At 54.4% G+C, this 57671-nt stretch carries 32 protein-coding genes (2 of these 32 cut by a window edge); 29 read left to right on the top strand and 3 right to left on the bottom strand.

Annotated features, from left to right (window positions below; all coding sequences use genetic code 11):
- The 17 genes from SCARR_RS03620 to SCARR_RS03540 form a co-directional block, all read left to right on the top strand.
- On the top strand, positions 1–970 hold the 3' portion of the coding sequence (locus SCARR_RS03620) for a hypothetical protein (RefSeq protein WP_136060153.1). The gene continues 767 nt to the left of window position 1, outside the view; only the last 970 of its 1737 coding nucleotides appear in the window; its start codon lies beyond the left edge, outside the window; the stop codon is at positions 968–970.
- A gap of 86 nt (positions 971–1056) precedes the next feature.
- Positions 1057–1806 (top strand): PEP-CTERM sorting domain-containing protein, encoded by a 750-nt coding sequence (locus tag SCARR_RS03615; protein WP_136060152.1) that lies wholly within the window; start codon positions 1057–1059, stop codon positions 1804–1806.
- An 87-nt stretch (positions 1807–1893) separates the two neighbouring features.
- Complete coding sequence (locus SCARR_RS03610) at positions 1894–3513, top strand: hypothetical protein (protein ID WP_136060151.1); 1620 nt, start codon at positions 1894–1896, stop codon at positions 3511–3513.
- Positions 3514–3591: 78 nt separating this feature from the next.
- The gene (locus tag SCARR_RS03605; RefSeq protein WP_136060150.1) at positions 3592–8127 is read left to right on the top strand and encodes an Ig-like domain-containing protein; all 4536 of its coding nucleotides are present in this window, start codon (positions 3592–3594) and stop codon (positions 8125–8127) included.
- Between the two features lie 21 nt (positions 8128–8148).
- Positions 8149–11022: an Ig-like domain-containing protein gene (locus tag SCARR_RS03600; RefSeq protein ID WP_168432972.1), complete on the top strand. Its 2874-nt coding sequence runs from the start codon at positions 8149–8151 to the stop codon at positions 11020–11022.
- 113 nt (positions 11023–11135) lie between these two features.
- On the top strand, positions 11136–12827 hold the full coding sequence (locus tag SCARR_RS03595) for a sulfatase family protein (RefSeq protein WP_168432971.1): 1692 nt from the start codon (positions 11136–11138) through the stop codon (positions 12825–12827).
- Between the two features lie 656 nt (positions 12828–13483).
- On the top strand, positions 13484–15316 hold the full coding sequence (locus SCARR_RS03590) for an SHD1 domain-containing protein (RefSeq protein WP_168432970.1): 1833 nt from the start codon (positions 13484–13486) through the stop codon (positions 15314–15316).
- 77 nt (positions 15317–15393) lie between these two features.
- Entirely contained in the window at positions 15394–17703 is a 2310-nt protein-coding gene (locus SCARR_RS03585; protein ID WP_136060146.1) for a glycosyl hydrolase family 95 catalytic domain-containing protein, read from the top strand.
- 23 nt (positions 17704–17726) lie between these two features.
- Positions 17727–19037: a vWA domain-containing protein gene (locus SCARR_RS03580; protein WP_136060145.1), complete on the top strand. Its 1311-nt coding sequence runs from the start codon at positions 17727–17729 to the stop codon at positions 19035–19037.
- Between the two features lie 22 nt (positions 19038–19059).
- Entirely contained in the window at positions 19060–20190 is a 1131-nt protein-coding gene (locus SCARR_RS03575; RefSeq protein ID WP_136060144.1) for a glycoside hydrolase family protein, read from the top strand.
- Positions 20187–22508, top strand: coding sequence for a glycosyl hydrolase family 95 catalytic domain-containing protein (locus SCARR_RS03570; protein WP_136060143.1), 2322 nt, complete (start codon positions 20187–20189; stop codon positions 22506–22508). The genes SCARR_RS03575 and SCARR_RS03570 overlap by 4 nt, the downstream gene beginning before the upstream one ends.
- A gap of 1 nt (position 22509) precedes the next feature.
- A complete protein-coding gene (locus SCARR_RS03565) occupies positions 22510–24021 on the top strand; it encodes a sulfatase family protein (RefSeq protein ID WP_168432969.1) in 1512 nt (503 codons plus the stop codon).
- A 124-nt stretch (positions 24022–24145) separates the two neighbouring features.
- Entirely contained in the window at positions 24146–25582 is a 1437-nt protein-coding gene (locus tag SCARR_RS03560; RefSeq protein ID WP_136060142.1) for a sulfatase, read from the top strand.
- A gap of 12 nt (positions 25583–25594) precedes the next feature.
- The gene (locus tag SCARR_RS03555; protein ID WP_136060141.1) at positions 25595–27466 is read left to right on the top strand and encodes an alpha-L-fucosidase; all 1872 of its coding nucleotides are present in this window, start codon (positions 25595–25597) and stop codon (positions 27464–27466) included.
- An 18-nt stretch (positions 27467–27484) separates the two neighbouring features.
- Positions 27485–28999, top strand: a complete 1515-nt coding sequence (locus SCARR_RS03550; RefSeq protein ID WP_136060140.1) for a sulfatase-like hydrolase/transferase — start codon at positions 27485–27487, stop codon at positions 28997–28999.
- A gap of 19 nt (positions 29000–29018) precedes the next feature.
- Complete coding sequence (locus SCARR_RS03545; protein ID WP_136060139.1) at positions 29019–30053, top strand: glycoside hydrolase family protein; 1035 nt, start codon at positions 29019–29021, stop codon at positions 30051–30053.
- Positions 30054–30060: 7 nt separating this feature from the next.
- Positions 30061–31551, top strand: a complete 1491-nt coding sequence (locus SCARR_RS03540; protein WP_136060138.1) for a glycosyl hydrolase family 28-related protein — start codon at positions 30061–30063, stop codon at positions 31549–31551.
- A 157-nt stretch (positions 31552–31708) separates the two neighbouring features.
- On the opposite strand, the gene SCARR_RS03535 is transcribed toward SCARR_RS03540, so the two are convergent.
- Complete coding sequence (locus SCARR_RS03535; protein ID WP_136060137.1) at positions 31709–32953, bottom strand: IS4 family transposase; 1245 nt, start codon at positions 32951–32953, stop codon at positions 31709–31711.
- Positions 32954–33046: 93 nt separating this feature from the next.
- Here SCARR_RS03535 and SCARR_RS03530 point away from each other — a divergent pair, with 93 nt between their 5' ends.
- From SCARR_RS03530 to SCARR_RS03520, 3 genes are all read left to right on the top strand, one after another.
- A complete protein-coding gene (locus SCARR_RS03530) occupies positions 33047–35455 on the top strand; it encodes a glycoside hydrolase family 95 protein (RefSeq protein WP_136060136.1) in 2409 nt (802 codons plus the stop codon).
- Between the two features lie 83 nt (positions 35456–35538).
- The gene (locus SCARR_RS03525; RefSeq protein ID WP_168432968.1) at positions 35539–37140 is read left to right on the top strand and encodes a glycoside hydrolase family 28 protein; all 1602 of its coding nucleotides are present in this window, start codon (positions 35539–35541) and stop codon (positions 37138–37140) included.
- A gap of 17 nt (positions 37141–37157) precedes the next feature.
- Positions 37158–38642: an alpha-L-fucosidase gene (locus SCARR_RS03520; protein WP_168432967.1), complete on the top strand. Its 1485-nt coding sequence runs from the start codon at positions 37158–37160 to the stop codon at positions 38640–38642.
- Between the two features lie 92 nt (positions 38643–38734).
- Here the strand turns inward: SCARR_RS03520 and SCARR_RS03515 are convergent, their stop codons facing one another.
- Positions 38735–40150, bottom strand: coding sequence for a sulfatase (locus SCARR_RS03515; protein ID WP_136060133.1), 1416 nt, complete (start codon positions 40148–40150; stop codon positions 38735–38737).
- A gap of 191 nt (positions 40151–40341) precedes the next feature.
- On the opposite strand from SCARR_RS03515, the gene SCARR_RS03510 reads away from it, so the two are divergent.
- The 4 genes from SCARR_RS03510 to SCARR_RS03500 all read left to right on the top strand — a co-directional run bounded on the left by SCARR_RS03510 (position 40342) and on the right by SCARR_RS03500 (position 45210).
- Positions 40342–43734, top strand: a complete 3393-nt coding sequence (locus SCARR_RS03510) for a PKD domain-containing protein (RefSeq protein WP_136060132.1) — start codon at positions 40342–40344, stop codon at positions 43732–43734.
- Between the two features lie 54 nt (positions 43735–43788).
- A complete protein-coding gene (locus SCARR_RS28550; RefSeq protein ID WP_222846165.1) occupies positions 43789–44211 on the top strand; it encodes a 3-keto-disaccharide hydrolase in 423 nt (140 codons plus the stop codon).
- Positions 44205–44468: a 3-keto-disaccharide hydrolase gene (locus tag SCARR_RS28545; RefSeq protein ID WP_246044427.1), complete on the top strand. Its 264-nt coding sequence runs from the start codon at positions 44205–44207 to the stop codon at positions 44466–44468. Before SCARR_RS28550 ends, SCARR_RS28545 begins: the two co-directional genes overlap by 7 nt.
- A 64-nt stretch (positions 44469–44532) precedes the next feature.
- A complete protein-coding gene (locus SCARR_RS03500) occupies positions 44533–45210 on the top strand; it encodes an RNA polymerase sigma factor (protein WP_136060131.1) in 678 nt (225 codons plus the stop codon).
- Positions 45211–45281: 71 nt separating this feature from the next.
- Here SCARR_RS03500 and SCARR_RS03495 read toward each other — a convergent pair whose 3' ends face one another.
- The gene (locus tag SCARR_RS03495; protein ID WP_136060130.1) at positions 45282–47342 is read right to left on the bottom strand and encodes a serine/threonine protein kinase; all 2061 of its coding nucleotides are present in this window, start codon (positions 47340–47342) and stop codon (positions 45282–45284) included.
- Positions 47343–47587: 245 nt separating this feature from the next.
- On the opposite strand from SCARR_RS03495, the gene SCARR_RS03490 reads away from it, so the two are divergent.
- The 5 genes from SCARR_RS03490 to SCARR_RS03470 form a co-directional block, all read left to right on the top strand.
- Complete coding sequence (locus SCARR_RS03490) at positions 47588–49552, top strand: Ig-like domain-containing protein (protein WP_136060129.1); 1965 nt, start codon at positions 47588–47590, stop codon at positions 49550–49552.
- Between the two features lie 69 nt (positions 49553–49621).
- Positions 49622–50347, top strand: coding sequence for a PEP-CTERM sorting domain-containing protein (locus SCARR_RS03485; protein WP_168432966.1), 726 nt, complete (start codon positions 49622–49624; stop codon positions 50345–50347).
- An 85-nt stretch (positions 50348–50432) separates the two neighbouring features.
- Positions 50433–51518, top strand: a complete 1086-nt coding sequence (locus tag SCARR_RS03480; RefSeq protein WP_136060127.1) for a formylglycine-generating enzyme family protein — start codon at positions 50433–50435, stop codon at positions 51516–51518.
- 97 nt (positions 51519–51615) lie between these two features.
- The gene (locus SCARR_RS03475; protein ID WP_136060126.1) at positions 51616–54345 is read left to right on the top strand and encodes a sulfatase-like hydrolase/transferase; all 2730 of its coding nucleotides are present in this window, start codon (positions 51616–51618) and stop codon (positions 54343–54345) included.
- Between the two features lie 46 nt (positions 54346–54391).
- Positions 54392–57671, top strand: partial view of a Sip1-related alpha-galactosidase gene (locus tag SCARR_RS03470; RefSeq protein ID WP_136060125.1) — the 5' portion only. Its footprint extends 62 nt past the window's final position; 3280 of the gene's 3342 nt are visible here — the first part of the coding sequence; it begins with the start codon at positions 54392–54394; its stop codon lies beyond the right edge, outside the window.

Genomic DNA, 57671 nt, shown 5'->3' with positions numbered 1-57671 from the left:
GGTTGTTTCGTCATCCAGCAGCAAAGATGAACCGGCCGAAGGGTCTGTTGTGTTCAGCGGGGGAACCGCCACACTGGATGCCGTCGAATCGGCGAGGGCGAATGAATACAAGGGATGCTCCACCCGCTACTGGTATACTACGGCCACATCCAGCGGAACCGTTCCGGTTGAAGTGCAGAGAAACGGTACAGCGTATTGGATCACGGGAGTCTATCATTTGCGCTCGAGCGATGGATATACAGTTCCGACCCTGATGGGTGGCCCCCAGGCCGCAGCTTGGGATGCGGCGCAGTCGGTTACCAACAGCTATACGCTCGGAACCAATTATGCCGGTGTGTTCATCGAAGCCATTTCCACGTATGGCACTGGCTACTGGGACCCTTCCAATGCCGATACAACGGTGACCTACGGCAATCAGCACAAGCGCAATATCGGTTCCGGCGCATTCCGCGGTGTGGCTTCGCTTGACAATATCTGGTCCTCGACCAACGCGGCCACCCAGGTCACTTTGGTTGGATTGGCTTTTGCTTCCATGCCGGACGGTATTGAACCCACTAACCAGGAAAAATATGATATCTGGTTGAGCGGATACTCGGTTGATGCAGAAACCGGAATGATGGATCATGGCGACAGTGACGGACTCAACAACCTGACTGAATACATGTGGGGCGGAGAGCCGGACAATGCTGCGAGTCAGGGCAATTCCCCGGTTCAGTCGATGGTTAACGATAGTGGCACCGACTATCTCGAATACATCTACTACGAGCTCGACGATGCGGCCAGCCGCGGTATGGCCTCGATCTTCGAGGTTGGCACTGGTCTGGTTATCACCAACTGGGCGGACGCTAGTGGCTATGAAACCGGACGCGGCGCCTCCAGCCAGGTGGGCCTCGATGTGGTAACCAACCGCATTCCGACCGATGTGGAAGCCAAGCGGTTTATTCGCCTGCAGATTGAATTTACTCCGTAACTTTAAACCCATTGTTCTGTCGGAAAGCTCTGTTTGCAGGGCTTACCGGTGGAGTGTGCAGGAAAACAGTAAAAGGAGAAATAAAGATGAAAAGATGGATAGCAATAGCAATGGCAACGGGATTCGCGCTGAGCGCTTCCGCCGAAATACTTGAGTTTGACAGCAGTTTCACGAATTCGTGGACGTCGTCAGGAACCCAGACCCGGTGGATTCGCCCGGTGGGACAGTCGGGCGTTAACCGCGCGTGGAATGATGGAGAGACTGTGGCCATCGAGTTTGATGTTCAGGTGCTCGCTTCGACCGATCCCGTTGATTACAATACAGGTGCCATGACCCTTGGATTTGGGCTGGGCGACAATGTGGAAGCGATCTGCTGGGGCATCAAGCACCAGAACTACAACTATCAGTTCGCCAACATCGACATCGATACAGGTGCCGGCGGTGCGGGATCATTGAGTGCAAACCTGCTCAGCTCCAGCGACCGGGTTCGGTATACGGGTATCGAAAACACGGCCTACGACCTGTACGACAATAACGAAACGGCCCACATGATCCTCACGGCCAAGCACAATGGTGGAACCTCGTACGATCTGTCCTGGACGGTTCAGAACACCGCTACGCCTGCCAACTCGTTTACAATGTCGGTCACCCGCGACGAAGGAGTGAAAATCGACTTTATCGATGAATTCCATGTTCGTCGCAACCTGACGTCCGGAACGGCCGACTATGCGTTCAGCAACGTGCAGATCGAAGTGATTCCGGAACCGGCTACGTTGGGACTGGTAGCTTTTATTGGTGCAGGCCTTCTGTTTGTACGACGCAGATTTATGATTTAGCGGCAAGTGGTTAATTGGGTGAGGTGTTCCGGAGAGACACCTCGCGGTTGTGGGATAAAACATGGAGATGAAGGAGAAGGAGACATTATGAAAAAGTTAATATTTACCACACTTATTGCAATGGGCGCAGGCCTGGCCCTGGCGGATGGGACACTGACGGTCGGCGCATTCAGTGGCGAAACACAATCCAAGGCGGTATCCGCCGGCACCGAGACCGATCTGACCTGGGATATCGGCGAAACGCTGACCATGAGTTGCGATGTGACGGTTTCCAACGGCATCACGTGGAAAGCGGGCGTTGACTTGTGCATTGGTATGGGGGACGACTCGCAGGGAATCGGCTTTGGGATCAGCCCGAATGATGGTTATTGGAACTCAGAAATTGATACATCGGCCGGTAATGCCGGCACCTTTGCGGTGAGCACCTGGAGCACGTCAGCCCGGGAGACGATCGGCGCAAATATTCTCGGCACAACGGCCGATCTGCAAGCGGACAACGATCAGGCTTATTTTGTCTTCGAAGCGCTGCGTACCGGAACGAGCAACTATACAACGACAACAACCTGGTACGACATCGGGCAGACCACGTCCGAATCGATAATACGCGTGATAACGAACGGTGTTGTTGCAACATACCATGAAGTGCTGGTTCGCATTAACAAAACCGCTGGCAATGTGGTCATCGAGAATATGGCAATAAGTGTCGAGGATACCGGTGTTCCCGGACCTGGGTTGACGTCGGCAAGTTCGATGACATCCCTTAATGGGGCGGATATGTATGTCCCGATTTCTGCGACATATGGCGGGGATCTGATCTGGGATATCGGTGAAACGTTCCTTATGACGTGCGACATCACGGTCACCGACCCCGATCTTATGACGGGCGGCGGCCAACCCACCATTGCGTTCGGGGTTGGAGACAACTCCGAGGGGATCGGCTTCGGGATCGGAATGTGGGATGCCAGCAAAGATTATCTGAACACCGCAATAGATGCCGATGCTACCAGTGGCGGTAATTTTGGCCCCAGCCTCAGCTCGTCATCCGCCCGAATCGCTGCAGTCATTCCGGATGCGAACGACCTGCGTGACGATGGCGAAACAGCCAGCTTTGCCGTATCGATGGAGCGTGTCGATATCGATACCTATGACTGCTCCGTCGTTTGGGCCGGTGTGACCAACACCTGGTTGGTCGACGCGGTATCAACCAGTACGAATGACACGGTCGATACGTTCCATGAGCTCCTGCTGCGGGTTAATGAGAGTGGATCCACTCTCAGCAACCAGGTCGTGATTTCCAACATTGAGCTGGATGTCATTCAGCCCACAGTGTTCAGCGATCCGTATGATGGCTGGGCGACTGCCAATGGCGTGTCCGGTGGCAAGACCGGTGACGATGACAACGACGGTCTGAACAACTTTGGCGAGTATGTCTTTGACGGCATTGCGACCGGAGCCACCGGTGTAACGAACCAGGGCGTGCTGCCGATGTTCGATGCCGCTGCGGGAGACTATGTCTTCTCCGTTCGTGCAGATGACAACCTGAGTTGCTATGTACTCACCACCGCGGTCCTGGAGGGAGGCTCCTGGGCAACCAATGCGGGCCCCGTTGCCATCACGGAGACCGATGGCGCGATGGACAGCTATACGAACACCGTAGGCACATCTGCCGACAAACTGTTTATTAAGCTTTCTGTTCAGCAGGACTAACGAATAGCAGGCAAACGAATCAACGCTGGGCTCCGTCGTGAAATCGGCGGAGCCCTGTGCTCGAAAAGAGGATAACGAATGAAGAACGCATTTTTAACACTGATAACGATCCTGGTGGTTCCGCAGCTGGTCGCGGCGGTTGGATACAACCCCGACATCTGGCTCGATGCCTCCGATGCATCTTCCATCGTCCTTTCATCCGGCAACGTTCAGCAGTGGAACGACAAGAGCGGCAACGGCTATCATGCCTTCGCGCCCGCCTCCTCCAACCGCCCGGCTTATGACAGCGTAAAGGGCTCGATCGAATTCGACGGCATTGACGACGGGCTGAAGATTTCAGGCGGGAGCGCCTATGGCCCCGGCAATGAAGTAACCTTTTTTGTGGTGGCGCAGCTCGACGATGTCAGTCGTCCTCAATCTTTCCTGACCGATGTTTCTGCAACCACTTTCTCGAAGCGCTTTGCGCTGCATTACCAGCAATGGAGTTTTTCCGGGTATCTCCCTTTAATCGATAACACAAGCCTCACGCACGACAACAAAAACTACGATTTGCACATGGTCGGTGCCCTGTACGACGGGACGACTTTTTCTACCTCTATCGATGGCTCCAATCCTCCGCTTACGTCGACCGCCGCGGCGGGAGACAGCGGCAGTAGCGATCTGGTGCTGGGAAGTTTCCTGAACCTTACCGGCAATGCACTCGATGGCCGGATCCATGAAATCATTATCTACCGAAAAGCCCTCGCTACCACTGAGTTCGCGGCGGTGGAAAAATATCTCAGCGACAAATGGGGGCTTCCGCTGGAGGAAACCCATCCTTTTTACTCAGGCGATTTCGGCGTCCTGGCCGGTTCTAGCTTTTCGGTAACGGAAAACGCACCGAACGGAACCGTCGTCGGCACCCCGACTGCCGTTGCGATCGATCCCGGATTTGTCGCTCAGGATTGGCGGATTGAACCGGAAGGCGGCTTGGATAAAACGGTCGATATCGGAGCATTCGGCATCAACCCGGCATCGGGCGAAATTTTCGTGGCTGACAGCAGTAAACTTGATTTTGAACAGTTCACCACCCACCGCATTGCCGTCAGCGTGTCCGATGGAAACGACCGCTCGCAGGGCATCGAAGTGGACATTGATGTGACCGACGCAGCCGACGGCGACCCCGCCAAAACCCATTCGCAGCTGTGGGGGGTTAACGGCGAACGTTGGGGTTCCTACAGCCGCCTTCCCGACTGGTCCCACGCCGGCTACCGCTGGGGCGAACAGACCATTCCGGATAACGCCGGATGGCCCGTCTACAACATCACCTCCTACGGCGCGGTGGCCAACGACGGCAACGATGACAGCGCCGCCATCCAGACCGCGGTTGATGCTGCTGCGACGAGTGGCGCCATCGTCTACATGCCCGCCGGACAGTTCAGGGTTGAAAGTCTCGTTTACATTAACCGCGGCAACCTGATCCTGCGCGGGGCAGGGCGCGATGCTGGCGGCACCGTTCTCTACTGCCCGTTCAGCCAGGCTGATTTAGGACGGAGCAGCCTGAATGACCATATGATCGAGTTCGAAGGAAATGACGGAAAAATGGGCACCTTCAACTCAAAGAACGTAGTGGGCGAAGCAAAGCGCGGCGATCGCACGCTGTTGCTCGATTCCGCTCCCTCGTGGCAACCCGGCCAGAAGGTTCACCTCGGCCTGACCGAAGAGGGGCCGGACCTGCAGGGTTCGCTCTGGCTTCACCTCCATAACGACCAGACCGACCCGCTGGCCGAACCCAGCGCGTGGGCCGGCGGCAGTGGCACCTGGCCCTATACGGTTGACCGTGTGGTTGGCAAGCTGGTCACCTTCCGGGAGCCGTTGCGCGTTGATGTCCGTCTCGTGTGGCAGCCAAAGGTCTTTGAACGCAAAGGCATGAGCGAAGTCGGCGCGGAGGACTTTAAAATGGAATTTCCCGACACTCCGGTTCCGGAGCACTTGCAGGAAGATGGCTACAACGGCCTGCACTTCAAGTATGTCGAACACAGTTGGATTCGCCGCCTGGAATTCGAGAACGGCGATAATCCGGTTGCACTCAGCCGCAGCAGCAATAGCACCATGAACGACCTGCGCTTCACCGGTCGCGCGGCGCATCATGGCCCGACGTCCGACTATGATGGCAACAACCTGATTCGCAACATTGTATTTGATCAGACGAATTCCTTCATCCACTCCATCACCTTCACCCACAAAGCCACCGGCAATGTGGCCTGCGACCTGTCGGGCACCGCGCCCATCAAGCTCGACCTGCACGGCAACTGCCCGATGGAAAACCTCTTCACCGGCGTCACCACGGCGTGGGGCGACGGCAGCAGCGGCACCGCAGGCTCGCAACCGCATGGCGCCCATGGCAACACCTACTGGAACCTCACAGGAAGCAATACCTTCGAACCTGGAAACTATAAATATATCGGCACCTCGATCGTAGGACCAACCCATCTGCCCGACAGTCACACCGTCACCCGCGACTGGGTCGAGGACATTACCAGCGTCAGTCCGGCCAACCTCTACGATGCGCAGCTTGCACGCCGCCTCAATCTGCCGGCAGATCCGGCCTTCGCTTCTGGAGCCTTCGGCATCCGGGCTAACTGGTTCGAGCGTGATCCGGCCCGCTGGCGCGTTTCCGCCGGCGCGGAGCCTACCTACGAAATCCTTTTCGGCGAAGCGCCTGCCGTTCCGGGCAACCGATTAGCCACCTACAGTATTTTCACCAATTCACCCGAAACGGAGATTTCCGTTCAGGTTCGAACCCTGGAAAACCTGCTGTACGAACCCGGTGCTGAGATTGCACTCGTGCTTGGCTACCAGGACGACGAAAACTATCTCTATGCCGCTGTTGGCCTTGCCAACGGAGTCAGGATCGTTCGCGTACAGAACGGAAACGGTTCCGTGCTTTCATCGGATCCGGCCATCCTGCTGGCTTCCAATGATTGGAAAAACATTTCCTTTGCCCGTTCCGGCAACACCGTCGAGCTGACCTACGATTCCCAGACCCTGCAGGCAACCGACTCGGTCTTCACCTCCGGCCATGCCGGTATTGGATCCATGGTAGGCAAAGCGGCTTTCAAAGAAACGGCGGTTATAAACACAGCACCTGTGGCCGATGCGCAAAGCACCAATACGCTCGAGGAGGTTTCCGTGAACCTGGTGCTGACCGGCTCCGACGCCGAGGGCGGCAACCTCACCTTTACCGTTGAAAGCCTTCCAAGCTCTGGAAGTCTCAGCGGCACCGCTCCAAACCTGACGTATGCACCAAACACCAACTACTTCGGTGCAGACAGTTTTACCTTTTCCGTCAGCGACGGCTCCGCCACCAGCGCGGTCGCCACCGTTTCGATCACGGTCGATCCCTTACAGGACGATCCGATATTCAGCGTCGATCCAATCATTGGAAGCCCGGCCACGCAGGATGTCGCCTATGCCGGCAGTATCATTGCCACGGATGTGGATGGCGACAGCCTGACCTATAGCCTGACCAGTGTCCCGTCCTGGCTGACCGTTTCGACGAACGGCATGCTCGGAGGAACGCCCGGAAGCGGCGATATTGGCTTGAACAGTTTCACTGTGGAGGTAGACGACGGCAACGGCGGAACGGATGGCGCCACACTGCAGATCGTGGTGCGCGCAACCACAACGCAAACGAAAACGGATGAACTGGAATTCGATAACGCGAACACAAATTCCTGGGTGACATCCTCCACAGCAACCCAGTGGCTCCGTCCGGTCGGGCAGCCCGGTTCGAACCGCGTGTGGAACGTGGGCGAGACGCTGGTTATGGAGTTTGATTGCCACAATATTTCCGCGAATGCCTTCACATGGAGTACCGCTGCGATGACGCTCGGATTCGGCATCGGGGACAATGCCGAGGCGATTTGCTGGGGGCTCAAGCATCAGACCCCCACCTATCAGTTCGGCAACATCTCCATCGATACATCGGCCGGTGGAGCCGGCAGCATGAGTGCGAATCTATTGAGTTCCAGCGACCGCGAGCGGCTGACCGGAATCGAGGGAACGAGCTGCGACCTGTATGATCCGCTTGAAGCGGCGCACTTTATTCTTTCCGCAAAATATACCGGGGGAACGGAATATGAGTTGTCGATGACGATGTCGGAAATCGGCAACACCAACAACTCGCTGACCATCAACCGCACCCGCGATGAAGGCGTGGTGATTGATGCGATCGACGAGTTCCATATCCGGTTCAATTTTGCCAGCGGTTCTTCGACCGAGTTTGGTTTCTCGAACATGGTGATCCAAGTGGAAACAGAAACCACGGTTGTGGTTGAAGACACCGATGGTGACGGACTGACTGATGAGCAGGAAATCGCGCTGGGTACTGACCCCTACGATCCGGATTCCGGATTCGGCATTGACGGTTCAACACTTCCAGCCACTGGAAAAGTTCAGATCACATGGCCGAGCGCGACCGGCGTACTCTATCGCGTCTGGGAAAGTCCGGATCTGTCTAGCTGGTCCGTCGCCCGCGACTGGGCCAACGCGCTGACGCCGCCGGGGGATACGTTCGAGTTCGATCTGACGCCCTCCAACGGCTTCTTCAAGGTGGAAGCTCAAATACCGTAATAGGTCGGTCAGGATATCCCCGTGAAGGAAACAAATACCATGACGATATTCTCCTTCAGGAATCGATACATCTGCTTTGCATTGCTGGGCGTGCTTATTCCCGGGATTTCAGCTTCGGTTCCCGTTCCTCCCACGTCCGCTGAAATAGTACTGATTGAAGCAAAACTCGACCAAGACCTGACCGCCCAGGAAGCTCAGGCGCTCCACGACAAAATTGTTGAGGGCTATCGGATCCGCGACTGGACCGGCGATGACGTCAAGGGCTTCCTTGATGATCCCGGCACCATGCCGATCGCCGCCATGACCAACGATAACTGGCACTTCAACGGCTGGTTCCCACGCAATATCCACCGCTACTACCAACACTATCGCGCGACGGGCGATCCCTACTGCATCGAGCAGTTGGAGTATTATGCGCAATGGATCGACGACTATGTGCCCGTTTGGCATGAAGAACAGGAAAAAATATTCAACTATTTTGCGCATCCGATGGTTGCATTGCTGCTCCTCGAACGGATGGATGCCGGGATCGATCCCGTCGATACCGCCACCCTCGATAAATGCCACGACTATCTCGAAACCTTTCTTTCAATAGCCGACACGCACAAAGGGATTGATCCCTCCGAGCGCCCCGCCAAATATTTGGATCCGGTTTCCGAAAGCGAATATGTCGCCATTGAACAGGAACTGCAAACTGCCGGCCTTTCGGATGTCTTTTGGGCAAAGCCTTGGAACCAACGGGCCACCACGGTCACCATGATGGCTATGGCCATCAAGGCCACCCGTCACTACCACCAGCTCAGCGATACACAGGTTTTTCAAGCCGACGAAGACAACCTGCTGGATGCACTCAACTTCTGGATTGAGAGTTTCTATAACCACTCCAGCGAATATACATATAATGGAACAAATTATGTCACGTGGGCATACTCGCGCAGTCGGATTACATCGATAGACGCCGACGGCACACTTAATTATAAAATGCAGGAAGATACCGACCACGCTTCTCACAACATGCGTGCACTGATCTATCTCTGGGAGCTTGGATTTGGCGGCGATTATTTTGACGCCGATTACATTCAGGGGGCGGCGAATACAGCCGTTGATCATGCCTATCTGGCCCACCTTAACCTCAACTCTTATTGCCCGACAAAGCTCACCAATTCGGCTCCTCATCTCCTTTCTCCCCAAACGGCCCCGTATTATGAAAACTCGTGGCTGACGGCGGATGGCTTTGGGGTTCGCGCCATATGGTGGGTGTCCATCAGCGGCTTCCGACCGGAATACTACGTCCTCTTTACGAAGGAATATCGCGGAGGTACGTACGACGACTATGATTCGTCCTTCGCCTTCTGCCGCTACACCCGGCGGAAGCTGGTCGGGGATCAACTGCTGTTTGTCAGCGATAACTACAGACCGGTGGCCTCCAATGCCATTGTCTTTGTAAGCGGGGGCGGTTCGATGGCTATCACGCTGACTGGCTCCGACTCCGATGGGGACCCACTGAGCTATACAGTCGAAACACTTCCAACCCATGGAACCCTGAGCGGCACGGCACCGAACCTGACCTACACGCCGGGAACCAACTTCTTCGGCTCCGACAGCTTTACCTTCACTGTGAACGACGGCACCATCAACAGTCTCGAAGGCACGGTCTCCATCATCACGAACAATCCGCCCGTCTTTGGCGTTGATCCAACCATTGGAAACGCGGCGACGCAGGGCGTGGCCTATGCTGGCAGTATTGCCACGACGGATGTGGACGGCGACAGCCTGACCTATAGCCTGACCGGTATCCCGTCCTGGCTGACCGTTTCGGCGAACGGCATGCTCGGAGGAACGCCTGGAAACGACGATGTTGGATCCAACAGTTTCACCGTGGAGGTGGACGACGGCAACGGCGGAACGGATACCACAATATTGCAAATCGTGGTGCGCGCAACCACAACGCAAACGGAAACGGATGAACTGGAATTCGATAATTCCGCCACCAATTCCTGGGCGACATCCTCCACGGCAACCCGGTGGCTTCGTCCAGTTGGGTATCCCGGCTCGAACCGCGTGTGGAACGTGGGCGAGACGCTGATTATGGAGTTTGATTGCTACAATATTTCCGCGAATGCCTTTGCCTGGAATACCAGTTCGATGACGCTCGGATTCGGCATCGGGGACAATGCCGAGGCGATTTGCTGGGGGCTCAAGCATCAGACCTCCACCTATCAGTTCGGCAACATCTCCATTGATACTTCGGCCGGTGGCGCCGGCAGCATGAGTGCGAATCTATTGAGTTCCAGCGACCGCGAACGGTTGACGGGCATCGAAGGAACGACGTACGACCTGTATGGTCCGCTTGAAGCCGCGCACTTTATCCTTTCCGCAAAATATATCGGTGGAACGGAATACGAGCTGTCGATGACGATGTCGGAAATCGGCAACACCAATAACTCGCTGACCATCAACCGCACCCGCGATGAGGGCGTGGTGATTGATGCGATCGACGAGTTCCATATCCGGTTCAACCTTGCCAGCGGTTCTACGGAGTTTAGTTTCTCGAACGTGGTGATCAAGGTGGAAACCGAAACCACGGTTGTGGTTGAAGATACCGATGGCGATGGGCTGACCGATGAACAGGAAACCGCACTGGGTACCGACCCCTACGATCCCGCTTCCATGTTTTCCATCACCGGCAACACGCCGCTTCCAGGCATTGGAAAAATCGAAATCATATGGCCGAGCGCAACCGGCGTGCTCTACAGGATTTGGGAAAGCCCGGATCTGTCTAGCTGGTCCGTCGCGCGTGATTGGGCCACAGGACTGACCCCGCCGGAAGATGCGCTTGAGTTCGATCTGTCGCCCTCCAATGGTTTCTTCAAGGTCGAAACGGATATTCTGTAGCTTCTGTTGTCCAACATATGCATTGATTCTCGTCAATATATAGAATAATACGGTTTATGCAGGTTCGTTGGGTAACTACGAAGGCAAGATGAAAAAGGATGTTGGACATGATCATGAAGAAGTTTGCGGCATTGTCGCTTTTGGTTGTTGCTGCGGGGGTTGTGCATGGCATGTCATCCGTCAAAGGGGTGGGCGAATGTCGCCCTAATATCGTTTTCTTTCTGGCTGACGACCAGAGCAAGTTCGACCATTCGGCCTATGGGAATGAAAAGGCGCCTACACCGGTAACCGGCAAGTTTGCCAAAGAGGGGGTGGTGTTTGAACGCATGTTCACGGGACAAGCTATCTGTGCACCAAGTCGTTCGATGCTCTACACCGGGCTCAACCCTATACGTAACGGATGTTTCCTTAATCACACCCAAGTCCGTCCGGGTGTGAAATCCATTACCAAATATATGGGCAACCTTGGTTATGAGGTAATACTCGCGGGTAAGTCGCACGTTGCACCCGATGAACAGTTCCAGTGGACAAAGCGCTTCCAGCCGGTGAAGGTTCCCGGTCTGCCGCGTCCATGGATTCCGGTGGAGGAAATGGAGGCTTTCATGAAGAATCCGGGCGACAAGCCGTTTTGCATGATCGTGGCGAGCGAGTTTCCGCACAGCCCGCATATCAAGGACACCTCATTCGGTGTTGAGGAGGTTAAGGTTCAGTCGTTCATTGCGGATACGCCAGACGCCCGGAAATCGTACACACAATATTACCAGAGCATCGTCGAGAAGGAAAAAGAGTTTGAGGCCGTGCTCGGCATGATCGACAAGCATGGGCTTCGAGACGATACGGTGGTGTTCTATGCAGACGACCATGGCGGCAAACGCGGGAAGTTCACGGTCTATGATTCTGGCTTGAACGTGGCCTTCATGGTGCGTTGGCCGGGCAAAATCAAGCCGGGGCGCACGGGTGCTCTTTCCAGTTTTACAGATTTCGTTCCGACGGCTATCGAGCTGGCCGGTGGAACCGTACCCGCAGGCATCGATGGAAAGAGCCTGTTGCCTGTGCTGACTAGAGGGGCCGTAAACCAACATGACTATGTCTACGGCGTTGCGCACAACCAGGGGATTCAGCAACGCCACGTCTTTCCGCAGCGTTCCGTGCATGATGGGCGCTATCACTACATCGTCAATTTTAACAGTCTCGAAAAAATCGAGTCGGATCGCACGGCCGGAAAGACCATCGACTATTTCTTTGAGCATGGTGCAAAAAAACATTCCAGCCAGCCGACCGAAGAGCTGTATGACACCCAGGTCGATCCCGACGAGCTGGTCAATCTGGCCGGACGGGAAGAGACGGTTTCCATTAAGGCCAAGCTTCGTGAGCAACTGTTCCAGTGGTTGGAAATGCAGGGCGACTATCTCGGTGAAGACGGCCCTGTGGTTTTTCTTCAGGGAAAACAGCACGAGCTGGACGAGCAGGCTGAAAAATATGGCTACAAGATTCCCGCTGCGCTCGTTGGTTCCTTAAACGGCCTGAAGAACGATCCGCACGCCATTACCGGCGAGGACGCCAAGGCCGCGGTCGTGGCCGATCCGGTCGTTCCCGGCGATGGGAAGCCACAGGCATCGAATAAGAACGCTACATCGGTGCCGGAAGGGGCACCGATTGAAGATTTCTTGGAGAACAAGCGAAAATACTGCACGAAGCAAGGGAAAGAATTCAGCGAGACCAAGTACCTAAAAAGCTTCGCGAAGCTCGACGCAAACAAAGACGGGCTCCTATCAGCAGGGGAATGGTCGCCGGGAAAAAAATAGCGAATGACAGGGTACCGAATTTTATCCGTCCCCAATTACAGGTTGCCTAAGTGCCCTTTAAGTAGCTGTGTCCAACGAATGGAATTCGGTTTTCAGTATTTCGTGGTTCTACGCAGTTTCATGGTGAGGGTTCCCGCTTTCCGCAGTAGAACAAATAGGATACTCGCGCGATAGCTTTCAAAATTTATGAACCCACGGGCATTGGCCTTGATAGAAACAGACGAATAAGTTTCGACCCTCGCGCGCAAAGAATCCACGCCCGATCTGTCCTGCTTAGATTGTGTCGCTTATGTGAAGCGGGATTTTGCAGGATCGACTCCTCGGGGCGGCAACGTTGAATTCAACAGAAATGGAATGTTTTTAGGCTGTTTCCTTGTCCAGTAAGAGAGTTGACTGCCGTGTACTATAGAATAATACGATTTATTCTGTGCCTGTGACTCGATTAAGTTAATAAACAAGGTGGCTGGGAAGTGCATATGGGAAGCTTCGGTACGATATAAATGAAGGTCCATCATCCAGTCCGTTTCTCAGTATGGAAAGCTTGAGAATATCGATGGGGCAACAGCTTCCGGCGTAAATAATGAATTCTGTTTAACATGATCGGTTGTTCAGAAAAAAAGAGCGGTCTGTTGGCAGGGGATTTGTGAATGAGAAAAATGACTAGGAAATCAAAGGGAGTGGTCAGGGGCGCGCCAAGCGGATTGGTGATCAGCCTGTTGGTTCATGCGGCGGCATTCATGTTGGCAGGATTACTGGTGGTTTTCACAGTGACGCAGAAGGAAGAGAAAAAGTTCGTCCCCCCCAAGGCCGTTGAACGCCCGAAAATGAAACTCAAAAAGCCGAAGGTGAAGGTGAAGAAATCTGCGAAGCCGAAACCGACGACTCGCATCGTCACCAAGGTTAAACGCGCCAGCATGCCTGACATCCAGTTGCCGGAGATGTCCGGCTTGGCGGATGGGCTAATCGGCGGCATTGGCGGTTTCGAGATTATGCCGGACTTTTCCGAGACGACCATTTTTGGCTCCGGCCAAACCATCGGGAACGACTTCGTCGGCACGTTCTACGATTTCAAGCGCGATCGGCGCGGCAAGAGCATGATCATGGATACCGGCACCTTTACGGATGAAGTGGCTAAATTTGTCCGAAGCGGTTTTAAAGTGTCGAAACTGGCTAGGTACTACCGCTCTCCCAGAAAGTTGTACGCGACCAGTTTCATGGTTCCAACCGTAAGGTCATCGGTTGCTCCCGCGGCATTCGGGGAGGCCGATACGGGCGGCTGGTGCTGGATGGCCCACTATAAAGGGCAGCTGGTTCACAAAGACGGAATTAAGTTCCGTTTCTGGGGGCAGGGGGACGATATTCTCATCGTGCGCGTGGACGGCAAGGTTGTGCTGAACGGGAGCTGGCCCAACTATCAGGAAATCTACAGTAATTGGCAGACTTCCGACTCCAAAAACCGGACTTACACGATGGGCAACAATACGGCTGTTGTCGGGGATTGGATCACGCTTGAACCCGGTGTGCCGCTCGATATGGAGGTGGTTTGCGGCGAGGTTCCCGGCGGGCATTTCGACATGATGCTGGTGGTTCAGGAGGACGGTGTGGACTATGAGAAAAATTTCCAGAACGGCCCGGTTCTGCCTATGTTTAAAACGACGCAACCGAACCATGATTTACAAGACCAGATATTCGAAACCCTGGTTGAAGGCGAGGCATCGGCAACCAATGGGCCTGTTTTTTGCGATTTTTCATCCAAAGGCTCGTCGTTGCACACGGAAGCGGAGAACATGTTGACAGAACCTGTCGCAGAGGAAGAAGACGCCATGCGACTATGGACGAGTGTCGCCGGCAAGACTTTTGATGCGGAATATATCAGCTTTATCGGTGGCAAGGCGGTACTGAAGTCTAGCCGCGGCAAACAAATAAAACTCGATATGAACCAATTGTCCGAGGCGGATCGCGAATATATAGAATTCTTGAATCCGCCGGAGTTCGATATCAGCTTTACCAAGCAGAGTTCGCAGCGAATCATCGAAACGACGCCCTATCTCGAGGAGGCGGCGCCACAGATTTTCGACTGGACGTTCGGCGTAAAGCTGAAGCAAACGAGCGCCACCCAGTACAATCATGAACTGAACATCGAACTCTTCGCTTTTGGCCAGCAATATCTAGACGACAATAAGTTTATTCTGCTTGATCGGCAAACCACCACCTTTGTGCCAACCAAGGAAAACAAGAGAACGCACATATTTAGATCTCCCCAAACGGTTGAAACGAAAAAGTATGATTTACACGCTCAGACGCACGGAAGGAAATACAAGGGCTATCTGGTGCTCGTTAGGGATGCCCGCGGAGTAATCATTCAGCATGCGGCCTCCAACGACTGGCTGTATGATAACCGTGAGAAAGTTGCAAAGGTTCCCGTCGGCCGATATCTCGATGAAACCGGAAACCGGGTGCATCCAACGGGACCCAAGCGATACTATTGATTGTCGCCATTGTGCCGTTCTGGACAGTGGGGCTATCGAGGGTTTTCCATGAGCGGATAAAATGAAAAGGATTATGAATGATGAAACGAATGGCACTCAATAGCATGCTCATGGCGATATCGGTTCTTCCGGTGTTTGGAAATGCGGAAAATCTGGATTCTTCAAATCCGTTAGAGCCGAAAATGGATTGGGAACGCCATTTGGCAAAGAGTGATCTTGTATGGACGAACGGTATCGGGGAACTCTGGGGAGAGAGCGCCTTCATTGCCAACGGCCTCACCGGAGCTTCGATCTACCGCATGCCCGGTGAGGACTGGATCCTGCGTTGGGAATTGGGGCGCACCGACGTCGCAGCCGAATATCACATTCCCGGCATCGACTGGTCGATCCCGCGTGTGCCGATCGGCAACATTGTGCTTAAGCCAGCCGGTACTGTGAAGAAGGCGGGTATGCGGCTTGATATCTGGCATGCCGAAGCGCGCGGCACCATAGAGACCGACCAGGGTTCCATCCAGTGGCGCTCTTTTATCGATCGCGATTCCAACGTGGTGGTAATCGACTCGAAAAGCTTTGATGGCGAAGCAGGCCTTGCTCTTGACCTCGCAGAGCAGTGGGCCATCAGTGGCCGTATACCGCACACCAAGACCGATCCAGCTACAATCGACCCCAAGCATCTTTCCCCGAAGCCCTACCGCAAAATGGTTGATGACGTCACTGTTGTGATTCAGCCGCTCACGCTGCATGGTGCGCATGCCACGGCCTTTGTGAATCTGCCGGGCAAGAATGGCGAAAACGTATTCCTGCTTTCCGTCGGCAAGGTCTACAATCCTGAATTGAATCAGGAGGACAACATTGCGCAGGCCATAAAACAGGCGATCGATGCAGTGAACGATGCGCGCATCAAAGGTATGGCCAAACTTGAAAAACGGCATCGCAGATGGTGGCACGATTATATGTCTCAGGCCTATGTTTCTCTGCCGAATGATCCTCGTTGGGAGAAGTTCTACTGGTTGCAGATCTACAAGTTTGGAGGGGCATCTCGTGCGGATGTTCCGATCATCACCGACAATATGGGGCCGTGGTTTACGCAGTGTGGCTGGCCGGGCACCTGGTGGAATCTCAATGTGCAGCTTTCCTATTATCCAACCTTCAGCGGAAACCGCATGGATGTCGGGCGCTCAATGATCACCGCCATGGACCATTTCTTTGGCGCCGGCCTGCTGGGCAGCAAAGATAATCCCTCCGCCATCACCCGCTCGCGCACATCGACCTACAATCTCCAGCGCAGCAACGGCACGACTTCCGAGCTTGGCGACCTGACCTGGGTGTTGCACAACTACTGGCGTTACTGGCGCTACAGCATGGACGAGCAGATTGCTCGGAACCTTTTCCCGATGCTTAAAGCCAATATGAACTATTATTTCCAGGTCTTGGAATTTGATGAGGACGGAACCATTCATCTGCCGTTGATGATTTCGCCCGAATACAACTTGTCGAAAGCCAAAGGCAGTCGCCCCGGCCTGCTGCGCGACACCAACTATTCGCACCAGCTTTTCCGCTGGGGGCTGCAAACCCTCATCGATCTGAATTGTGAACTGGGGCTGAATGATGCGGATGTGGATAAGTGGCATGATGCCCTTGATCACCTGATTCCTCTTCCGGTTGGCGAATATGGACTGAAAATCAGCGCCGACGAGGATTATAACTTTTCGCACCGCCACTATTCGCACCTGCTGGCACTCTATCCGCTGCACACCATTAATCCCGATCAGGGTTCCGAGGCAGGGGAGCTGTTCCGCAAGTCGGTCGAGCGCTGGCAAAGCATGCCTAGCGCGCTGGCGGCCTATTCCTATACCGGTTCGGCGGCCATGTTCGCCACGCTGGGCGACGGCAACCGTGCGCTTGAAAAACTCAATGGCATGCTCGGAGCGGTACTGGGAGCCGGTCTTCAGGGCATTGGCGATACCGCCGAAGGGTGGGGCAACAAAAAGGTGGGCATTATGTGGAATACCATGTATGCCGAAGGTGGTGGCCCCGTCATTGAAACGCCGCTGTCAGTTGTGGAAAGCATCGGCTACATGCGCATCCAAAGCTGGAATGGCGTCGTACGAGTTTTTCCGGCCATGCCCGATCGATGGGCGGACGCCGTCTACCGCAACCTACGCACCGAGGGGGCCTTCCTTGTTTCTGCCGAACGCAAGGATGGCAAAACAGAGTGGATCCGTATCGAGAGCCTCGCTGGTGAGCCGCTCGTGCTGCAGACCGACATGACAAAGTTCACTCCCGATCGCAAAATCGCCATCGAGTCTGTCGAAGGTCCGCGCGGACAGCCTCACTGGAAGATTGATTTGAGAAAGGGCGAAGCCGTTTTGCTGCGAGCCATGTAATTGTTAAGCAGGCTAAGGATGTAATGATGAGTGTTAAACCCAGAAAACGTTTTTTTGCGAACCACGCCAAGTCGAGCGCAGTGTTGGTTAGTCTGGCGGTGCACGCCGCATTGATCCTCGTGGCACTGTCTTTTGTGGCTGTCACGGTCATCACCAAAGATGAGCAGAAGTTTGAGGGCAAGCCGGTGAAACGGCCGAAAATGACGATGAAGAAACTTCAGGTTCCGGTCAATATCAAGAAAAAAAAGGTGCAGAAACCAAAGTTGCGTAAGCGAATTGTGGTTCAGCCAAAGATGAACCAGATGCCCGATATCAAGATGCCGGAAATCACAGGCGTCAAGGGGGGGCTGGGTTCGGTGGCTGGCGATGGTCTTGGCGGGGCCGGGGGCGTCGGTTTCAGCATGCCGGAGATCGAGCTTTTCGGAATCAAGAGCAAGGGAGAGAAGGTGTTCATCATCCTCGATGCATCCGGCGACATGATGGTCGATGAAATCGGCGGGATTCCGGCCTATGAAATTATTAAAGAAGAGTTGGTGCGGATTCTTGAGGGGTTGAATTCGACGGTTTTATTCAATATTGCGGTGTATGGCGGCGGCGACTACACCCTGTTCCTGAATCTTGTTCCAGCCAGTGCAGGGAACGTGGCTAAAGTGAAAAAATGGCTTGAACCGCTCAATGCGCTGACGAAGGACATGGGGGATAAGGACTACGGTCCGAAGACGCTGGGGCCTGGAGGCATCAGCATTCCGTGGGGGAATCAGATAGAGCCCTTGGAAAGCAGTATCGGATATTGGGCGCGTCCCATGGTTCGAGCGATGGAACAACAGGCTGATTCGGTCTTTGTGCTTTCCTGTTCATGGGGATTTCTGGCCTATAAAACAGATGACGCCGAGGTGTGGAGCGAATCAAAAATGACACGCTGGAAGGAAAAGGTTGAGCTGTCCAAAATAAAATTTAAAGAAGATAACGATTTGCGTCGGGAAAAGGGGGAACCGCCCCGGGTTCTTCCGAATAGCAATCAGGATAGGCATCGCGTGAGAATCTATTTTCCGAACGAGCCTCAACCTCCTCACCCTAAATTCATCACATACACCCCGAAAGAGGTGCTGGAAGCGTTCGACAACACGCGTAAGAAGTTTAAATCAAAGATTCCGACCACCAGTGGTCTAGGGAAGAGCAAGAAAAAAGAAAAGTACGCGATCAATGTCATTCATTTTGTGAAGACGGATGATAGCGATGGGGATGATGAGCGATTTAAAAAAATAACCACCCTTACCCGGGGCGGATACCGACGGATCCAGGGTATGGAAGCCATCGAAAGTTCGATCCAATAAGAACTTAACGGAAATGAAATACATGGCGAGAAAATCAACTGCAGGTTTAACGATGGTGCTCATGATGCTTGCCGTTCCGTTGTTGGCGACGGAATCGATGGACAACGCCCTGTTCAAGGGCACCAACCCGTTGGGCGATGCGATGGGCAAGCCCGTGTTTGCCAACCGCGTCTTTCAGCACGGATACCATTGCTGGGATCCTTCACTAATCAAAAAGGGCGACACCTACCACCTTTTTTACAGCCGCTGGAACATGGTGGAGGGGAAAGTAAATGACGTGACGCACTGGATGACGACGAGCGAGATTGTCCATGCCACATCAAAGAACATCCTCGGACCTTATACCAATGTGGAAAATCCGGCACTCACCGCCGAGGTCAATCACGACTGGTCGTTGCATAACCCTAAGATAACGCCTGAATACAATCCGGACGGCAGCATCAAGCGCTATATCCTCTATTTCATTAACGTGAGAAAAGGGGCTATTGCCGGAACGAGCTGGCTTTATTCCGACGATCTAGCGCCCGGCAGTTGGTACGGGCATCATGAGGAACTGGTTAAAGAGGCAAAGTTCAACAATCCCGCGCTCCTGTTTTATCCGGATGGCAGTGCGTATGGACTTTCAAAAGGCAAAGATCCCGCTTATCCAGGTACGCAGCGTCACCTGTTGGCTTATCGGGCGAAAGATTTTTCGGCCTATCCCGGCGAGCCGGAAAAGCGATGGGGCGCTCCGCTGCCGAACGGGCGCGGCACTATCAATCAGCTTCCCGGCGACGTGGATCATGAGGATGCCTGCCTGTGGGAGATGAATGGCCAGTACCACACCATCATGACCGATATGAGTGGGCGCGCTACCGGAGGGAAGAAAAAAGCGGTCATGCATTGGTTCACGGATGTAAAGTCAGGAACTGACTACCGGCTCTATTCCGATGTGCCGCTGGGCTATGTCGGCGACTCCGTAACGTTCGAGGAAGGCAACACCGAGCGCTACTACCGCATGGAACGCCCCTACGTCTATGTGAATTCAGAAACCGGCGAAGTGGAGGCCTTTTTGCTGGCCTGTATTCCGCGTGAGGGGTCGCAGTCGGTCCCTACCGAAGGCGCCGGCATCATTATCTGGCCGGTCGACGACTGGTCGCCGGAGGCTGAATGAAAATAGCGATTCATCATATTGTGCTGGCATCTGTTGCAGTGTGTTGCAGCGGGTTTGCCTGTGGAATCTTTGATCCGGTGCTGCTGGCTAACTTTAAGGAACCACAAAAACCGGATATTAACTGGACGCTGTTCATGGCCGAGCAGGATCTGGTTTGGGAAGGTGACGTCGGCGACGCATGGGGCGATGCGGCCTTTGTCGCCAACGGACTGACCGGAGCCTCGATCTACCGAAAGCCCGGCGACGAATGGATCCTGCAATGGGAGCTGGGCCGCACTGACGTGGCGGCCGAGTTCCACATTCCGAGCATCGACTGGTCGATCCCGCGCGTGCCGATCGGCAGCATCATTCTCAACCCAGTAGGAAAGGTTAAGAAGGCCAACATGCGGCTCGATATCTGGAACGCCGAGGCGCGCGGCCGGATCGATTCCGACAAAGGCCGCATCTACTGGCGCTCGTTTGTTGAACGTGAGTCCAACGTGATGGTGGTGGAATCGCGCGCCACCGGTGGCGAAAAGGGGCTGACGCTCGGCATGGCCGAACAGTGGGGCATCAGCCCGCGTATCATCACCACCCAAACCGATCCGGCCACGTTGCCGGCCGGCGAACTGCCGCCCAAGCCCCACCGTGAAATGCGCGGCGATGTGACGGTGATCATCCAGCCGCTCACTCAGCACGGTGCACACGCAACCGCCTTCGTGAATGTTCCCGGCGAAAAGGGGCGTAATACGTTTCTGCTGGCGGTCGGTAAGGCCTATGAACCCGAAAAACCGCAGGCTGAGAATATTGAGCTGGCGGTGAAAGAGGCGGTCGAGTCGGTCCAGCGTGCCCGCACCGAAGGAATCCCAGCCCTGGAAAAGCGGCACCGCGAATGGTGGCACAACTATATGCAACGCTCCTTTGTCGAGATCGAGGGCGACGATTTCTGGGAGCAGTTTTACTGGCTGCAAATCTATAAGTTCGGCGGGGCGGCCCGCCCGGAGCTGCCGATCATGATCGATAACATGGGGCCGTGGTTTACGCAGTGCGGCTGGCCGGGCACCTGGTGGAACCTCAATATTCAGCTCTCCAACCTACCCAGTTTTACGGCCAACCAACTGGAGCAGGGCAGTTATTTCACGCACATGATTGATGCCTATGATGCCAAAGGCACCTTCAACTCCGCAAACAATCCAGATGCAATCACTTGGACGCGCACTTCGACCTACAACATGATCCGGCGCGAGGGCGGCGATACCTACGAGCTGGGCAACTTTACCTGGGCGTTGCAGCACTACTGGCGTTTCTGGAAGTACAGCATGGATGAGGCGACGGGCCGAAAGCTGTTTGCGCTGCTGAAGAAAAACATCAACTATTACTTCGATGTGATGACCATCGATGCGGACGGCACCATTCATTTGCCTCCGCAGGTTTCTCCAGAATACAATTTCAAGGACGAGCCTGAAGTGCGCGGGTGGGCGATGAATCGTCCCGGCCTGCTGGCCGACACCAACTATTCACTCCAGCTTTTTCAGTGGGGACTGCAGACCCTGTTAGAGATGAATGAAAAGCTCGCGATGAACGACCCGGCTTCCAAGGATTGGAAAAGCACCCTTGAAAACCTTCGTCCACTGCCGGTAAACGAAAATGGTTTGATGGTCAGCGATACGCACGGTTTTGATATTTCGCACCGTCACTATTCACACCTGATGGCGCTCTATCCGTTGCATACCATTAATCCCGATCAGGGGGCGGAGGCCGAAGCCCTGTTCCGCAAGTCGGTCGAACGCTGGCTGAGTCTTCCCGATGTGTTGGCCGCCTATTCCTTCACCGGATCGGCGGCCATGTTCGCCACGCTGGGTGACGGCGAACGCGCACTGACACAACTCGACGGCATGGTGACCGCTCAGGGGCTGGGTATGGAGCCCGGCAAGCGCGCCATCAAACCCAACTCGATGTATGCCGAAGATGGCGGCCCGGTGATCGAAACGCCGCTTGCTGTGGTGGAGAGCATGAACTATATGTTCCTCCAGAGCTGGGGCGATGTGCTTCGTATCTTCCCCGCCATGCCCGACCGCTGGTCGGACGAGACGGTGTTCCATAAGCTGCGCACCGAAGGCGCTTTTCTTGTTTCCGCCGAATGGTCCGAAGGCATGACCCAATGGATTCTCATCGAAAGCCTCGCCGGAGAGCCGTGCATCATTCAGACTGATATGTCAGAATTCAAGTCTGACCTCGATATCGACATCCAACCATTGGAAGGCCCGCAGGGGAAAAAGCGCTGGACGTTTGATCTGAAAAAAGGCGATTGCATCCTGCTGAAACGGAAGAAGGATTGAAATGAACAAACGAACCCTGATGACACTTGCCGCCTTGGCGGCAGCCACGGTCGCATTAGGTGGTGCCAAATCCGCATCATCGCTGCCCAATATTATCTACATCCTTTGCGATGACCTCGGTTACGGCGACGTTGGCATTTGCAATCCCGACGGCAAGATTCCGACGCCGAACATGGATCGGCTCGGCCGCGAAGGAATGGTCTTCACCGATGCGCATTCTGGCTCCGCCGTCTGCACCCCGACGCGCTACGGCGTGTTGACCGGCCGCTATGCCTGGCGTACCCGCATGAAGAGTGGGGTGCTCAGCGGCTATTCAAACCACCTGATTGAAGAAGGGCGCATGACCGTCGCCTCGCTGTTGAAGGAAAACGGCTACCACACCGCATACATCGGCAAGTGGCACCTCGGCTGGGATTGGGTCAAGACCGGCGATGCGGAACCAGGCAAGGGGCTGGGCCGCATTACGCCGGTGGACTACACCCAACCGATCCAAAACGGCCCGAAGGAAAATGGATTTATCTATTCCTTCGGTCACTGCGCCTCTCTCGATATTCCTCCCTACGTTTATGTTGAAAACGGCATGCCGACCGCCGTACCCGATCGCGAAACCTTTGCTGATAAGAAAGAGGTGAAGAACGGCTGGTGGCGCAAGGGTCCGACCGCGCCCGATTTCGATCACTGGGACGTGCTGCCCAACTTTACGCGTCGTGCGGTCAAGTATGTCGAGCAACAGGCCAGGACGGATAAACCGTTCTTCCTCTACCTGCCATACTCTTCGCCGCACACCCCGGTTCTGCCGACCTCAGAATACAAGGGCAAGAGCGGCATCGATAGCGCCTATGCCGACTTTACGTATATGAACGATGACTGCATCGGCCAGGTGATGAAGGCCGTCGAAAAGGCGGGTATTGCCGACAATACCATCATTATTGTCACTAGCGACAATGGATGCTCGCCGGAAGCAGATTTTGAAGAACTCAAAATGCAGGGCCATAACCCCAGCGCCATCTACCGCGGACACAAGGCCGATATTTTCGAGGGGGGCCACCGTGTTCCGTTCATCGTCCGCTGGCCAGCCAAGGTCAAGGCCGGAACGGTCTGCACGGATACCACCTGCCTGACGGATATGTTGGCCACCTGTGCTGAAATTGTCGGTGCGAAGCTTCCGGCCGATGCCGGAGAAGATTCGGTCAGCATGCTGCCTAATCTGCTCGGCACGGCGACAGGGTCATTGCGCGAAGCGACGGTTCATCATTCCGTCAATGGCACCTTTGCCATCCGTCAGGGAAAATGGAAGCTGATTGACGCGCCGCACTCCGGGGGATGGAGCACGCCGCGCCCGGGCAAGGACAAAGAGCTCTACAAGGATCTTCCGCTGGTTCAGCTTTACGACATGGAATCCGATCCCGGCGAAACCATCAATGTTCAGGATCAACACCCGGAAGTTGTCGATCGGCTGAAGGCCCTGCTTGAAAAATATAAAAACGACGGTCGCAGTATCTGCGCGGACTGAAGCGCTGACCGGTCGATTTGAAATAGAGCGAAGGCATTCTGCAGAAACGGGAACAATATTTCCCCGAAAGCGAAGCGATAGATAATTTTTCTGAAAGAAAAATAGCGACCAATAGGAGCGGTTCATGGTTGAAATATTCGGTAAACAGAAAAAATGGATGTGGGCCGTAGTTGCTTTGGCGATGTCTGCCTTGCCAGGTATGGCGGGGAAACCGAATGTGGTTTTTTTTCTCGTTGATGATTTGGGGATTAAGGATCTGGCTTGCTATGGCATCGATTTTCATGAGTCACCGAATATCGACCGTCTGTCGAGGGAGGGCATGCGCTTTACCAATGCCTATGCTACGCATCCGGTCTGCGGGCCGTCACGCGCGGCCATCATGACCGGTCGTTTTCCGGCTCGTTTGGGTGTGACGGGCGTCGGCGGAAGAATTCCGGAAGGCAATACTATCTGGCCGAACGTCCTGAAAGATGCGGGTTATACCACCTGGTTCGGCGGAAAGTGGCATCTAGGCAATGCGGACAGCGTGACGGCCAACGGTTTTGACTACAACATTACCGGCTGCAACCGTGGCCAGCCGGCGGACTTTTATTTCCCTTATAAAGGGGTGCCCGTCAGCCATAATGTAACCGGGCTGGAGGACGGGAAGCCCGGAGATTACCTGACCGATGCGCTGACCGACAAAGCACTTTCCTTTCTGGATAAGCATGGGCATGAGCCGTTCCTTCTCTATTTTTCCTACTACAACGTCCATAAGCCGGCTAATCCGCTCGGGTACAAAAAGGGTGATCTCAAACGCTACGTGCAGGGCAAGAAGGAACACAACGCCTACTTCGAGAAGAAGCTGGCCACCATGGACGGCTCCAACCGGGCGTTGCAGGATGAGGCTTATGCCGGTAAATCCGTTCCGATGGCCACGAAGCAGCGTGAACCGGAATTTGCCTCGCAGATCATGGCCGTGGACGACAGTGTCGGGCAAGTGCTGGCCAAGCTCGATGAGCTGGGCGTGGCAGAGCATACGATTGTCATTTTTACGTCCGACCAGGGCAGCATGGCCACCTCGAAAATTGCGGTCAGCTCGCAGTTGCCATACCGCTTCGGCAAGGGCTTCCTCTACGAGGGCGGCATCCGTGTGCCGCTTATGATCAAATGGCCCGGAAGGGTTGAACCGGATACGCTGAACGACACGATAACGGTAAATACCGACATCTACCCAACCGTGCTCGATATGCTCGGCATGGAATTGTTTCCAAAACAGCATGTGGATGGCGTTTCTATAATGCCGGCTTTGAAGAGCGGAACCGTGCCGTTTGACCGCACGCTTTACTGGGCTTTCCCGTCCAACCACAGTTTGGGACATAAGGCCTCGGTGGCCATGAGGCAGGGGGCGTATAAGTTGATTTATTGGCCGAAAGACAATCTGCGGGCTGTTTATAATGTTGAAGACGATGTCTCCGAACGGAATGACTTGAGCCTGACCAATCCGGAATTAACGGAGCAGCTAATGAATCAATTAAAGATGTGGGATCCGATAAAGCCAATTTTGAAAAACCAGAAATGAACAGGGACTACCATGAAGAAACTAATTATAGTTGCCATTACCTCTGCCATACTGCTTCCAATGCTTGGAAGCGCCAATGTGAAGCTGCCTGATTATCTCAAGGGCGATGCGTATGAAGAACCGGAGTTCGCTACGGGAGCCAGTATCCCGAAAATTGCAGAAGAGGCCTTGAAGACGCGCGACGAGCGACTTCAGTGGTGGGTGGATGGCCGCTTTGGCTGCTTTATCCACTGGGGTGTTTATGCTCAGCTCGGCGGTGTGTGGCAGGGCGAAAAAGTGCACGGCTATTCCGAGCACATCCAGCGCAAGGGCAAGATTGACCAGGCCACCTATGCCGCAGAATGCGCCTCAAAATTTAACCCCGTTGATTTTAATGCGGAAGAGTGGGTCAAGCTGATCAAGGCGGCGGGCATGCGCTATTTGGTCATCACCGCCAAGCACCACGATGGTTTTGCGATGTACGACTCGCAGGTGTCGGACTGGAACATCATGAAGGCGACGCCGTTTGGTCGCGATCCGATGGCCGAACTCAAGGCCGCCTGCGTGAAGTACGACATTAAATTCGGTTTCTACTATTCGCATGCCTTCGACTGGGGCGAGCCCGATGGCCCCGGCAACGACTGGGAATTCAACAACCCCGGCGGCGACAAAAATCTGGGGGGTCGCAACTGGTGGGACGATCCGGTGATGGGCAAGGAGCTGCCGCGCATTCGCGAAAACTATGTGAACAAAAAGTCGATCCCGCAAGTAATCGAGCTGCTTACAAAATATGATCCCGATATCATGTGGTTCGATACCCCGCACAAACTGCCGAATTCGGAAAACTGGCGGATCTACAGAGCCTTGCGTGAAACCGATGCGGAAGTAGTGGTGAATGGCCGCATGATCTATGGCGGCGGCGACTACACGACTACGTGCGACAAACCCAAGGAAATTAAACCGACCAACGAGAAGTATTGGGAAGCCATTCCTACCACGAACGAGTCGTATGGCTACCACTCGGAAGACGACAGCCATAAACCGGCCTCCGAGTTAATCCAGTTGCTGATCAAGGCCGTGGCTCGCGGCGGCAATATTCTGATGAACCTCGGCCCCCGCGCAGACGGAAAAATCGACGATCCCGATGTGGCCATCCTCAAGGAGTTTTCCGACTGGATGGCGGTGGCTTCCGAGTCGATTCACGGCGCAGGTAAATCCGGCCTTCCGGTACAGGCCTGGGGCGAATCGACCCGCAAGGGCGATACCGTCTACCTTCAGGTGTTCGATTGGCCGAAAAATGGAAAACTGCTCGTGGGCGGCCTGAAAAGCGACCCCGTTTCCATCCGCATCCTCGGCGCGGAGCAGGCCCCGATTTCCTCCAAACGAATCAATGAAACCACGCTTGAGCTGGGTGTTCCGGCCACGCCGGTGTCGAAAGTATCCACCGTGGTGGCGATTACGTTCAAAAGCGATGCCCAAACCTCGGAAGCGCGTTTGCTCGATTCAGAGCTAAGATCGACGCTTTCTGTGTTTGACGGCAAGATCGAAGGAAGCAAACTCAAGTATGGTTCAGGAGCAAAAGGGTATGGGAACCGGCGCAGCGACTGCCTGTTGAACTGGTCTAAGGAAACAGACCGGGTTGAGTGGAGTGTTTATGCCAACGAACCAGTCACCTATGAAGTAACCGCCGTCTACCATGGCAACACGGATGGCAATACCATGGCAATCGCCCTCGATGGCAACGAGTTGACGGCAAAGGTCGAGCCCGGCGAAGATAAAACGGCGGTGCTCGGTACATTCAGTGTGGAGCCTGGAGTTCATGCCATTACGTGGAAAGCGTCGGGTGTAATGAACGGAGAACTGGCGCGTCCGTGCGCATTGATCTTCCAACCTTTGCAACGTTAACGATTGAAAAGGAATCTTATGGAAAAAACATTCATTAAAAATGCGGTCGCACTGGGCACGGTGCTGTTTTGCAGTTCCATGGCATTGGCCGCAGAAGAAAAACCGAACATTCTCTTTATCTTTGCGGATGACCACAGCTACGAAGCGATCCGCGCTTTCGGGTATCTGGATATCGACACGCCGAATCTGGACAAACTGGTTAACCGCGGTGCGAGCTTTACGCATGCCTACAACATGGGGGCTTGGCACGGCGCCGTCTGCGTGGCCAGCCGCACCATGCTCACCACTGGTCGTTCGGTCTGGAACGCGGGTATGCTGGAGCAGAATATTGGTCAGGAAGTGAAGCAGGATCATATGTGGGCGCAGCAGATGAAGCACGCGGGCTACAAGACCTACTTTTCGGGCAAGTGGCACGTGAAGGTCAAACCGGAAGATTATTTCGACGTGGTCAAGGATCGCAGAGGAGGTATGCTGCCCTCAACTCCGATGGGTGGTGCCGCCTACAACCGTCCCAAGGATGAAGCCGACTATGAAGCCGGCTGGAAGCCGTGGGACACTACCCAGAAAGGCTACTGGGGCAAGGACGGTAAACACGCCAGCGAGCTGGTGGGTGACAACGGCGTTGCATTTTTGGAGCAGGCCGCCAAGGAAGACCAACCGTTCTTTATGCACCTCGCTTTTAATGCTCCACACGATCCCCGGCAATCACCGAAGGAATATGTGGACATGTATCCACTCGACCGCATAAAGATTCCCGAGAACTATTTGACGGAATATCCATATAAGGACGACATCGGTTGTTCCAAGGGTCTGCGCGATGAAGCACTCGCGCCATTTCCTCGCACCGAATATGCAGTGAAGGTCAACCGCCAGGAGTATTTTGCGATCATCACGCACATGGATTATCAGATCGGGCGTATTCTCGACGCACTCGAAAAGAGCGGCAAGGCCGACAATACCTACATCTTCTTTACGGCCGATCATGGCCTTGCCTGCGGTCGCCACGGGTTGATCGGCAAGCAGAACATGTATGACCACAGCGTGCGCGCGCCGTTCCTTGCCGTAGGGCCGGGGATCAAGCCGGGGTCAAAGGTTGAAACATCGATCTATCTGCAGGACGTGATGCCCACCACGCTGGAATTGGCCGGCGCCCCTGTTCCGGATTTTGTCGAGTTCAAGAGTTTGAAGCCTCTGTTGGCGGGTGAGAATAAACACTATCCGGCCATCTACGGTTCCTATCAGAACCAGCAACGAATGGTCACCCAAGATGATTGGAAACTAATCTATTATCCGTCGATCAAGAAGACACGACTCTACAACCTCAAGGCCGATCCATTCGAAAAGGCCGATCTTGCGGGCAACCCGGAATATGCAAACAAGATTTCCGAGTTGGAAAAGACGATGGCTCAACTGCAGAAGCAGTATAACGATCCGCTTGACTTCGGAAATCCGAAGGAATCCTGGAATGCCTACCGCGAAGCGGCCGGCATGAATAAGAAGAAAAAGAACACGACGACTAAGAAAACGCATTAGTGTTTTGGAGATTGAAAAGATGAGACGATTAATTTTGCTAGCGGGCTTTGCGTTTGTACTGCAGGCGGTCGGAGACGGTGCATTCGACGGCGATCCGGAGGGGCCTCGCTGTAATCTACTCAAGGAAGCGATGGGACGGCCACTGGTGAATGGAGGGTTTCAGCGCGAAGGCTTCCACTTATGGGATCCGTCGATTATCAAGGTGGGCGACACCTATCATATGTTTGCCTCCTGCTGGCCGAACGATGATTTCCAGAAGTGGAAGCAGAGCTATGTGGTGCGCGCCGTTTCTGAAAACCTGTTCGGCCCTTACACCTATGTCGAAGACGTGCTGCTTCCAAGGCCTGGAAAGTTTTTCGATAGCCAAGGGTGCCATAATCCGAAAATCACCTTTCACAATGGAAAGTATTATCTCTACCACCTCGGCATTCCCGCTTGGAAGAGTGGGGTGGCGGTGAGTGATTCGGTGGAAGGGCCCTGGGAGCGGCGCGACGACTGGTGCATCCCTGCCAATAATCCGGCGATCTGGATTCATGAAGATGGTTCGGTCTATGGCGTTGGCAAGGTGAAGGTGCCGAATCCGAAATATGATGGCAGCAAGGAGTTCAATCACCAGTTTCACCATCTGCAGGCGATCAAGGCCGACTCGATCTTCGGCCCCTACACCCAACTGCACGCAAAGGGCGAAAATGCGCTGCCGGAAAATTACGAAAATGAAGATCCCTGTATCTGGTACGACGGCACTCGCTACCATGTGTTGGTGACCGATCTGCACGGCTATGCCACCGGGGATGATCGCGGCTTTGTCTACTACACTTCGGAAGATGGGTTGAAGTATGAGCTGGTCTCAACGGAAACCCTCTTTTCCAGAAACCAGCCGATCCGCTTCGCCGACGGCAGTGAATTTAAGTTTGCCCGCATCGAGCGTCCGAATGTGGTGCTCAACGAAAAGGGTGAAGTCATTGCCGTGCTGGCAGCCTGTCTTCCGCCGAAAAACGAGCAGGGCTCGCGCATCCTTGTTTTCCCGGTGAACAATTTTTCAGCTGCGCGATAGGAACTTAATGAACGACGTGCGATATTTGCTGTTGATCGTCTTGCTCCTTCCGGCACTCAGCCCGGCAGGGAGCCCTTCGGCGCTGTGGGGGCGGCGGGGCGAGCTCTGGCGACCGGACAGCCGGTTGCCTTTTTTCGGGTATGCCGGCTACCACTGTGGCGATGATCCGATTCCGGATATAAAGCCGACGGCGAATGTTGCTGATTATGGCGCGCAGGCAGATGACGAGATCGGCGATTCCGACGCCATTCAGACCGCCATCGATGCGACGGAAAAAGGAGCGGTTCTCATTCCGGCGGGACGCTTCATTCTCGACAAGCCGATCACCATCAAAAGATCAAACGTGGTGCTGCGCGGCGCCGGGCCACGCAAAACGATTCTGTACGTTCCTCGTTCGCTACAGGAACTGGATCCAAAGGAGAGCAACGCCGACGGTGGCGAAAAGCTGGCCTATTCCTTTGGCGGCGCATTTCTTTCGATCGAAGGGAAGCGGCCGAAAGAGCACGGCGTTGCCGTGGTGGAAACGGCAACGCGAGGGGATGCCTGCCTTCAGCTTGAAAGCGCCAAGGGCATGGAACGCGGCTCATGGGTTCAGCTCAACATGAAGATGAACGAAGAACTCGGTCGTCATGTGCACGCTGGGTGTTGCGACGCGGGCGAGGGGACGATGGGCTTTGTCGTCTCAACGGTCGCGCAGGTGAAGTCGGTGGACAAAAAGAGCATAAAGCTGGATCGCCCCCTGCGATTGGATGTGCGACCCGAGTGGAAGCCGACGGTCAGCCTTTTTGAACCAAGCATCGAGGAGGTCGGACTGGAAAACTTTACCATCCAGATGGCCGGAAAGCCCAAAAAGAAGCATTTGCTCGAAGAGGGATTCAATGCCATTCAGTTCAATGCTGCCGTCAACTGTTGGGTCCGCCGCGTCGAGATCATCGATGCCGACCTAGGCATCAAACTCGATAACCGCTCGCGCTTTTGTCAGGTTGAACGCGTATTGATCCGGCATGAAAAACGCGATCTTGCGGATGGTCCGACCGGTCATCACGCTATCTGGCTGTCGGGCGTTACGCAGGGCTGTCTGATTTCTAATTTTCATATCGAAACAGAATATGTACACGACCTGACCTACGAAGGGTTGGCTCACGGAAATGTGATTCGGCGCGGCAAGGGGGGCCGCCTTAACTTTGACCACCACCGCAACGCCCCCTTCGAAAACCTTTTTACGGATATCGATGTCGGCAATCCCGACCGACTGTGGGATTCAAGTGGATCCGGTCACCGCGGTCCGCATTCGGCAGCGCGTTCCACAGTCTGGAACATCCGTTATTCCGGCGGAGAACCCATGGTCCCGAAGAAAGGCCATTTCCCGCAACTAAACATGATCGGTATTAAGGGTGCCGAAAAAAAAGATTTTGACGACTGGTGGGTTGAACCACTCGGAGGAGCTGTTGATCCACCCGACCTCTATGAAGCGCAACTTAAACGCCTCGGAAAATAATAATTTAAAACACTGTCATCCCATAGAGGACGCTAACGGAGTGTCAGCTCCCGTTTTTGTTAAGGTTTCTGATGTTTAGTTTATTTAGTCGATTCCGATTTTTTGTTGAAGAGTAATGATGATTCCCCGTTTTAAACAGTTGGCTGTCCCACAGCATTTAGATGAACCCCGGCAGATACGCCTGTTCCGGTGCTCCTCGGATGCGACCGGGTGGTTTGGCTGTCCCATAGGATTCCAGCAAGGCGGGCAGGTTCCAGCGACGCCAAAGCGAGACCCTTACGACGGTGAACAGGCGCTTGAAGCTGTGATCCCATCCGTGCATGAATTTGAGACAGCGCATCAGCAGATGGACGAGCAGCCCGGTCCATACCTGCCAGCGTACGGCATTAGCGCTGTAGCCGAGAAAGTCGGAGAGCTGGAGCGTCTGTTTGATTTCCTTAAAGAACACCTCGATATCCCACCGGCAGCGGTAGAGCTCCGCGACCGTCCACGCGCTCCACTCCAGATGGTTGGTCAGGAAGACCATTTCGACATCCTTGCCGTTGATCTCCACGAGGGCTACAACGCGGCGCAACTCGCACGGGTAGGCCTTCTTCGATTTTTCGAGCATCAGCTCGATGACTTCGTCGCGAAGGATGCGCTTGTTTTTAGTCGTTTCGAGGGAGCGCATCACCGTGTACTGCATGTTGTCTTTCGCTCGACCCGCCCAATTAATGCCGCGCTCCGTTAGCTCAAAGAGATGCTTGAATTTGATATAAGCCTTGTCGAATACAACGATTTCTCCGGCTTCAAGGTCGGCACACAAGCTCAAGGTCTTGCGGCTGTCATGGTGTTTTGCAGTGTCGACAATGGCACATCGTGGAAGGAAGCTTTGCAGGTCCAGACGCATGTGGCACTTCGCGGCGGCCTTGCGGCGGCGGTGCTTTGCCCAGTCCATGCTATTGGCCACCAGCTGTATCGTGGTCGAATCGAGCGCATGGATCGCCTTGCTGAAGCGACGGAGGTATCCACTACGCACCTTTCCCTTCGCAAAACCAGGCACCGTGTCCATCAGATGCTTCATCATGCTCCAATAAAGCTCTTCGGCCATGTTCGCGTCGCGCACTTGATTCGCATGGCTCAGGTTGTTGCGGGACGGTGGAACCGCACCGCGGATGGTGGAGAGCGCCGCCGCATTCATCTGGAGCGCGTCGCATACATCGTTAAGCCCGAGCGCATGAGCAAAGTGGGCATAAAGCAGCGAAACCACATGGCTCCATGGCGTGTACGTCCGGCTTCGGGCATCGACGCCATGCTTCTTCGCAAGGTTCGTGACCATGTGTCCGGGAATCAGATTGCACAATTGCTTCAAGGTTGTATACCTATGTCCGGCTGGTTTGTGTTTTTGTCTCTGTTTTTTCATACCCTCCGAGTGGAGGATTTAGAGCTCACAAGCCAGCCTTTTTATTTAAAATCTATGGGATGACAGTGATTTAAAATATAAGGACATTATAGAATGAAAGCATCAAGTAAAGTCAGACTCCCGATACTGCTGTCATGCATCGGTCTATCCATGTGCGCATCGGCCTCTCCCAGAACGTACGAAATTTGGGAGACCGAGCCGGCTCCTAACCGCGGTGGCGACTGGGATGTCGTCAAGGCGGGAGGAACCCCTTTTGATCAGGATTGGGAAGAATGGTCCTATGCCATCGGCAATGGCTACATGGGGGCAAACCTGTTTGGCCGGGTCGATACGGAACGGATTCAGATCACCGAAAAGACACTGCACAACAAAGGCATCTATAATGGCGGGGGGCTCACCAGTTTTGCGGAAATCTTTCTGGATTTTAACCACACGGATGTTCAGAACTACCGTCGCTCATTAAACCTCAATGATGCCATCGCCTATGTCTCCTATGAAGCAAACGAGGTGAAATACACGCGTGAGTATTTCATGTCCTACCCGGATAACATCATGGTCATCAAACTCTGCGCGAATAAAAAGGGCGCTCTCTCCTTTGTTCTGCGGCCTGAAATTCCTTATCTCAACAAAGAGGATCAGCGCACGGGCAAGGTTTCGGCACACAAGGATCTGGTGACGCTCTCCGGCAAGCTCCCGTTTTTCAACATTAATTATGAAGGCCAGATCAAGGTCCTCAACGAAGGCGGCTCCCTCAAGGCCAACAACGGAACCTTCACGGTCGCCAAAGCCGACTCTGTCACACTGTTGATCGCGACCGGCACGAACTACCGTCCGGGCACGCACATCTTCTCCAACGCCAACGGTGAAAAGCTGGATGCAGACCTTTTCCCCCACGAGGACGTTTCGGCGCTCATTGCCAATGCACAACGTAAAGGTTATGCCGGCCTCAAACAAACCCATCTCGACGATTACCGGAACCTGTTCGAACGTGTTGCGATTAATCTGAACGCCGAGGTTTCTCCTGACCCGACCCATATGCTTCTGGAAAAATATAAGCAGGGTGAGAAGAACACCTACCTGGAGGAACTCATGTTCCAGTATGCCCGTTACCTCCTCATTGCCAGCTCAAGAGAAAAAACATTGCCGTCCGCTCTGCAGGGCGTCTGGAGCCAGTACCACAACACCCCGTGGACGGGCGGCTACTGGCACAACATTAATGTTCAGATGAACTACTGGGGGGCCTGTAGTGCCAACCTTGCGGAAACGTTCGTCTCCTACATTAATTATTTTAAAGCCTATTTCCCGAAGGCGCAGGAGCACGCCGACAGTTATGTGAAAAAATTCAATCCGGCCCGGCTCGCGGATACGCCGGGCGACAACGGATGGATTATCGGGACATCCGCCAACGCCTACAATATTTCCGGCGCTGGCGGCGGCCACTCCGGACCGGGCACCGGCGGCTTCACATCCAAGCTGCTGATGGAATATTATCTCTTCACACAGGATCAAAAATTTCTCGAAGAAATCGGCTATCCTGCCATGCTCTCCATGAGCAAGTTTTTCTCTAAGGCACTGGTTCCGCAAGGCGACCTGCTGCTGGTGAAACCGTCCGCCTCTCCGGAACAGAAGGTCCGAAAGAAAGAGCAACTCGCAAAAATTAAAAATCCCGGCCATGTGGACAAGAAGGGCAACTACATCACTACGGGTTGCACGTTTGACCAAGGATTTGTGTGGGAAAACCACAACGACACCCTGATCATGGCTGAGGCCCTGGGCAAAAAAGATGACTTCCTAAAGACCATTCAAACTGAAATTACCAAGCTCGACCCGATCCTGATCGGCACCTCGGGCCAGATCAAAGAGTACCGCGAAGAAGAGGCCTATAGTGATATCGGTGATCCCCTCCATCGTCATATTTCCCACCTCTGCACCCTCTTCCCCGGCACTCTCATCAATTCGGACAACGAAGAGTGGATGCAGGCCGCCCGCACAACGCTCGACCTTCGAGGCAGCAAAACCACGGGCTGGGCCATGGCTCACCGCATGAACTGCCGCGCCCGTCTCAAGGAAGGCGAAAAAGCCCACGAAGTCTATCAACGCTTTATCAGCGAACGCACCGTGCCCAACCTTTGGACGCTGCACCCGCCGTTCCAGATCGACGGCAACTTCGGCACCATGGCCGGTGTCGCTGAAATGCTGCTGCAGAGCCATGAAGAATATATCGAAATCCTTCCAGCCCTGCCCAAAGCCTGGAACACCGGATCCTTCAGCGGCCTCGTTGCGCGCGGCAACTTTGTCTTTTCCGCAGATTGGAAGGACGGCAAAGCCAGTGCCATCTCTGTCACCTCAAGAAGCGGCCGCGAATGCCGCATCGCCTATCCCGGTCTCGAATCCGCCCGAATCAAAAACAGCAACGGTAAAACCATCAAGACTTCTAGCGACAGGAGCGGCCGGATTAAATTCAACTCCACCAAAGGGGAATCTTACACGGTTGTATTCTAAGAATGATTTCGAAGCGTGTCCCAATCCGAGAAGTTCGCCCGTGTTCTAATTAAGTAATAATTAATTTTAGCTGGATGGCGGAAATGAATCGAAGTGGTTTTATAGGTGTTGCTTTTGCGTGGGTCGTGACTGCTGTTTCGGGAATGGCTCAACCACTTGATGTGTTGGATTTCGGCGCAAAGGGGAATGGAAAGACATTGGATACCGTCGCGATCCAGACTGCGATCGATGCCTGCAGTAAACAGGGTGGCGGGACCGTCTACTTTGCGCCGGGTCATAGCTTCCTGACGGGAACGTTCGAGATCAAAAGCAACGTGGCGCTGCATTTGGACGGCAATGCGCGGATTATCGGCGGCGATCACCTCAAGGATTACCGCGACGACGTCGGCGGGTGCCCCTATGGTGAAGGACTCGACCGCGCGTTGGTTTATGCGAACGGGGCGGAAAATATTGCGCTCATCGGCAGCGGAACAATCGATGGCGGGAACCGGGGTGTAAAAAATAAACCGAGCGAGTGTGCCAAACTGCTCGATGAAAAGGGCGAAAAGACCCGCCATCGACCCATGGCAATCCGCCTGAAAAACTGCAAGCGGGTGCGTATGCGCGACCTGCTGTTCACCAACTCCCGTTCGTGGTTTACCCATCTGCAGTTTTGCTCCGATGTCGTGATCAGCGGGATTACCATCGACAATCCCTATCAGGATGGCTTCAACATCGAGAGCTGCCAGGATGTGCGCATCAGCGATTGTTCGCTTGATTGCTACGACGATGGCTTTGCGCTGACCACCAGCCATCTGGATAAACCGATCCGCAACTTCACGGTCAACAACTGCACCGTGAAGAGCCATTGGGCCGGCATTCGTTTTGGCCCGCTCTCTAAAGGCAATTTTGAAAACGTGTTGTTTAACAACCTGGTGCTGCACGACTGCGAAGGTGGGGGCATTAAGATTGATCCGTGCGAAGGCGGCACTGTACGCAACTGCCTGTTCAACAATATCCGCATGGAGCGCGTGCGCGGGCCCATTTGTATTCAGAGCGCTCGCTGGCCCGATATAGGTGCGGGCGGCTGGAATGACAAGGGCCGTGAACTCATGCCGGCCTCGCCGATCCATGATCTGCGTTTCAGCAATATGATCATTGAAGCGGTCGGCCGCCCGTCTACCAACCCGAACCATAATCCACTCATCTGGATTCATGGCCACCCGGAGGCTATTGTGAAAAACATTTATCTCGAAAACATCCAGCTGACGTCGCCCGGTGGCGGAACGGCCGAGCAGGCGGCGCGGCGCGATCTGCGCGATGTCGATGATATAAAATGGGACGAAGCCGGATACTGGTATACCAATAAATCGGCCTTCGGTGTTCCGCCTTCCTATGGCCTTTATGCCCGCCATGTAGAGGGACTGGTTCTGAACAATGTGCGCTTCCTGACTGAAAAGGCGGATGCGCGCCCCGCGCTCTTCCTGAACGAATGCAGCGATTGCAACATGAATGGTGTGCGCGCTGAGATTTCGCCGGAGGCCTCCAGTTTGGCCGTCGCAAAGGATTGCGTCCGCGTCGCTTTCGACTGGGTCGGAAGCGAAGGCGAAGTGGAGGTGCTGCTCCAGCAGGAAAACACGGAATTCGTTTCGGTCGTCAATCCGGCTTCGTTCAGTGGACATCTGAAAGACACGATTTCAAAATAACGGGAATACATATGCATATGAAAAAATATCTACACATCATTTTGGCTTTTCAGATGGGCGCCTGCGCGGCTTTTGCAGACAACGGAGAGGCGAGTAAAAACAAGTCTATTGTGAAGGGGCAGCATGGTGAGATCGGCAACATGACCGAAACGGTTTCTGGCCATACCGCGCATCCGGATGCGCAGTGGTTTCCGGATGCTGGACTGGGTCTTTTTCTTCACTGGGGAATTTGCAGCGTTGAGGCTATGAATATTTCCTGGCCGATGATGGTCGGTGCACGCCTTCCGCGTATTGAAGACCCCACCGAACGCGATCGTATTATCCGCGAAAAGGATTGGGAGCTGAAAGGTCAGCCGGAGATGACGCCGATGGAATACTGGGCGATGGCAGAGAAATTCAACCCACAAAACTATCATCCTGCAACGTGGTTGGCGGCCGCGAAGGCATCGGGGTTTGAATATGTCGTGCTGACCACCAAGCATCACGAGGGCTTTGCCATGTGGCCCAGTGCCTTTGGCGATTTCAACACGAAAAACTATATGGGCGGCCGCGATCTCGTGAAGGAGTTTGTGGATGGGTGCCGTAAGGCCGAGATCAGGGTGGGACTCTACTATTCCCCGCCGGATTGGTATTTTGATCGGGAAAACGTCAACTTCACGCATCGCAACCTGCGCAAGAGCAACCCGGAGCTTTCTCCGCTGGATTATAACCTGCAGCCAAAGGGCCCTTCGATGGAAGGCGAGGAACTTGTCGCTCACCAGAAAGCCTATGCCGAAATGGTCAGCGGACAAATCCGCGAGCTGCTCACCAACTATGGAAAGATCGATGTGCTTTGGTTCGACGGCAATCCAAAGGTTGGTGAATATACAAAGTTGCTCATTGGTCAGGACGAAATGCGCCGGCTCCAGCCGGGCATGGTGATTAATCCGCGTATGGGCGGCAAGGGCGACTTCCGTACTTTCGAACGCCATCTGCCTGAAAACCCCGAACTCAAGGACGGAGAATGGGCGGAGTTTTGCAATACATGGAACTTTAACTGGCCCTATGTCGATAAGGATTACCGCCACTTCAATCGCGTGCTTGACGAACTGATCCGCTGTCGCATCCACGGCATCAACTATCTGCTGGGTATCGGCCCCAAGGCCGACGGCGACCTCTGCTACCGCGCCTACGAAGGCTTTGAGTTGTTTGAAGATTGGATGAGCACAAACGGTGAATCGGTCAACGGCGTACACCTCCTTGCAGAAAACGAAACCTGTTCCACCCATGCCTCGCAGAAGAGCAATGTGCGTTATGTTTACCTGATGCCTTCCAATATCCGCGAAGACCGTGTGCCGCAACCGGAGACGGTGGAGTTCAATGGATTGCCGAAGCCGAAGAAAGTGTTCATGTTGCACAATGGGCAATCAGTACCTTTTGAATTCAACGAGGGTCAATTGATCATTTCGGTGGCCAATGAAATGCAGACCAAATATGCGGATGTAATCAAGGTGGAGTTGTAGATTGAAACGAGCCCCGATGCTAAACGCGTTAGCGTGTATAGCGGACGGAGAGGTGAAAGCGCTACAGGATTATGTGGATCCAGCCAGTGAAACTATTTTTTCGGCTTGTAGTCAGGGTTGGGCAGATGCGGCGGAGCGTTGACTGATTTGGACCACGCATCGAGTTTGGTTCGCATTTTCTGGGCGCGCTCGGGATATTTGGAAACGAGGTTATGCTCCTCGGCGATGTCGTCGACGAGGTTGAACATTTCTTCCTCTTCATTCTCGAAATAGGTGCAGAGTTTCCAGTCGCCGTCCCGCATGGCCATGCCTGCACGTCCGGCAAAGCTGTAGTTGGAGTGGAACCAGTAGAGCGCGCGCTTCGGCAGCTGCTTCCGAGGATTGGAAAGTGCCGCCGAGATGTCCATGCCGTCCAGATGGTGTCCATCTGGGTTTTTCAGTCCGACTTGCGCGAGCAGGGTGGGGTAGAGATCCTGGGTGATGATCGGTTCGTGGCTGAGGGTTCCGGCAGGAATACGGCCGGGGAAGCGGAAGATGTAGGGCACACGGATACCCCCCTCGTCAATAGCGCCCTTGCCACCCTTGAGGATGCCGTTGCTGGTGTTGGGTTCAAATTTGTGCCACCACTCGCCATCTGCTTTCAGTGGAACACCTCCGTTGTCGGAGGTGAACACCAGCAGGGTGTTGTCGGCGATGCCGAGCTCTTCCAATGTGTCCATAACGCGGCCGACGGTGCGGTCGAGGCTCTTGAGCATTGCGGCCAGTACGGGGTCGTGATGCATGTTACCTTTTGGCTTGGCCTCGAAATAATCGATGTCCTTCTGGATAGCCTCGAATTTGGAATGCACCAGCATGTCCGGGAGGTAGAGAAAGAAGGGTTGGTTGGCGGTTGCGTTTTCTTTCAAGAAGCCGACGGCCAGATCGCACATGTAGTCGGTAAGATAAACATTTTTCGGGATCTGCTTGTCGGTGTTCACTCCTTGAGGCAGCAGTTGGGTGTTGAAGTGGTTGTAGTCCACCCGCATCTTATATTCATCGAAGCCGCGTTCTCCGGGAAGATCTTCATCTCTGCGACCCAGATGCCATTTTCCGAACATGGCCGTGCGGTAGCCTTGGGATTGGAATGCTTCGGCCAGCGTAACCACTTTTTCATCGAGGTAGCTTTGGTGCGGGGGCTGGATCAGGCGGGTTTTAGGTTTGCCGTACTTTTTGAGATTGCGGTGATTATCAGAAACGCGCAATACGCCGTGGCGCGGGATATCCCAGCCCGACATCAGGCTAGCTCGGGTTGGGGCGCAGATCGGATCGGCGGCGTAGCCGTTGTCGAACCGCATGCCTTGGCTGGCCAGCTTGTCTAAGTTGGGGCTTTCATAATAGTCGCTTCCGAAGCAGGCGGGGGAGTTCCATCCCAGGTCGTCGGCTAGAATCAAGACCACGTTGGGCGTTTGTGATGCGGCGATGGCGACACTGGCAATACAGGAAAAGATCAGTGTTTTAAGCAACTTCATGTTGGTTTCCTTAGTTTATTAATTCCATTTAACGGGGCGATATGAGCATGTAGATTCTTCCAATGCAATAATACGTTATATTTAAATTCAGAATTGGCGGATATGCGACGTGTATAGATGTAGGTAGGGAGATCGTGCGTTGTGCAGGGTTGTCGTCCCCACTGATTTAGATTTAACGGATTGGGTTTTTCATGGATTGGATCGGAAGTTTTAGCTTATTCAGCAAAAAAGCGTTGTTCGGGGGCTTGCTGGCTGTGGTGACGTTTGCCGAAGCGGCGACTTCGGGGCTTTGGGGGGTAAATGGCGAGTTGTGGGACAATACCTATCCCTCCAATTCAATCAGCTCCCGGATTGCGGATGCATCCCACGCCGGTTATCAGGGCGGCGATGTGCCGATTCCGTTCTATCCTGTATCCATAGTTGCAACCAACTTTGGCGCCATTCCGAACGATGGCATCGACGATTCCGCCGCCCTTCAGGCGGCAATCGATGCCTGCCCGACCAACGGCGTTGCGATCTTTCTTCCAGAAGGCGTCTACAATGTCACCAATACGGTCTTTATCAATAAACCGAATATCGTGCTGCGCGGTTCCGGCCCCGCGAAAACGGTGATCGAGGCGCTCAACGGGATTTCAGCCATCAAGCTCGACGGCGATACGACCAAGCAGGGGCTCTCCATGGTGAATGGATTTTTGCGTGGGGATACCGAGATTTCAAATGTGGCGTTGGCCAACCAGGCTCAGGTGGGGGACCTGATCTATATGCAACTGTCGCTCAGCAAATATGATGGCGCCGCCTTCAGTAATCTTGTTGAGCAATGTATTGGGGGAGTGCAGATTCCGCAGTTCTCGGGAAACGTTTCCTGTAAAATGTATGCCAAGGTCGTCGGAGTGGCCGGCAAAGTGGTCTCGTTCGATCGGCCGCTCGAATATTCCTTCCAGGGCGGAACCAAAAAGTGGGGGCTGGGTATCATGCGCCCCGTAATGCACGACGCGGGAGTGGAGGATCTCACCGTCACCTTCGATCCCGACTATCCCTATGCCAAGCATTTCAACGGAACGGCTCCGGGGCCCGATTATGAAGAGGATGTCACCACCGACGGTATTTATTTGCAGGCCTGCGTGAACTGCTGGGTGCGCAATGTCGAGGTTCGTGAAGCCTGCAGTGCGATTAGCATGTATGGTGAAAATGTCCAGTGTACCGTTTCGGACGTCACGCTGGTGGCCGAGCGGATGAGCCAGTCGGAGTTTCCGCTGCAAAGCGGTTTGGACTACGACTATGCCATGCAGTTCGACACGCCGCTCGAGAGCAACTATTGGGATGTGCGCGCGCACGCCGCCGTGGCGCTGACCGGCTCCCACATGCTGGCCGAGCGCATTCGCCTGAACTATGCCGGGCTGCACGACCTGACTATCAATTCCACGGTAAACAGCGTTTTTTCCGATGTTAAGGGCTTTGATATATCGCTCGATCACCATCGCCAGAACGGCTCGCGCAATCTTTACACGCAGATCGATGTCGGTTTGGGTCGCAAGTTCTGGCTGAGCAGCGGCCTGAATTCGGCCGGCATCCAATGCGGCGCATGGGAAACCTTCTGGAATATTGACAGCGCGTTGGAGCAGGATTTTCCGTCCTACGCTGCTACGGGAAACGCTTTCTGCCGCGGGTACATCAATCTGGTCGGCATCCATGCCCTTGCGGATCCCGTAACCGATGCCTCCCCGCGCTGGTTCGAGGCCGACATTGGCCCCGGCGAGCTGGACCAGCCCAATCTCTACGAGGCCATGCGCGTCAAACGTTTTTCCGAAAATGGCTGGGATGCCTTTCCACCAACCGCCGTGGCTTCCGCAGATACCTTTCAGGGAACAGATTCGCTGACCGTCAATTTCACTGGAGACAGCTCGTCCGATAATATCGGCATCGTTTCCGCCCTTTGGAACTTTGGCGACGGCTGCACTTCGTGGGAGACCAATGCGCAGCATACCTACACGGAATCGGGTGTCTATACGGCTTCGCTCACCGTGCGCGATGCCCGTAATCTGCGCGACACACAGGAAATCACCATCACCGTTCTCGAATCTGACGGACTGTATGATCTCAACTACAGACTGGCCGGCTCGGCCGAGCTTGAAAACCATGCGCTCGGAACCGGTCATGCGCTGGTCGGGGCAACCAATCAGGTGGTGGCCGAAGGCGGAGCCGGAATTGTTGTCATCGCCGTGCCGGGTTCGGGCTGCCGCTTTGCGGGCTGGAGCGATGGCGTGAGAACCGCCGTCCGTATCGATACAAATGTTCTTCAGTCATTGGAACTCACCGCCTACTTCATGGAAGGAACTGCGCCTTCTGGAAGCGGGCCGACCGATCTGTCGCTGGGCAGCAATACGGTTGAGGAAAACGCCGCCAACGGGACGCTGGCCGGCACCTTCACCGCCACCGATCCGGATGCCGGGGAAACCTTTGTCTACCAGCTGACCGACGATGCAGGCGGGCGCTTTGCCATTGACGCATCCTCCGGGGAACTCACCGTCGCCGATGCGGATTCCATCGTCTATGCATCGAACACCACCCATTCCATTACCGTGCTGGTGCTCGACAGCACGTCGGAATTCTACAGCGAAAGTTTTACGATTCAGGTTCTCCGCGCCGGTGCTCCGCCGCCGGTCTATGCGCCGCTCGAGCTGTTGGTCAACGGTTCCTTTGAGTCCGGATCTGCAAACTTTGTTTTTACCGGGAATGCCGGCAACATAGCGCTGGCTCCGTCGATGGCCGGCCAGTGGGCCGTGCGCGAATCCGGCGAAGATACTAACATGGATCTGGCCGACGCAAGCGGCGTTGTTTCTGGACAGGATGGAAACGTATCCATGATGTTCCAGATTGCGTCCAAGCGCGGAATAGTGCAGGTGGTCGATGTGTCGGATATCGTTGTTTCCGGTCTGCAGATTAATTTTTCAGCGGTCTTTGCCGCGCCGGGACGCGAGGGGATGACCTCTTCCGATATGGCCTGCTACCAGGTGGTCGGCTTCAATGATTTCACTGGGCTGACCGTGGATCTCGGCGGCACGTACGCTTTCACCAGTGGCACCTATGACAACTTGGTGGCGAAGCGCACCATTGCCGATGCCGAGTTGTCCGGCAATGCCTACACCATCTTCAGCAACAGCGTGACCCCGGCTGTTGACTACAACTACCTAGCGGTGCTGGCAGGCGGTTTGGCCAGCGCCAACAATAATAATTCCGAGTTTGTGGGGGTTGATGCGGTACAGCTGATACTCATGCAAATTGCCGAAGACAGCGATGGCGACGGCCTGACCGATGCGCAGGAGATCGCGCTCGGCACTGATCCCGGCGATCCGGAATCCGTGTTTGGTTTTTCAGGAAGTGCGCCGCTTCCAATGTCTGGAAAAATAGAGCTTTTCTGGCCGAGTGCAACGGGTGTGCTCTACCGTGTTTGGCAGAGTCCCGATATGGCCGGCTGGACGGTTATCCGCGACTGGGCTATTGGCCTGACGCCGCCGGAGGATGCGTTTGAGTTTGATCTAACGCCCTCCAATAGTTATTTCAAGATCGAGGCGGACATCCAATAGACATGACCGCCAATCTATAGGAAATTTGGCAGAAAGAGGGAAATGATAAGACGTATGAATCATTTATGGATAAAGACAGGTGTTGGTTTGATGGGCTTGCTGGTGTTGGTTGGTGCGGCTGCATGGGGCGGCTATCCGGATTCGTCGGAATGGAACGCATTGTTCAATTCGGATCTTTCGAATGCGGACAAGCCTGAAGGGGTGTGGTCGGTTGAGCAGGGCGTGCTGACGGCCAGCGAAGATAAGGCCATCTGGACAAAGCGGGATTATGATAATTTTGTGTTGGATCTCGAATTCAAGACGGCACCCGGTTCAAACAGCGGTATTTTGGTCTATTGCACCGACACTGAAAAGTGGATTCCGAATTCGATCGAAATCCAGCTTACTGACGACTTTTTCGAAAAGTGGGCGAAGTCGAGGGGGACAAGAAGTGCGGAGCGATATACGGCCGTTTGGCCCCCGCCAAGAGCATGGTGAAAAAGCCAGGAGAGTGGAACCGTTGCGCGATCACCTGCAAGGGGCGCCATATCGATGTGGTGCTGAACGGGGAACACGTCACCTCCATGGATATGGCGCTTTGGACGGAAAAAGGCAAGAACCCGGATGGGTCGACGGTTCCGTCGTGGCTGAGCAGGCCTGCTGCCGAGCTTGAAACCAAGGGCCGCATCGGCTTTCAGGGAAAGCACGCGGCTGCCCCGATTTTCTTTCGGAATATCCGGATCAAACAGCTTTAGATCTGGGGTACGCCTATCGGTGGTTTCGAACTGTATTGATTTCGGTTAACGATCTGCTGTTCAAATGAAAATAAAACGCTATATTAACTATGTCGAGGCAGTGATTCGGGGAAAGAGGCCCCGGTTGAAGCAGGCAATGGCGATGAGCGATCAATACAATACAAGGCAGACGCTGATTCAGCGCATTCAGGCGTCCCATGACGATCAGTCGTGGGATGAGTTCGTGCGCATCTACCGCCCCTACATCTATGCCATTATCCGCAACATGAATGTTTCCGTGGATGAAGTGGACGACCTGGTTCAGCAGGTCTGCATCAAGGTGTGGAAGAACATATCCGGCATGGAGCTCACAGCCACCCATCGGTTCCGCAGCTGGCTCAGCTCGGTGACGATCAATTGTACGCGGGACTATTTTAGAAAATCTGCGAGGGATGCCACGCGCTTGGAAAAGGCGTCGGAGGATGAATCGCTCAACTACCTAAGGTTGGTTGATGAGCCGGAGATCGATCGGGTTGCCCAGCGGGAGTGGGAAATCCATTTAACGAACCTCGCAATGGAAAACATAGAGCCGCTCTTCACGCGGCAAACCATCGACGTATTCATGCTCAGCCTGGAAGGATTGAGCGCCAAGGAGATTGCGGCAAAAACCGAGCTGTCTGAAAACGCCGTGTATTATCAGAAAAACCGTTTCAAGCGGCGGCTGGTGCAGGAAGTGGCCCACTTGCGGGAAGAGCTGGAATGAACCGTTAAATATTGAACAAGGAATATCGAATGTAGAAGGGGAGAGATCTCTCGAAGTTCCATGTTCGATATTCAGTATTCGACATTCCCTGCTTCTTCCATCACCTCGATTCCCTTGAACCGGATTTTTTTGAGGACTGATTCGGGATATTCTCCCTTGCCGACAATCAATCGATCAAGTCCTATGCCCTGCAGTGTCCACGCAAGGTTGCTGGCCGGTTCCAGAGAGACGCCAATCATGCGCAGTTCCTTGGTTTTCAGGTTTTTCAGTTCCCGTGTGAGCGAGACCGGGGTGTGGCTGATGTCGAGCGAATAAAGATTGAGGTGCTGCAAGAGGTTTTGCCGATATACGAGTGGGATGGTTACGAGATAGGCGCTGTAGGGAGTATGCGACAGATCGAGGTGATAGCCCTCCGCCTGTTTGCTGAGTCTCAGTTGTGGTATTTCCTCGTCGCTCAGTTCATTCAGCCGCGAAAGCATTACGGCAACGACCTCGGCATGCTCCTCCGGTACAACCGAGGGGACCCGCCGGGTGTAGTGGAAATAGAGGAAGAGGCTCATGTCCCGGTTGATCGCATCGGTGTTGGTCAACAGCTGGGCTAGATCATGGCCGGACAGAAAACCGGAATCGTCGGGTTTGATGACGGCATATTCCCGGCAGAGGTTCAGCATGGCATTGCCCCTCAATCCCGTATCATGTACCTGTTCCAAGGCCTCTTCTGCGGCATTGAACTGTTGCAGCATAAAATGCATGCGCGCCTTTTCGCGCAGGGTCGCCTGTTTGGTTTCGGGATCGATGTCATCACGCGCTAAAATTCGTTGTGTTACGGGAATCATGCTATTGGCACTGATATAGCTGCGCACCTCTTGTGTGTGGTAGGAGAGGGTGGCCAGCTCTTCGCTCACACGCACCAACGTTTCCTTCTCTTCGCGGTAAAGCGCAAAGTTTTCTTCGGCGGTCTTTTTTTCGCGTCGGATAATGGAAAGATTGATGCTAACGACAACGAACAGCAAAGCCATGAACGCAATGAGCCAGAAGCTGAGTTTACGGTGGCGATGGGTCAGCAGGATCATGCGGGTGTAGATGCCGGCATGTTCGGCCTCGGTGGGGTAGCCTGTGAGATAGCGGTTGATATCCTGCTGGAGTTCCTGGGTGCTGACATAGCGGCGTTTTGGGGACGTCGCCAAGGCTTTCATAGCCACAGCCGTCAGACTGGTCGGCGCGGGGCGTCCCGGCCGGCGTGTGCGGGGATGAATCACATTGCCGTTGCGGGTGTTTTCCAACACTTCGTTTGTTTGCCGGCCTTCGACCGGAAGCTCGTGCGTCAGGATGGAATACAGGATTGCGCCGAGGGCGTAGATGTCGGTTCGGGGCGTTTTTGCTTCCCCGGTGACCTGCTCGGGAGCCATGAAACCCGGCGTGCCTTTCATGGTGCCCGAGAGGGTCATGTCGTTGAGCACTTCGCCGTCGAGACCGTTGGGCTCGCATTTTTTCGTGGCGGTTTCATCGATCCCCACATGCGCCAATCCCCAGTCGCACAGGAACACTTCACCAAACTGCCCGACCCGGATGTTGTCGGGCTTGATGTCCAAGTGGAGCACGTTACAGGAATGCGCGTAGGCCACGGCATCGCAAACCTTGTTGAAAATGCCGAGCAAGGTTTCTAGCGGATACTGTGTCTTGTAGGAGGCGTCCCCGTCCTTCAGTTTTTGGATGATGTCCTTCAGGCTGTCTCCGGGCACAAGCTCCATCGAGAAAAAGGGGTGGCCGTCGTCGCCGATCCCCATGTTGTAGATCGGGACAATGTTGGGGTGCATCAGGTTGGCGGTCAACTGGGCTTCGCGCAGGAATTGTTCGAAGTCGTCCGGTGTTTCAGTCTTGATAGGGTGCGCCATGGCCACGCAACGCTTCAGGCGTTTGTCGAGCGTGCGCACGATCCGCTTTTCCCCGCCGGCCGCAATCGGTTCAAGCTCCTCGTAGCGATTCTCGGTCTCTTTAAGCGAATTGAGAATGGGGGTCGACCATTCCAGCTCCTCGGGGGTCGGTTTGCCCGGATCCGCGGCATAAAACTTGCGCAAAACGCTTTTTCTGCGCTGGTATCGCTCTTTGTCGTTGTTCGGGCTGTTTTCCATGGTCAGTCAGGAATTTGGCATAAAATGGTCAAAAATGGAAATAAAACGATAATATATATAGCCGGAATTCCTGTTCGCGGAATCGTCATGTGAAAAAAATCAATTATATTCACGAATAGTATAATATGAGACGTTTCTAGGGCTATAGGTAAGAGAAGATTACATCCGAGTAAGTGAGATAAAAAGATATATTAAAAGCTCGAATTGTAGCGGAACTAAAAAAAGAAAGCAAAAGGAGACAGCAGATGAAAAAATATGGATATATAATTACATGTGTGACTGCTATGGCGCTGGGTTCCGCTTTGGCGGGAACGGTTTCCGTGATTGGCGGTGCGGATCCATCGACAGTTCTTTCCGGACTCGAAGGGACGGATGCAGGGACATCCAAACAACGCGAAGTTATTAATCGTGCTTCTGATAATAAAACAATTATTATCGGGCAATCGTTCACACTGGACGCTGCCCAGGTTTCTGGTGGAGGTTTTCAGTTGGGGGAGATCTTCCTTAGGTCAGCAAACAACAAGCATTTCTCCTCCTTTGCAGGGGATCTTGAAATCAACCTGTATCAAGGCGAGGGCGCGACGGCTGTTCTGCTGGATACTTATGAATTTAACATGGCTTCCTTTGACGACGGGGATACCAATGCTTTTGATGTGGCCATTGGCGACTGGGTGCGTTTTTCCCTGGATGGTGGCACCAACCTCACGGTTGCCACGAACTATAGTTTCGTGGCGTTCTGGGATACGACTAGCTCGGATGTTGCCAATACATGGAGCTTTTACCGCGGTGACACCTCTGGATATACCGACGGCGTTCAGTATGAAGAAATCAGTGATCTTTCCTGGACCAATAACTGGCCGAACAGTGCCTGGACAGGGATGGCTATTGCTGCCGCAGACCGGGATTTTTCCTTCTATGTCGGAGAGGCCTTGGTAGGTAATCAGGCTCCTGTTGCAAATGCTGACAGTGCGACCATCTACGGGGTTGATACCGCGCTCACGTTAACGGGAAGCGATCTGGATGGAGATGCATTGACCTTCTTAATCGAGGATCTTCCGGTAAACGGCACGCTGGTCGCCACAAATCTCCCGCAGGTGATCTACCAGCCAGACAGCCCGACCTTCGAAGGTAGCGATAACTTTACTTTCACAGTAACGGACGGCGTTTCCACCAGCGCGGCGGCAACGGTCTCTCTTTCGTTACTTTCCATAGAAACACCGGTGGTTCTTGATGTGGGCACCAGCACACCTTCAGCAGGGTCAATCGCTTCGCATCTCGCGGCAGGTGGAGACGAAGGAAACCGTGAAGTACGTTGGGACTCTGCTGCCAACCATTCTCTTGGTGGGCAGAGTTTTATAGCCACGACGAACGGCACAGCACAAAGTATCACCCTTAAAGTAAGATCAACTGAAGTATTCGCAAACTGGACGGCTAATTCATTCCAAATCCAGGTATTTGAAGGGGTTGGTGCGGGGTCAACGTCCTTAGGCTCGTATGATTATGATGCCACAGCGCTGGGCAGTTGGAACAACCACTGGGTTAAGTTCGGTCTGGGTTCCGGTATTCCAATGACCAATGGCGTGACGTATACCTACCTGATCGTATGTGGTGAGGAAGATGCCGATCACCGCATCAATTTTGCGCGTGATTCAAGTTCCACCGAATATCCTGATGGAAATGAAATGCGGGGAGCCAATGCCTACGATGTTGCAAATTTCGATACCGACCCCTGGGATGTTGCAACGCCGATTGGTGCCGCCGTTAATACGGCTCAGGTCGGTGACATGCTGTTTTCGATCGATGGAGATATCGGCCCGCAGTTGAGCGCACTGGAGCAATGGATTAAGGATTATGGCCTGAGCAACAACCTGTTGCTGGATTTGCCCGATGGCGACGGGATCAACAACCTGCTCGAATACGCGCTGGGTGGAAACCCTAACAACGACGATGCGGCCGCCATTCTGCCGACTTCCGAAGTGGATGGCGCCTGGTTGAACTATGTCTACCGTCGCCAGAACCCTGCGGATCCTGCGCTTAGCTATGCGGTGCTTTCCTCCACCGATCTGGTGAATGGCCCCATAACCAACGCCACTAGCGAAGCGGGGGCATCCCCGGTGGTGGATGGTTTCGAAACGGTAACCAACCGCATTTCCACCACAACGGAAGCTACTCAGTTCATGAACCTTAAGGTTGGATTCGGCAACCCGTAATTTGAACCTTCTGCCCGTTTTCCCGCGATGGGCGGGAGGCGGATGGAGGAACATGAAAAGGAGAAAGAAATGAAAAAAACAGCATTAATTGCGCTGGTTTCTGTCGCCGCCATCGGCGCGCAGGCCGGGGTGATTGTAAACCATGGGACGACTGCTCCTTCGGCAAATGTGTTGACGGGGGCTGATGTTGTCGGAGGAACTGTCCGGCAAGCGGTAAAAAACATCGCTGCCGTCAATGAGGTTGCAATGGGGCAGGTGTTTAGCTTGGGAGCCATTAACCCGACGGAAAAATATCAGCTGTCTGATCTTTATCTTAAATCGTATACCACTGAGAATCTTTCCTCTATGTCAGGTAATCTTGAGGTCAAGATTTTCTCGGGAATCAGCGGAGATGCATTGACGACGATTGCCTATGATCTTGCCACTTCTGCTTCTGTGGCAAAGGATGATTGGATTAAACTGGATCTAGGGGGGTATGAGCTGGCTGCCGGCGGCCAGTATTCCTTCATGGTATTCATGACTAGCGATGATGCCGATAATAACTGGGAATTCTACAAGTCCAAAGGCAGCGTATATGGTGGCGCTGGCGATCACGCATTGTTCGCCTCTACTGCGGACATCACAACGCCATGGAGTTCTACGGATCCATGGACTGTTATACAGCACCGGGATGATTCACATGATCAGGCATTTTTTGTGGCCGGGTCGGTGGTGATTCCGGAACCGGCGACGCTGGGGCTGGTTGCAATGGTTGGGGGAGCCCTTTTCGGTATCCGCCGATTTTTCATTGTCTAGTCTGTTTGGCAATGAAGAACGAATGGAGATGCGGCATCGCGCCGCATCTTTTTTCAAATGCTAATGAGGGTGTTTTGGAGAAAATATGAAGAAGTGGAGTGTCCTATTATTAATGATCGGCATGGCGGCCGGCGTAAGTGCAGTGGAAACAATGATTACTTGCGAGAAGATTGCGGATGAGGTAGCGGTTTCGGTCAGGTGGTCCTCGTCGCCGAGCATGGGATACCGTTTCTATGGTCGGCCGAACATGATAATTGGCGATTGGGACGATTTATCCGACCAGGTGGCGACGCCTGGTTTGTTCGCGACCAACTTGCCGAATGCACAGTTTTTTTTCCGTGCCGAATCCTACGAACTCCCTCCTCCTTCGTCCGGCATGGTGATGATTGTTGCCGGAACCAACAGCGGAACCGACCCGGATTTTGGCGCCTATTCGCTTACGGTGGATCGTTTCTGGATGGATACGACGGAGGTCTCCAAGGAAAAGTGGGACGACGTGGCGCTATGGGCATCCAATAACGGCTATAATATTTCCACGAACAAGGGTGCTGCCAAGGCTGCGGGACATCCTGTGCATTCCATCAGATACATTGAGAGCGTCCTCTACTGCAATGCCCGGAGCGAGATGGAGGGGCGGACTCCCTGTTACACGGAAGAAGGCGTGGTGTTCCGTACTTTTGACTATGTGAATCCGTTTACCGTAGATTGCGGTTTTCAGGCCAATGGTTATCGTTTGCCGACCGGCGACGAGTGGGAATATGCCGCCCGCGGCGGCCTGTCCGGCAAGCGCTTCCCGTGGGGCGATACCATCACTCATGTCAAAGCCAACTATTATGCATATTACAACAACCCAGCCTATCCGTATGACTTATCTACGGTGGCTGATGCGGGGCCTCATCGCTCCTACTGGTTCGACGGCGATGTGTTTCCGTATACGGCACCAGTCGGCGATCTTCCGGTAAACGGATATGGCCTGTTTAACATAGTGGGAAATCTTGCGGAATTCACCAATCCCGACGGAGCGATAACCAAGGCTTCGCAGCAATCTTCCAGAGGGGGATCCTTCAACTGGGAAGCCGATAAAGTCCGTTGCGGAGACAAGACGATGACGGGCGGATGGCTTTCCGGTGACACGAGATACGGTTTCCGCGCCGTCGTTTCCGCTCCATAATCTATTGTTCCAGACCTTGCAAACTGCCCCGAATGGAGTCGGGCGTTGTCTTCCTTTTGTCTGTGCGCATGTCAACTACGTAAACCAGAGGTTCATTGTGGAACACAATACACGAAGAATAATTCCTATCATCGCGCTGGGTTGCTTTGTAGCACTTGTGCTGCCCCGCGGATCGCACGCGGCAGCGATCAGCTGGAGTGCCGCCACGAACACCACGGGAAAATCCCAGCTCGTCGAGGGGAATGTTTTGCATGCATTTAATTGCGGAACGTCGCCATCCACGATTACGGGAGGGGGATCTAGCGGAACCGGTTCCTACCCCTTTTCTTCCGTGAATTTCCCCGGCTTGGACTTCGTTCCAACGGGAGCCGATGCTGACGAAAGCGTCGGGTCTGGCACGCTGGCATCCAGCGTCATTTATAAAGCGCCGGTCGTCATGGCCTCCACGGGCGATGCAAACTTTGATCTCGTCATTGGAAGTCTGGCCTATGCGAACCAGATCAAAACTGGAACGCTTACTCTTTCCGGACTGACGGTCGGCAACGATTATAAAGTTCAGGTGTTCTACAACGACCAGCGTAACTATAAATCTCTTACACTGGGTGATGGCTTGGGAAATTCGGCAACCATTATGAACGGAGCGGTATCCACTGGAGAGCCAGACGATTATGGGCAGCATGCCGTGGGCAGTTTTACCGCGGATGCTTCCTCCCAGGCCGTGACACTGTCAGCCCAGGCCGGAAGCATTCATGTGAACGCCATTCTCGTGGTGGGCATCAGCAAGGCTCCCTCGCCCGATGTGCCGGAGTTGCTGACGGCCATCCCGGCCAATGGACGCGTTGCCTTGAGCTGGAGCAAAAACGAGCAGGATGGGTTCGACCATTTTGTCGTCAAACGTTCCTCCGCAAACGGCGGCCCCTATGTTGCGCTGGCGGGAGCGGCCCCAACCACTGGAAACTTTATTGATACCAATGTCGTCAACGGCACCACCTACTATTACGTGGTTTCGGCAAAGAACAATCTGAATGAAGAATCGGCAGACTCGCTTGAAGCGTCTGCCGCGCCGGATGCATCGGTCAATCAGCCCAATATTTTCATGATCTACCTCGATGACCTCGATCCTTCTTTTGGCTGTTATGACGGATCGTTCGGGATTTCCCCCGATGCGGATCTCACCCATACGCCGAACATCGACACGCTGGCTTCGCAAGGTGTGCGTTATACGCGTGCCTATGTGGCCAACCCGGTTTGTTCGCCATCGCACACGGCACTCTTCTCCGGAAACTATGTCACGACCATCGGGGCGCCACATCATCGCTCCCACTATATTGACCAGTTGCCGGAAGGTCATGGGTCCCTTCCAAAACTGTTGACCGATGCCGGCTATTTCACGGTAAACATCAGCAACGGGGATATCCGATGGGGTGCATCGGGCAAGACCGACCTCAATTTTGACCGAAATCCCGATATGGTCAAAACGGTGGGCGACAACCCTCATCCACTCCAGCATATACAGGGATTTGACTTTACCGGCCCAGCAGATAGTCCTTCGTGCGATCCCTCGACTATCTTCATGGGCGGAGCCTGGACCAACCGCATGGCGGGGCAGCCGTTCTTTGCCTACGTCAATATTGAAACGGGCAAGAAGCACGGATTTGGAACGGGAACCACTTGGGCCAACGCCACCGGTGTGGCGGTGGATCCTGCGAATGTAACCATCCCTCCCTATCTCGAAGATTCCGCCGACTGGCGCGATTGGGTGGCCCAGTCGCTTAATGCGGTATCATGCACCGATTATGTGGTCGGCCAGTTTCTCGCCGGGCTCGACCTTGGCGGCGAGGCGGACAACACCCTCGTCATTCTCGCGTCCGACCACGGACGTGCCACCATGCGCCATAAGCAGTGGCTCTATGAAACCGGAATCCATGTGCCGATGATTATCCGCTGGCCGGGCAAAGTCACCCCCGCTTCGGTGAACACCAACCTGACCAGCATGATTGATATTGCCGCGACCTGTGCCGGTGTGGCGCATGCGATCCGTCCGCCGAAAATGGAAGGGCTGGATTTGTTCAACGACGACCTGACCAGCCGCACGGTTGTGTTTGCCTCCCGCGATGGGGTGGACGGCATCTTCGACCGCTCGCGGGCGGTGGTGGGCCATCGCTTCAAGTATATCCGCCATTTCTATCCCGAACTGCCCTTCATAAACGGGAATTATGCCAACTCCGTCCTCAATCCCCGCAGCATGACGAATAGTGTTTCCTTGACTCCGGAGCAGAGCTATTTCCTCGGCACGAAAGTGGCGGAGGAATTCTACGATCTTTTCAACGATCCATTCGAAGCGGTCAATCTGGCAACCCATGCCGCCTATGCGGCCGAGCTTAAAGCCTACCGCAAGATCCTGTCCGACTGGATGGATTCAACCGGTGACTACGCACCCGATGCCCGCATCGGTTTAGGGCGGGATCTGGTGGCCTACGACAATGTCGGGCCGGTTATCGCAACCTATCCCGTGCTGCTGGCCGATGCCGATGCCGATGGATTGAGCTACTATCATGAACTTGCATTTGATCTGGATTCCAACGTGCCCGATGCCTCCAATGCCACTTCGTTCTTCATGAACGTCAGCCAGGAAATGGATTATACCGTCCGCAACCTGCTCGATGGTGTTCGCTACGACATCCAGGTTTCCACCAATCTGGTGGATTGGGAGGTCTTCACCACGCTTGATGGCGAAACCGGCGGAAGCCCCACAACAATCACTATTCCGGACGCCCTGTCCGGTTCGTCGGGCAAGCTGTTTGTTCGCGTGGCCATCCCGCAGTAGGAATGCTCTTCAAGGAGCAATTTATAATAACCCAAGGTAATGCAAAATGAATCTCAGGGAATTCGTTTCCATGATGGCGGTCGGGCTGGCGCTTCAAGGTTGGGGTGCTGGGCTGGAATTGGATATGGTCCTGAACCAGGATGGTGTGGCGATTCATGAAAACTTTTCCGGGGCACCGGATGCGTTGGGTGTGCTGGGTCAATATTCCTTAAAGCTTCCTGCATATGACCGCGGAGTCTATTACCAAGGCGGCTGGTGGCCTTCTGGAGGTAACCGCGTCTACAGTCGCGTGATCCGCCCGCATGCCAATGGAACCGTCGACATTCTTGAGGTGCATGACCAGAATATAGAAGGGGGCATCTTCGCCATTTTCGAACTAACCGGCGGCGGCTATCTGGCCCTGCTTCCATTGTCAGGAACCGAGACCTATTCTTGGTTGAACGTTGATGGTGGCACCATCCAAGAACGGGAAAACCGCGAAGCCCCGACCGGGGAGTATGAGTGTCTTGGCGGAACATTGGAACTGAAGTTCGGGCATCACGGGGCTGCCGCCATCTCAAACGATCTTCCGATTTGCGCCTGGGCGAGGGGAGGGAGCCCCTACGAAGCTGCCGCCAAGGTATGGGAACAGGCCGCCGACCCGATCCTGTCGCAGGGGCGCTTCAAGCTGCGCGAGGAAAAAGCCTATCCCGAAATTTTCCGCTACCTTGGCTGGTGCAGCTGGGATTGTATCGGCATGGACGTCAACGAAACAAATATGGTGGATGCACTGCAAGGGCTCCACGAATCGACGGTACCCATCCGCTGGGCGCTGATGGACGACGGTCACTACGACAAGCTGACCCTCTTGAACGATACTAACGACTTCCCGAACAGCTATGGGAGCATGATGCAGTATCGCACCCCGGAAAAGCTGAAGTGGATGGGGATCTGGTATGCCATGTTCGGCAACTTCGGTGCCACCCCGCCCAACGACGCATGGGATGCGGTTTCGAACTCCTATGAAGTGGTGAATTCCAGAATGATGCCGAAGAACGATCTCGAATCGGCCCGCACGTTTTTCCGCCATATCTTCCGGGAAGGAAAAACCAACGACTTCGATTTCCTGAAAACCGATTTCCAGACCTTCAATATCAAGTTTTTTGGCGGCGTGTGGCCGGGCCGCAGCACCGCGCCGAGCGGTGCTTTCGCGAATCCCTATGCGGCTTCGATCAACGCCCAGCAGGGCTTCCATGAGGTAGTCGATAGCGATTTCAGCGCCCTGATCAACTGCAACTGGCATAACGCGCCCAGCCTCTTCGGATCGTTCGACAGTATCGTCGGCCGCTGCAGCGAAGACAACAAAGGGGGCGAACAGGATGCCATCAGCCACACCTTCCATGCCTTCTCCTCCACCCCCTGGCTCGGCCAGGTTTCATGGGGCGACCACGACATGTTCCACTCCGGCGACAGTTACACCAATGCCGCTCGGTTCAACGTGATTGCCAAGGCGGTTTCCGGAAGCTCGATCTATCTTTCCGAATATGCCGAAGACATCAATCGGGAATATGTGGAGGGGCTCTGCTATCAGGATGGCCTGCTGCTGCGCCCGCTGGCACCGGCGGCGCCTCTGCCGGAAGACCTCTTCCACCAGATGTACGACGATCGTCTCTCGGCAGCGATCGCCCCGTTGCCGAACAGCAACGCGACCCTCGTCGTCTACAACACGCACCGCCGCGGCCCACAGGCATCGATTGTCTACTCCAGAACTTTTACCGAAGCAGACTACGCAGAAGCGGGCGGCATGATTCAGCCTTATTCGGGGCCATGGAGCGCGCCGGATGAAGGTTTGCTGGTTTACGATTGGTACAACAAAAGCGCAAGAAAGATGGAAGCGGGTTGCGAAGTCAGCCTTGTCAACTTCGACTACCGCGTCCTTCAGCTCAGCCCGATACAGAATGGTTGGTCGGTTGTTGGGCGGACCGATAAATATCTCTCCGCCGCCGCCGTGAAATCTGTGCAGGCCGGAGCCGATATGCTGGTCGTTGAACTGCACCGCTCTGGGCCACTGACCATCTGGTCCGAGCGCGGCTATATCCCTCAGGCCGGCGGGATGGTCTTTACCTATTTGGGCGACGGCTTGTTCACGGCCGACCTCCCCGTCGCCAACGCACCTGTTCGGCTTGAGATCACGGACGGCGCTATGCTGCAAAACAACCGACCGGTGGCCGAACCCTCTACCGTAACGGTTTTGAAAAACGATAGTGTGGCCATTGTCCTGACCGGTGCCGACCTGGATGATGATACGCTCTCCTATATGGCCGACGATCAGCCGCGTCACGGCACCCTTGTCGGTACGGCACCCAGCCTGACCTATTTTCCGGATGCGGACTTCATCGGGGCCGACCGCTTTACCTTCACGGCAAGCGATGGGCAGACCAATAGCGCCGAAGCCACGGTTCCAATTACGGTTGAAGCCGAATCCGTCACGGCAACGGCTGAGAAAACCGGCCCGATCTCCCCGTCGGGCGGTGCCCATGTTCTGGCCGGAGGCGAAGGCTCGCAGACCCGCCAGCGTGAGGTGATCCGTACCGACACCCAGCAAATTGCAATCGGCCAGTCGTTCAGCCTCGCGGGGCTTCCGCCGGGGGGAGGCCAAAAACTTTCGGCTATCTACTTCAAATCGGCATCGGCCGAAAATTTCGATGCGTATTCCGGCCAGCTACAAATCAAGGTCTTTGCCGGAACCCAGAACAGCTCGAATGAGCTGGCAACCTATTCCTGCAATCTCGCCTCGTTTGGTGACGGTACGTCCGCCAACGAAGTGGATGCCAATGACTGGGTCAGGTTTTCTCTTGGGTCTGGCCTAGTGCTCGATGCCGTCGGCACATATAGCTTTCTCATGTTCTTCGACGAAAGCTCCGGCTCCAACCAGATCCATAAATGGGGTTTCCGCAGGGATAATTCAGGAATCTATACAGAAGGAACATTGTTTGAATGCACTTCCTACGCCGTTGAAGACTGGAATTCCAATGCTTGGAACAACGTCCTTGCCATGAACTCGGATGACTTTATGTTTTATGTTTCCGGTGCGGTCGTCCCAATCAATGTCGATAGTGACGGCGATGGATTGACCGATTCGCAGGAGATTGCGCTGGGTACCAATCGCGCCGATCCGGAGTCCGTATTCGGATTCACCGGAGTCGCACCTTTTCCTGTATCCGGAATGTTACAGCTGACGTGGCCCGCAAAGTCCGGCGTGCTCTACCGGTTGTGGGAAAGCCCGGATTTGGCTGACTGGGCCATTCTTCGCGATTGGACCAACGCGCTGACGTTTCCGTCGGATG

Source organism: Pontiella sulfatireligans (genome assembly GCF_900890705.1).
GTDB classification, from domain to species: Bacteria; Verrucomicrobiota; Kiritimatiellia; order Kiritimatiellales; family Pontiellaceae; genus Pontiella; species Pontiella sulfatireligans.
Note: the sequence above shows the minus strand (reverse complement) of the source record. Positions and strands in the feature narration are given on the sequence as shown.

Bases quoted from the DNA above. Each gene is read 5' to 3' on its own strand.
- SCARR_RS03615 (WP_136060152.1), top strand. From the start codon at position 1,057: ATGAAAAGATGGATAGCAATAGCAATGGCAACGGGATTCGCGCTGAGC.
- SCARR_RS03610 (WP_136060151.1), top strand. From the start codon at position 1,894: ATGAAAAAGTTAATATTTACCACACTTATTGCAATGGGCGCAGGCCTG.
- SCARR_RS03605 (WP_136060150.1), top strand. From the start codon at position 3,592: ATGAAGAACGCATTTTTAACACTGATAACGATCCTGGTGGTTCCGCAG.
- SCARR_RS03595 (WP_168432971.1), top strand. From the start codon at position 11,136: ATGAAGAAGTTTGCGGCATTGTCGCTTTTGGTTGTTGCTGCGGGGGTT.
- SCARR_RS03590 (WP_168432970.1), top strand. From the start codon at position 13,484: ATGACTAGGAAATCAAAGGGAGTGGTCAGGGGCGCGCCAAGCGGATTG.
- SCARR_RS03585 (WP_136060146.1), top strand. From the start codon at position 15,394: ATGATGAAACGAATGGCACTCAATAGCATGCTCATGGCGATATCGGTT.
- SCARR_RS03580 (WP_136060145.1), top strand. From the start codon at position 17,727: ATGATGAGTGTTAAACCCAGAAAACGTTTTTTTGCGAACCACGCCAAG.
- SCARR_RS03575 (WP_136060144.1), top strand. From the start codon at position 19,060: ATGGCGAGAAAATCAACTGCAGGTTTAACGATGGTGCTCATGATGCTT.
- SCARR_RS03570 (WP_136060143.1), top strand. From the start codon at position 20,187: ATGAAAATAGCGATTCATCATATTGTGCTGGCATCTGTTGCAGTGTGT.
- SCARR_RS03565 (WP_168432969.1), top strand. From the start codon at position 22,510: ATGAACAAACGAACCCTGATGACACTTGCCGCCTTGGCGGCAGCCACG.
- SCARR_RS03560 (WP_136060142.1), top strand. From the start codon at position 24,146: ATGGTTGAAATATTCGGTAAACAGAAAAAATGGATGTGGGCCGTAGTT.
- SCARR_RS03555 (WP_136060141.1), top strand. From the start codon at position 25,595: ATGAAGAAACTAATTATAGTTGCCATTACCTCTGCCATACTGCTTCCA.
- SCARR_RS03550 (WP_136060140.1), top strand. From the start codon at position 27,485: ATGGAAAAAACATTCATTAAAAATGCGGTCGCACTGGGCACGGTGCTG.
- SCARR_RS03545 (WP_136060139.1), top strand. From the start codon at position 29,019: ATGAGACGATTAATTTTGCTAGCGGGCTTTGCGTTTGTACTGCAGGCG.
- SCARR_RS03540 (WP_136060138.1), top strand. From the start codon at position 30,061: ATGAACGACGTGCGATATTTGCTGTTGATCGTCTTGCTCCTTCCGGCA.
- SCARR_RS03535 (WP_136060137.1), bottom strand. From the start codon at position 32,953: ATGAAAAAACAGAGACAAAAACACAAACCAGCCGGACATAGGTATACA.
- SCARR_RS03530 (WP_136060136.1), top strand. From the start codon at position 33,047: ATGAAAGCATCAAGTAAAGTCAGACTCCCGATACTGCTGTCATGCATC.
- SCARR_RS03525 (WP_168432968.1), top strand. From the start codon at position 35,539: ATGAATCGAAGTGGTTTTATAGGTGTTGCTTTTGCGTGGGTCGTGACT.
- SCARR_RS03520 (WP_168432967.1), top strand. From the start codon at position 37,158: ATGAAAAAATATCTACACATCATTTTGGCTTTTCAGATGGGCGCCTGC.
- SCARR_RS03515 (WP_136060133.1), bottom strand. From the start codon at position 40,150: ATGAAGTTGCTTAAAACACTGATCTTTTCCTGTATTGCCAGTGTCGCC.
- SCARR_RS03510 (WP_136060132.1), top strand. From the start codon at position 40,342: ATGGATTGGATCGGAAGTTTTAGCTTATTCAGCAAAAAAGCGTTGTTC.
- SCARR_RS28550 (WP_222846165.1), top strand. From the start codon at position 43,789: ATGAATCATTTATGGATAAAGACAGGTGTTGGTTTGATGGGCTTGCTG.
- SCARR_RS28545 (WP_246044427.1), top strand. From the start codon at position 44,205: ATGGTGAAAAAGCCAGGAGAGTGGAACCGTTGCGCGATCACCTGCAAG.
- SCARR_RS03500 (WP_136060131.1), top strand. From the start codon at position 44,533: ATGAAAATAAAACGCTATATTAACTATGTCGAGGCAGTGATTCGGGGA.
- SCARR_RS03495 (WP_136060130.1), bottom strand. From the start codon at position 47,342: ATGGAAAACAGCCCGAACAACGACAAAGAGCGATACCAGCGCAGAAAA.
- SCARR_RS03490 (WP_136060129.1), top strand. From the start codon at position 47,588: ATGAAAAAATATGGATATATAATTACATGTGTGACTGCTATGGCGCTG.
- SCARR_RS03485 (WP_168432966.1), top strand. From the start codon at position 49,622: ATGAAAAAAACAGCATTAATTGCGCTGGTTTCTGTCGCCGCCATCGGC.
- SCARR_RS03480 (WP_136060127.1), top strand. From the start codon at position 50,433: ATGAAGAAGTGGAGTGTCCTATTATTAATGATCGGCATGGCGGCCGGC.